A 55,130-nucleotide genomic window follows, 5' to 3' on the forward strand; every position below is an offset into this window, starting at 1 on the left:
GCTGTGCGGCGAGGGACAGCAGAGAGGTGAGCTGTGCAGGGGTGAAATCGAGCAGTTTCAAAAAGTGTTTTTTATATAAATCGGACATTTTATCCTCGCATGGCTAGTGCCATTTATTGAATTAAAATTCAATTTATATGTGTAATTATTCATTTGCAACCCCGTTTCACAAATCTTTCTTACAAAGGTGGAGGCAAACACGTCCGTGTGTGAAAATAGAAGTATCTGCCGCACTTTAAAGAGGAATGAGCCATGGCAAACCCGGAACTACTGGAAGAGCAACGCGAAGAAACGCGTCTGATTATTGAGGAACTGCTGGACGACGGCAGCGATCCGGACGCGCTGTACACCATCGAGCACCATTTCTCTGCCGACGATTTCGAAGCGCTGGAAAAGCTGGCGGTTGAAGCCTTCAAGCTGGGTTACGAAGTGACCGAGCCGGAAGAGCTGGAAGTGGAAGAGGGCGACACCGTCATCTGCTGCGATATTCTGAGCGAAGGCGCGCTGAAGGCAGAGCTGATCGACGCACAGGTCGAACAGCTGATGAACCTGGCCGAGAAGTTTGAAGTGGAATACGACGGCTGGGGAACCTACTTCGAAGATCCGAACGGTGAAGACGGCGAAGAAGGCGACGACGAAGACTACATCGACGAAGACGACGACGGCGTGCGTCACTAAGCGTTTCAGGCGGTGGCGCGCGCCACCGCTTTTTCAAGGCAGAAAAATGGACTACCCGCAGATACTGGCCCCCGTACTCAGTTTCCTCCAGTGCCCGACCCCGCAAGCATGGATAGATAAAGCCCGCGACCCGGCTAACCTGCCGCTGCTGCTCACTGACCACATGGTGTGCGAGCTCAAAGCCGCGCAGACCGCGCTCCTGCTGGTGCGTAAATACGTCGCCGATGAAAGCGGTGCCGACGCGCTGCTTGAGTGGCTCAAACCTTACGAACAGTTCACCTTCCGCGATGGCCCGGAGCCGGACTTTGTCGCCCTGCACAAGCAGATTGGCAAAAGCGTGATGCCGAAAACCGACGACCCGTGGGGACAGGCGCTTATCGACAGCATGGTGCTGCTGATAAAAGAGGAGCTGCACCACTTCTGGCAGGTGCGCGAGGCGATGCTGGCGCGCGATATCCCGTACGTCAAAATCACCGCCAGCCGCTACGCCAAAGGGATGCTCAAGGAAGTGCGTACTCACGAACCCCTGACGCTGATCGACAAGCTTATCTGCGGCGCCTACATCGAAGCCCGCTCCTGCGAGCGCTTCGCCGCGCTGGCGCCGTTCCTCGACGACGATTTGCAGAAGTTCTATCTTTCGCTGCTGCGCTCGGAAGCGCGGCATTATCAGGACTATCTGACACTTGCCCAACAGGTCAGCGACAAGGATATCTCATCCCGGATAAAGCTTTTTGGCGAAATTGAAGCCACACTTATCTCAACACCGGATAACGAGTTTCGCTTTCACAGCGGCGTGCCGGTGTAAACCGGCATAGCTAAAGGATAAGGATGCGAGATGAATAAAACGTGGATCCGTATTGTCGTTGTCGTCGTTCTGGCCGCTGTCGTGGCGTTCTGGGTCTATTTCGACAAACAGCGCCAGCAGCAAAACCCCGAACAGCAGATTGATACCACCCTCAACGCGATGCCCGCCTGGCAGGTGCTGAAAGAGCAAGAGCCTGCGATGCAAAAGCGTATTCGCGACCAGATAGTCACCATGCAAAAAGCCGGTGAGCCCGAGCAGCACATCATCGACGTGATACAGCCGCAGATCCTCAGCCTGCAAATGGCGCGCCTGCAAAACGCGCCCGACGCCAACGTGGTGGATTATATGAAGGCCAACATGGAGCAGACCGCCGCCATTCAGAAGGTGAGCGACGACGCCTGTTTCCGTTTTCTCTATCCCGGCGTGAAGGGCGGCGTAAACCCGATGCGCGTGCTGGATAAAGCGCTGTTGCAGCGTCGACTGCACGCCGATGCCGACATGATGCGCGCGGCCTACGGCAAAAACCGCCACACCGTCACCCCGGCCGAGCGCGAGGCCGCCGTAAACGACGTGCGCCCAATTATGAAATCGCTGGCGGATAAATACGGCGAGGACATCCAGCTGCTGCAAATGCCGGAGAAGGCGGTGGGCAAAGAGAAGCTCTCCTGCGATATGGTGCAGGACATGTGGGCGAAAGTGCTTAAGCTGCCGGAAGACAAGGCGGCAGGCGTGATACGCCTGGCGGTGTCGGAGCTGGACTAACGGCTTACGCTGGTTTTTTGGACACTTAGCGCAGGTTTAGCGCGTCGCTGCTTGCATGGCGGCGCGCGACAGGTATAATCCACAACGTTTCCGCATCCCCTTCAGTGCCGAAGTGGCGAAATCGGTAGACGCAGTTGATTCAAAATCAACCGTAGAAATACGTGCCGGTTCGAGTCCGGCCTTCGGCACCAAGTCACTAAATTCCTTACAATACAGCTAGTTAGACAATGAAATCTGTCTCTTTTGCCTGTAAGAAATGCTCTGTTATGTCCCTTGAAAAAGCCGCTGTGGTTGATAGTGGTAATTGGGATGTTAACTCATAGCGGCGTGTAGTTCCAAGCGTCAAACACGTACTGACTCAACTTGAAAGCTATGACGTAGCCACCGTCTCTAAACAATCCCAAAAACTTTTAGTGAAGCGCATTTTAGCCCGATGCCCCCGTTCTGTCGCCGTCGCGAGACGCCGCAGGGGATAAACAGGTTTATGGTGGTCACGGTACTTGCAGACCATATGCAAGCTCTGCCAGCGGTTCGGCCTCGCTCCCTTTGGGTACATGGTCATCCTGATAAGCCTCACTAACTGACATAACCCTGATGAAGTCGCCAGAGGCTTCGCTTGTTGTCTTACCACCAACGGGGCTTTATGGCTTCTATTGCTTAATATATGATTGTATCAAACGCAGATTACTTAATTTGAACGCGCATAACAAACAGGCAGGGGAAGTATGATAAAGCCATTTTCTGTGAGGTATGGTCATGTGAATGTTAGAGAGTATGTCCAGTTGAATGATCTCAATTCTGATACACGCATAGCATTGTGGAACTGCTTATATCTTTTCTTTTGGACTAACAATCGTCAAACTGGTTTAGCAACAAAATGTGCGCAGTCTGTGTGGATATATTATTTAAACCAACCTGCTGATAATATCCCTCGATATGATGGTGGATACAAAGGTGATAAGACATTGCTGAGCGCTATCCGAGGTTATATATATGGAGAAGAGTGGTATTTGGTATATGATTTAATCGAGTTCATCATCGAAAGAACTAATTCATATATTGATCTATCGAAGCATCTCAATTCCGTCTTTAGAAAGCATGGTGTCGGATATACGTTAATCAATGGTTGTATTACTCCTATTTCAAATGATGATGAAATTGAAAGTGTTCAGAATGCAGTTGATAATGGTACTGATTCATCGCGTAGCCATTTCGAAAGAGCGTTACAACTAATGACGGATAGAGAGCAGCCAGACTACAGAAACTCTATTAAAGAGTCTATCTCTGCAATTGAATCATTATGCAGAAAAATTACGGGTAATGATAAAGGGACTTTGGGGGCTTGTCTTAAAACCATAGAGGAAAAAGGATATATACATTCTGCAATGAAAGGCGCTTTTAGTCAGCTCTATGGTTATACAAGTGATCAGGGTGGAATACGTCATGCGCTAACGGAAGAAGATGTCAATCCTACCTTAGCCGAAGCTAAATTTATGTTAGTCACATGCAGTGCGTTTAGTAATTACCTGCTGGCAAAAATAAGTAATTAATTACAAGTTTATAGTTAAGAGTGGGTTAGTTACCCACTCCCTCTCAAATTATTCACCAGACTCTAATCTTTTAGCTCTTTTCTCATCCCGCCTTTTTATTGCCAAATCGTGTTGCTCTTGCATAAACTTGCGTTCTTCGTTTCTATCGCTTGAAGTATATACGTCTGCTCTTACTTTCTTGGCTCCTTGGGAAATTGGTCTCCAGTCTTCTCTAATCTTTTTCACCTGCTCGGCTATCTGTGTCATTGGACTCCTTGCCCCTAAGTAGCTAACCCCCTCGAAAGAGGCCATATCATAAGAATACTCATTCCGCTCTCTTTCAGTTGAGTCCGGCTGTTTCGACCAACTAATACTGATGGAATAAACTTGATCTTTGATCTGTTCATACTTGCAAAGATTGCTGTTGAGAGAATGTCCGTTTTTCAATACGCTAACCTTGCTAAATGGTATGCCTCTATTTTTTCTATGTTCTGCATTTACCAGTGGGGGATTAAATTCGACTTCAATATTATAGGCTGGAGCATTTCCGGTATTAGCTATATTGATATCAAAATAAAAAGCAGCCCACGAATTTGGTTCGAGAGTCACAACTACATGAGGTTGAACTGATGCGTCAACCATCCTTTTTGTCTCGTCTGCTAACAGCCTCGTTACTCTCCACAAGAAAAATGTAGCAACTGCTGTTAGCAATGCTGCAAAAGCGGAGATAAGTGTGCTTATTGTGTTTATATGCTTTGCAATAAACTCGATCATGAGTTGTCCTTGAGGTGGCGTGCTAATTGCTTTCAAGAATAAAATAGCGCCCGGCTTGAAAAATTGCACGCTTATGGTTGGCCCTCCCTCAACTCTATAGCTCGCCCGCGCCCCCGTGCGCATGTGCGTGCCCGCGCGTCAGGGGTCGCTGAGAAAACCCTAAGATTTTGCTCATCCGAGACAACCGTTGCAGGCGCGTGTTGCCGGGGGCACACTGCTAGTGTTTGATGGTGTCATCAATCGTTCGATTCTTGCTACCTGCCTGAGTGATTACTATCTGGTGTCATCAATTTAGGGTTTGACTAAATGCTACCACCAATGCAATGATGCTACCGTTTTGTGATACCAGACGGGTGAGGTGAACCATGAGGACTTTTATCTACTGCCGCGTTTCAACACGCGAGCAGGATACGCAGAATCAGGTGCTGGCTATTGAGCGTGCCGGGTACACGGTGCCTGAGAGCAGGGTAATCAGCGAGGACATTTCCGGCAGCGTTCAGGCTATGCAGCGCCCTAAGTTTCGGGCGATGGTTGAGCATAAGCTGGAAGCGGGAGATCAGCTTGTCGTGCTGAAACTGGACAGGCTGGGGCGCGACAACATCGACGTGCAACAGACCATCGACATGCTGTTAGAACGCGGCGTGAAGGTGGTGTCTCTTGACCTGCCAGCGCGTGATCTGACTTCATCTGAGGGCAAGCTAATCCGCCAGATGTTTGGAGCCTTTGCTGAGTTCGAGCGAAACCGTATCCGTGAGAGGACGCTGGACGGGCTGGAGAAGGCGAAAGCCAATGGCGTTAAGCTGGGACGCAAGGAAGCCACCGACACCACTCAAAAGGTGCAGGAGCTGCGGAGTGAGGGGCTGTCTCAATCGAAGGTAGCGAAGCGTCTCGGCGTTAGCGTGAGCACCGTTAAACGCCACTGGAACAAGGGCGAGGGGTGATGACCTACAGCCAAATGAGGTGCCAGCACTGGCTCTTACTGGGCTGTGGGTGATGGGTGACCTACAGCTTTTGTATTGATTTCAGTGGGTTATGTTATGCGTAATGTCATAACGATATGATTTATAATGTATTTTCGTGTTACTTGCGGCTCTCGATGTGAAGAGGTGGCGGGGCTTTAGCCGTGCCAGACGATGAACATCGAGATCAGATTGTGAATGTGATTTATCACTGAACAATTCGAGGGATGGGGCAGGGGAAGGGATCAAAGGCTGTGTTGTCCAATCACTAAGCTAGATTAGAAGCTGGTCAACACGTTAGTAGTATCTTTAAAGTTGTATTTGAAATACATGTACAAAAAAGGGTTCTTCCCTTACATCCCTTCTCCTAAATGTAGTTACGAGTGCTTCGCTCTCTTCACTTGCTGCGCTTCTCGCTATGCTCCAGCCCGCTCCATCGCCTTTGGCTCATTCCCGGTCTTCGCCCGCTGCTGATGCTCGGCCACTCTACGCAACCGTGCTTGCCGTGGCAGGCAACGCGGCGGGGAGGTGTAGTGGGACGGTACTCTGTATCGGTATTACTTAAACAGATAATTGCTGGGATAGAAATGATTATTGAAATAGAAGAAAGGATTGAATTATTACAGGGAAGTATAAATAGAAAATACTAATCCAGATAAATATTAAAAGTATTATTCAGCTTGGTAATTGTTCTAACTGTTATACAGCGTATCTCCGTTCGTACCGCTCAATCACTCATCGTTTTCGATGACAAGTCATCTCATACTCTTCGTTCTTCGCCGACTGGCTTATCGTTCGCTACGCTCACTGCCAGTCGCTCACTCCGATACAACTTCTTAAAACCATTATACAAATAGCTGTCAAGAAAATTAAAGCTGATAATTCCGATCAATTTTAATTTATTGATCTGTGAAATTTATAAGTAATAAAGATAACCGTTTAACTAACTGTATTTATTAATGAAATTTAAAGGTGTCTAATAAGAAGGACAGATACCATAAAACGCCTACAAATCCACACTTGAGTAGCCTACATCGCATTCTCAGCTTAACCCCCTGCCACTGTGGGTTGTAGCTCGGTTTGCTGATGAGGGTCAGTATATTGGGGCTACCCACCACGGATAGCGCCGCTGACAATGAAAGCTACTAAATTGGGGAAAGGCTACCACTGAAACGGGATACGACCGTCACAAGCTGTGGCCGAAAGCCTGCCTACGGCCTGACCCTCGGCAATGCCCGCCGCTCCTGCGTTTAGTCCAGATCGCCGGAAGAAAGCATCTACAGTAGAGAAACAGAACCCCGACGCCATTGCAATGATGGTAACTACTAAGAAGGACAGACTGCCACACTCTCGGCGTTTCCATCCTACGCCCCATTCTAAACTCACCTTAATTTCTGGAGATTTCACCATGCCAACGAATCTACGCCGCCTGCTTGCGCAGGCTGCCGACGCTGACCCGCTCAATACTGCGGATGCAGATGTACAGCAAATGATCGCTGACGGGATTGTTATTCGACGTTCCAAGATATGCCCCGTAAAGCGTAAACCCGTTAAGGCGGCATACAACACAAAGACCGAAGAGTTTTATTACAATGCAGATGGCTCCGCGATGACCTTGCGGGAGTGGCGAACGCTGCACGGTGTTCAACCGAAGAAGCAAAAGCAGCGCTCTGACACGGGGTTGCGGCAAGTCATCCAGCCGGGCGACGCAATCCACTGCCGTCGCGCTGAGATTGAGCAATGGCTTAATAAGAAGCCCGTTCGTTATGTTGAACCACTGCCGCCAGATTTTCCCGGCGTTCGCGTTGACGATGCCGCATTGAAACCGCGCGAGCACGCCATCCCGGAAGCGACCACAGGGCAAAACGCCTTTCTCAAAGCCTGTCGTGAGTTTCTGATTTGCGATGACGCCACCCTGAAAAGAATCAACCGGGGCATGAGTCAGCTGGAAGCGATGCGCCATGCTGACTTTACGCGAATGGGTGACAGCCCGGCTTTCCGTCAGTTGTGGTGCGGTGAGCTGAAACCCACGGATGATAATTTCAATACGCTGAATCTGCATTGTGACGTTGGGGGCGCTGGCCTGCCGCCATCCATCCCGCCGCTGGTTACAGCACCGTACAGGTTCCGCGAGCTGGAGCAATGCAACCGCCCGGCGTTTGTGCCATTGCCGCCGCCAGATGGTGGCGACTGGCGACCCGGCCAGCAGGACGTAGCCGCCGCTGTGTTTGCCCGTGACCGCGATATGTTGGCCGTGCTGCCAACTGGGTACGGCAAGACGGCTGCGTTCACCTATGCCCTGCAATTCGAGTCTGACGCGGGTGACGGTCTGACCGTTATTGTTGTGCCGACGAACACCATCAAGCAGCAGGTGTTACAGCAGTTAAGGGAGGCTGGCGTTCACGCGGTGGCTTTTGGCGATAAGCTACCGAAGCGGCGTAATGCGCAGCAACTTGCGGGGGTGGCTGCTGGCGCTTTCCGCGTCGCTGTCGTTTCGCCGGAGCATCTGGTGCCGGGTAGTCAGGTACTGGCTGCGCTGATGGCCGTTGGTGTGGCCAGATTTATCATCGACGAAGTTCACACCGTGGACGACTGGGAGTTCCGCGCCGCTTTCCCCGCGATGAAGCACACCCTGCAAAATGCCTTTCCTGATGCGCAGCGGTGTGCATTCACCGCGACCCTGCCAAAAGGGGATGAGGCTGACCTGATGAAAGAGTTGGGTTGTCGTGGCGGGCTCCTCACCTTTCGGGCTGACGTTTCAAGAGAGAATATCCAGTTGATTCCTGTCCGGCAATGTGCAATTCAGCGCCGGGCTGCTGTTGGTCTGGTCGATGCCCTCCCGGTGGATGAAAAGACGCTGGTTATGGTGGACAGTATCAAGATGCTTTACGCGTACCTCGACGAGCTGGGAAGCCGCGCCCGGCCTTATCATTCCGACACCCGCCGTCTGAGCCGTGACCAGCGTCACGCTAACGCTGAGTGGTTTGCCACTACGCCCGGCGCTGTTCTGGTGGCGACCAAAGCCTTTGGCCTCGGTGCTGATATCCCTGACGTGCGTAACGTAATCGTCACTTATGTACCCGAAGACTTGGCCGACCTCGTTCAGATGGTCGGGCGTGCTGGTCGCGATGGCGAGCCAGCCCGCGCGTTTCTGCTCTGGTCATCGTTGGCGCTGTACGGCGATCCAATCACTTATGACGCCGATTCTGCCCCGGTGCCGTCTGGTGTGCCTGATGAGCTTGCTTATTTCTACCGCCCTGAAAACTGCAACTGGCAGTACATCGCTAAATACCTCTGAGTCGAAAGGCTCCCCCTCATTCTCTGGAGTTAATCCATATGCCTGTTACCGAACATGCGCAGCGTCGTGCTGCGCGTGCGGATGCGCTCGTCACCGCACAACTTGCCTTCGCCCTGAACGGCTATTCCTTTGATGGATTGGCTGAGCGCCACCGCCAGACCCTTAACCGTGAGGCTTTGTTACGTCAAGCAAGTACGCCTCTACAGCGGTATTGCCTGCTCAATAACTGTGAGCCTTGGGAATGTCTGGCCGCTGTGCTGAATAGATTCCGACGCCGGGAGGATGGCGCTCGTCTTTGGCCGACCTATCGCATGGCTCGTGAGGTCTTTAATGGGACTGTTCACCCTGCCGACAAGACGCGCGACGAGATATTTCAATCCGTGCAGCGTCGCCTGTTTTTACCAAAGCCAGTACATGCCGAGGTCATTCAACACCTGCGTGCAATGGGACTAACTGGAGACAACCACCAATGACGAAATCTGAATTTGAAAATGAAACGTGGCGAATGAAAGGCTTGCTTCTTGGGGCGCTGATTCGCCGCCTTGAGGAAGACAAGGCTGGTGAGTCGCGCATGGCCGCAGCGGAGTTATCCAGTGCAGTCAACTTCCTTAAGGCCAATGCCGTAGAAGCGCCGGACACGTCATTTAACCGTGTATTTGAGGATGACGAGCAATGACACCCGCAGAGTTTAGAGCATGGTTTGCCACCCTGCCGCCGAATTATCAGAGCGCCGCACGCACCATGTACGACAACGCCCGCAAGTCGGGCACACATACCGCATCAAGCCTTGCGCTGATCCACACGCTGGTTACTGACCAGATTAAATTTGATTCGGAGTTTAATTTATGACTTTGAGTATTACCGATATCCAGCGCATTAACGCGCTGGCTCATAAGCACCTAAAGAACAATGAAGAGATTGCAGCGGAGACAGGTCATACCCTGACCGATATTGATGCTGTAATCCGTGGCGTCTATGTCGATGACTTGGCCGAAAATTGGAAAGACGATGCTGATATCACTCTGGCGGAGTACAACGCCATCCGCAGCCGCTATAAGCCCGGCAAGCTGCACCGCGATACAGAGTTTATGATTGCCCGCGATATGCTGATTCGCCCTGAGACTGTGCTGGCTATCGCCCATTCCCGCTTTAGCAACGTCCACACGCACCCAGTGCCGAAAGCCGTCAAAGCAAAGCCGGAGAAAGCGAAAGTAGTGCGCAAGTTGGTGCCTACTGATTTAGATGAAATCCACAAGTTAGAGCGCTTCGGTTGGCCTGCTGCGGAGATCGCCGGGAAGCTGGGCGTCCCTGTTGAAGTCGTCGCGCATGTGCAACTCTGTCTGAGAAATCGTTGGTCGTACCCGGATACTCTGGAGTCTGTTAACTCCAAATTCAGCGAGGCTGAATGATGGCAGAGAACGAATCGCTGCACCCCGCCGTTAACCCTGATCTCTACGTGAACCTTGACGAACAGCGTGAAGGGTACGCTCCGTTTGAATCACGCGGCTGGGATGTACTGACAAAGAACCTGTCCGGGGAAGGGCGAACTGACCCCGGCCAAACACTTAACCACAATCCGAAACAACGCCCGCGCGGCTCCGTTGGTGAGCGTCGTTGGCTTCGTAAACGTGGATTACTTTAACGAGGAATTACCATGAGCAAAACTATCGTTTTAATGGAGCCACGCCGCGCGGCTGATTGCGGGCAACAACTGAAATTCATTGCCGAAGCCTTGAATCTTCGTCAAATCGATTTGGCTCATGTGTACCAGATCGACAGACAAGATCTCGGCAAAGCGTACCACGGACAGAAAATGATTCCTGCCCGATGCGTACACGCGCACATGCTTTTACTTGAACTGGCACATCGCCGAGTTACATCACAAGAGGTTGCATAATCATGGCTGACCAGAATGTTAATCCGTACCTTTCGGGCGCTGATACTGCGCCGCAGCAATCGCCGTACATGGCCGCACCTGTAGGCGCTGACAACGGCGCTAGCCGATTCGACCAGACAACACCTGATGCTGATTTCCTGAAAACGCAGCCAGCGAACATTAATCAAAGCTGGAACGAAAGTAACTTTGCCAACCAGCAAGACCAGCAGATTGATGTTGCTGCGCAAGTGGGCGACACGCTGCAATTACAGGATGGCACTACTGTTGAGTTGACTCCTGAACTTCATGGGCTGATGGGGCAGTTTCACCAGTCTGTCGAAAGCCAGCTAGGGCAGGGGACAGTTGACGCCATGTTGCAGTACGCTGGCACACTCGACGCTGGGACGCAATCCACCCTTGAACGTATGGTTATGTCTGGCGACCCTGCGCTGATGCAGCGGGCTGTTCAGTACCTGCAAGAGAGGATGGCCGCAGGCACTGCGACTGGTTATGTCCCATCACAGGGGAACTCATACGGCCAGTCTACCGCGCAACCTGTCGGAATGTCTCATGCTGAGTTTATAGCAGCGTATGACCAGCTTTCGCAGTGGGCGCAGCAATCAGGTTATGGCCCCGGCCATCGCCAGTACGATGAACAATACCGCGCTCTGGTTGCGCAGCGCTCCGCTGGCAAACGTGCTGGTCGCTAACGCCCAACGGTGGAATGTGCCCTGCAAGACCGAGTGCGCACCGACCCGGTACTACCACACCAATCTATGCGCATGAGTCCCCGCAAGCCGCATTCTGCGCGGCATCTGAAAGCCTATTTTTAATTAACCGAGGTTCGTAATGAGCACCTATAATTTCCATGCCGTGGAGCGTGTCGCTGACGTGCGCCCAGTTTTCGCCTTGCCGCTGGGTAGATGCGGCCACATTTACCCTGAGCGTGTGCAGCACGTTTTCAATCCAGACGAAGCGGTTTATATCGTTGCCCGGTCTGCCACATCCGGCACCCGCACATCTGGCGTTAGCCGTGGGCTTTCCCCCGTGCTGCCGCCGAAGATGGCCGAGCGGATGCGCGAACGTAAACGGCACGAGAAGAACCGAGCCAGACCCCGCAAGGTGATCACTGAGGCGATACGCGCTGACATTATCGATCGCTCTGCAAAAGGCCAAAAGAATCGTTACATTGCAAGCAAGGTTGGCGTGTCTGAAACCTCTGTGCGGAAGGTGTTGAACATGGCGCGTATGAGTGCGCACTAATGCAAGGTAGTACGTTCGCCTTACTTCACGCGCACTAACCCCTGAGAACCGCGCCAGCTCTGGCCTCACAACGCCCATTTCGGGGCACCTCATCCCTTTAATCGATACCGTTCAGAATCCTGCCTCGGCGGGAGGATTCCGCACGTCTGCGCCATGACGATGGTGCGGTCTTCATCAACCTACGTAGGAGTTTTGTTTATGGCTGATACTTCGTACAGTCCCGATCTGTTTCGCCCACATTATGGCGGGGTGGAATCCGACAATGATATTCACATCGAGGCTTATGACCGGGATGTCCAGACCCGTTTAGAGTCCAAATCCGTATTTCTGGCCGAGGGGCTGTCTACATACAGGCCGCTGAAAGCCAGCAACCAATACCGCATTGATCGCCTGAGTGGTGATCTGGAGGTGAAGGGCAGAACCGCAGGGCAATCGCTGGAGCCTACCGCTGTTAAGTCGGATAAGCTGATTATCTCTGTGGATACGCTGAGCTATATCCGCATCCCGATTGACTATCAGGATGACTGGACAGCACCCACCTTTCGCTCAGAGCTGAGCCGCAATATCGGTACTGCTCACGCTAAATTCTACGACGAAGCGCACACCATCCAGCTAATCAAAGCGACTGACTTTGTACCGCCGCCGACGTTGCAACCAACGTTTAACCCGCTGACGGATAATGTTGTCTCGCTCGACCTGACCACGGGGAGCGAAGAGGATGCAGCTAACGAACTGGTTCACGCTATCAAAGCTGCTGTTAATCGATTCCTGACTGAGAAAGATATTCCGGTGGCGGAGCTGGTACTGCTTATCGACCCGGCTTGGTTCAGTATCCTGATGGAACATAAGAAGCTGATGAACGTCCGTTACAGCCGGGATAGTGGCAACGATTACGCATGGCGTCGTGTTGGCTATGTCGCTGGGGTGCGAGTTATTGAGCTGAACAGTTACCCGCAGGAAACCATTACCGGGCATGAACTGGGCGCTGATTATGACGTTACCGCAGAGGAAGCGCTGACGAGGGCGACGCTGTTTAAACCTTCCTCGGTACTGTTGACGGTCGAAGCGCAGAGCGTCATCAATCGCCAGTGGGATGATGAACGCGAAATGACGATGGTGATGGACTCATATCGCCTGTTCAACGTTGGGCTGCGTCGTCCTGACTGCGTTATCAATTTCCGACAAGCTGCATAACTGGAGGGCTGAGTCATGGTTAATGATGCTTACGGCCCTGAGCTGTTGCGATCCCTTTTCCTGTATGACCCGGTTACAGGTCGCTTGTGCCATAAAGCTAACCGACGCCGGGTTAAGGCTGGCTCCTATGCTGACTCCACCCGGCGAGCTGATGGCTATCGTCAAGTTGCCCTGCGACTTGATGGCAAGCAGTACCAGCTAAAAGCCCATCGCGTGGCGTGGATTCTTGCGCATGGCGCTATTCCTCACGGTAAGCAGATCGATCACATCAACGGTATCCGTGACGACAACCGCCTATGCAATCTGCGTTTGGTTACGCAGCGGGAAAACGACCAGAACCGACGCAAGACAAGGGGATATAGCTGGAATAAGGGCTGTAGCAAATGGGAGGCTTACATACGCGTTGATGGTGTACTCCGTCACCTTGGCTTATTTACTACCGAAGCGGCGGCGCGTGCTGCCTATCTAAAAGCTAAAGCCAGATACCATCCCTCAACGCCAGCCGATTTGTTGCAGGCTGCCTAATCCTCGGAGGTTCCATATATGGCTGATGAAAAGCCGATTAGAGCGCTGGCAGATGATGACCCACGCCGCCAGCGGTACGCTGAACTGTTGGCGCAGGCTGGCCGCATGACTATTCCCCGACTGCATCCGGGCGATGCTAATAGTGTTATGAGCCAGCTTGCGACGATGCTCGGCGCACCTGTCCCGATAGTCGGTGCTATGACTGAGCACGCCGCTGCATGGCGTGCCTGTATGCTGGAGCAAGGGCTTGGCGATCTTCTGGATGGCTTGAGTAAACAGGTGCTGACCATCTTCTTTCTGCTCTGCTGGAGAGACAGCGCCTTGCGATTGGCGGGTAAGCAAAAGGAACGGCTTACAGCGGCCAGCGAGGGTTTGACCATTGAGCAATACCGGGCAATGCACCCGGCTTACAGAGAGAATAAAGAAGATGATAACCACGATTAAATTAAGGTGGCGGTACATCGAGCCGCCGCCAATGAATGGCGCACTCGCTGACCTGAAACAGTGGGTAATGGATACCGGAGAGCCTGAGCTGGAAGCTGAATTTCGTAAGCTGCTGGGGCAGATGCGTCGCAACGGTATCAGTGATGGGCGCGTAAATGCGGTGGCTGATGAGCTTTATGCTCTGGTATGCCAACGCCAGCGCGAAGAATATGAAGCCTGCAAGCGGGCTGCCTCTGACAATGGAGACTTTGAATCATGGTTACACGGACAGACCAACTACTAAGAAAAGCGATGCGGAGCTATCTGGAACACCTCGGCAATATGCCGCTGGCGGAACGGATTACAAACGCTGCTGCATTCGAAGATGTGTATCGCTTCCTGTTGAATGGTTCCGGGCGGTTGGAGCTGCGCCGCGCTGATGTGGCCGCTGTCCGTGTCTTTCTGTGGAATTATCAATACCGACGCTGTGCGGTGACAGGTAAGCCGCTGCGCCTCACGTCTGCCGTGCTAGATCACTGCCACCGAACCGGGCGCGTGCGTGCTGTGGTGCATCGTTCTGCTAACGCTGCTGAGGGAGGCCGCTACGTTGGGCGGACGTGTGGTGTTAGCGCTACGAATCTAAGGACTATGATTGGCAGCTATCGCAAGCAATACACTGGTATTGGCGTGTTATATCCATAACTGCGGGGTAATAAACCCCGCCGAAACAGTAACGTAGCTACTCAAACAGGAATGTTGTAGTAATGGCAAATGGCGTTAGTCAGTAGCGCGGGAGCAGCGGAGGCAGCAATGTTTAATGTACCAGCATATGCTTTACCGATCATGTCACCGACCCATTTACCAATCTTTCCTCCAAGCGCGTCTGAACTGGTGGGGGGCGTCGATTCCTGTATCGCTTGGTGTAATGCCCCAATATCTTCGTCAGTTGCACCCCATTGTTTGAGCTGTTCTTTGAGAGAGTTGAAGTCCCCCGCTGTTATTTTATTTGCTTGCTCAATATTTCCTGTACTACCCGCAACTATCGTTCCAGCGTTATTGACAGGTGCGTGGAAATTATTAGTGTTATTGTTCACAGTCACGGTCATGATCTCCCTTTGCTGTTGAGTAATTGATAAGTTTTCGCAAAGCACTCCTTTTTCTTCTAATTCTAAGGCCCAATTAAGTATCATCATTTTTACATCTAAAATGATCTTCACCATATGTGAACGATGAGGGAATTGAGCATAGTTTTTAAAATTTCCAAAGAGATTAGAAAAGAACTGCTTTTGCTTTTCAGATAAGAAAGCTGTTATTGGTTCGTCAGAAGAGGCCATTCGTTCAATATCAGCCATAGGGTTCTGAACCGCGCACATCTTAAAAAGGTTAAAGTTATCGTGCTCAAGTATATCTTTTAAAAAAGTTCGATCTAGGTTCATTGGCTGCCAACTGCCATCGTGTAGCTGGGCGTAATGGGGAAGATCAAAAAGCCTATAAACTGGTGTGAGAGCTTTAGATGGGTATCCCCTGTACTCGTATTCGAGCCAATCACCGAACCCTTTGTCCCCGATTTTCCTAGCAATAATAATAGATTGCATTAATATCGAAGACATACCATAAGAGTCGGCGTGTATCATCTGTCTTAGCTGGATTACTGGGGAATTTTGCATGGGACTTCCTCTTCGCGTTGTCGCTTAGCATTCTACCCCAACCTAAAAGCTCCCCCACCGTTTTTAACTGATTTTTATATCCTCGCTTTCAAGCATTTCTATGTAGCGTTTAAGCTCCTGGGGAGCTGCTGCGTTTTTTGAGTAAGTCTTGAAGCTCTCAGTATTCCCTCGCTCATGGCCTACCAGTAGCGCAATTCTGTCCTCTGGCACTTGAGCACGGTCGAGCTGTTGCACAAACGCATGTCGGAGTGAATGAAACACTTTTCTCTCTGCGGCAGGCTCACCAAGAGCTTTACGCTTAGCACGCGAAAATTGCTGAGTATGCCACGATGATCGCTTCCCATCTGCTCGGTCTGTAGTTGACGCGTGATAGAAGAGAAAGCCGTTATGCGTGGTTTTAAGCAATGATCTTACGAGAGGGATTAGCTTGCTGTGTACTGGAACGATTCGCGCTGCGCTCTTGGTTTTGCCCTCCGTTACCTCAAAGCACAAAACGCCCTCGATAGTTTTAATGCTGCTTTCACTTAGTGAACATATCTCGTTAAGTCGCATGCCGCTGTATGCGCCAATAGCCGTCACCGCCTTCATCTCATCATCAAGCAATGCGTAGACCTCTGCCAGCTCGCCGGGTGCGAAGACTTCATAGCTGACCTTGCTGCTTTTTGCTTCGAGTGCATGACCACGCCAAGGATTATCCTGTGGCGCATCGTGATAGCGATTGCGTGCCAAATCCCATATCTGCGCCAGTGCGCTTATATAGTTTTGGATAGTTTGGGGCGCTCGCTCAGTTTTGAGCTTATCTAACCAGCCTGTAACTATGGTTCGGTTGATATCACGCAACTGAATATCTTTCTTTTTCAGGTGGGTTAACAGCACCTCTACGGCTTTGTTGGTCTTGGATAGCGTGGTCAGCTTTCTCTTCTCGCTGTATTGGAGAAGATACAGATCGCGCATTTTAAGTAGGGAAGGACAAGCCTGAACCGATGCACCAAATGATGCGGGGGCTTCCTTGGCGTAAACACTGACACGCCGTAGTTCATCAATGATTTGATCGACGGATGAGCCTCCTTGTGGCTTTAGTAGATTCCGTAAGCGAGTCCATTCCAGAGCAATAGCATCCCGAAACAAACGCGCTTGACGTATGTCTCGTGTCCCTGTGCTTTTCATAAAGTAGCGCTTCCCTTGGAACAGGTGGCGCATGTAGCTGGGAATAGCTATCCGCACGAGGTAATTCCCGCAGGGATCTAAAACTAGATAACGATCTCTCTTGAAACTCATACAAACCCCGGTTATGTTGTCGGGGCTTTTTCATGGCTAAACAGTCTGTGAAATGTGCCGGGGTTATGAGCTTTAGTCTAGTTAGTTCAACGAGTTAACGATGATTGTTGAAGCAAGCTAAGCCGCCTAAACCCGTGCCGGTTCGAGTCCGGCCTTCGGCACCAAGTGATGCAATAATTAGCTACCTAAGGGTGGCTTTTTTTGTGTCCAAATTCGTCCATATCCGTCTGTAATTCATAGATAATTTATTTTTCTGCAATAACTATATTTGATCGGTTGTCTTTCCGCGTTGGTCATTTTCATCGATTGACATCTAGGCTATTTGGCTGTCATGGTCTCTTGATTCAGGTGAATTGCAGAGGATCGTTCCTTTTCGTTAGCGGTTGTGCGTACTTCTTGTTGATTGTGAAAATCGGTGTGAGAAGTTTTTCGAAAATAACTAATCTGATCAGTTTAGTTAACGATCTTTTCAGACATAATCTAGTGATTATTTACGCTGAAAAAACAGGACGTAACATTGAATAGCTCGGAAGACGATTTGCTTGAAGTGGCGTGGTATTTGTCGAAGTATGGTAAATTTCTACCCCCCGTGGGATTGGGAGTTCAGAAATGGAAAGAGGCTTATGCCTTGTTTTATCCCCGTTTCGGGGCGGGCAAAACCGCCAGTGAGTTTCGCAATAGTCTGAAAAATAGTCGTGACCGTTTTGATTCCTGGCTTAGTGATGTGCGTGTTGGCTGGCTTGACGAGCAGGGCGCTCCTACTGTGTTTTCTCATTCAGCGCAGCGTGTGCATCAGCGATTGAGCCGGCTTTCAGACAGTGCGATTGAGCAGCGTGTTCTTTCGTTAATATCTTCTGAAGGAGATGAGCTGGCACAACGTGATTGTCTGGCTATTCAGCAGGATAAAAGTATTGAAGATACTGTACGAGAGCAGTTGATTGCGGCACGGCTGGGGCAGGGTGCCTTTCGGAAAAATTGTCTCATGTTATATCCGGCATGTCCTGTTACGGGAACGACGTTTACGCCGTTACTCCGTGCCAGCCATATAAAACCGTGGGCTGCCTGCGAGAGTGGGAGTGAACGTCTTGATCCGTTTAATGGAATTATACTGGCCGTAAATATTGATATTCTTTTCGATCAGGGATGGATTTCTTTTGAGAATGATGGACATTTATTAATTAGTGATGAACTGGATATTAGTGTTAAAGATCAGCTTTTGATGTTGGAGAAAATAAAGGCGTTTCCTGTTGAATCATATCGTTATCTGGAGTGGCATCGGGAGAATTTACTGAGATAGCTAAGTTTTGACGAAAATGCCTTTGATATAGGATGTTGTGATTCGTTTAGTAATGGGTAAGGTACAAAATGAAGATGGTAAAAATATATTCAACTGGAAGCTGTGATGCAGTAACACGTGAAGGTTCGGCTGAAGTTGTGCTGAAGTGCGAAAAGAAAATAAAATATCTGACTTTTTTCTACAGTGATACGACAGCAAATAGATGCATTCTCCAAGACTGAATTGATGGTGTGAATTGTTTGAAGGAACCTTGTAACGTTGAATTAATCAGTTCATGTGAGCTCGGTGTGAAGAAAGCACAGAAAGGAAAGGGAGTTAATGTTGATTTGCACAAGGAATTATGTGGATTCTTGATAAAGAAAGAGTGTGAATATTTTTTTTCTGTCATGCATGGTGAAGGCGACATTTTGAATGCTTTTATTCGCAAACATCGTACAAAGCAATAGCTGGAGAGCCTACATACAGAACAATGTTCGACAGAGGTGACAGGTTCCAATATTGCACTGAACGTTGTCCAGTCGGGCTCACGGGTTTCTGGAGCGTGCTGCGCAACTGGTAATCCTCTACAGGTTCAGTTATAAAGCTTTTATGTGCCATGCAGCATGATATGGTTATTTTCTAAACTCTGTATAACCTGAGTATTTGTATCGAAGCCTGAACAAAAGATTGTAGCCAGCCTTACAACATGGACAATAGTTATCCATGCGGTGATTTTAAATACGAAATCAATGGGTTTCATTGAGTCAGAGAATTGGTAATGGATGAAAATGCTTTAGGGTTTGCCTCATACTGGCGCAACTCGCTTGCAGATGCTGAGTCAGTAAAAGGCAGTTTTGAATGCAAAGACGCCAAAAATTTCACTCTCTGACATGAGATAGCGGCGGGTCGTCTTGACGAAGCGATAGTCGGTAAATTTTTTGAGGAAGAAAAAGACGACGTCGATACAGTCTATGTCATCTTGCGGCAAAAGATTTATTTCCGATTACTGCAGCATGGAAAGGACCGTTCCGCTGGTGCGCCTGATATTGTTACCCCGATAGTGAAGCCAGCACTGCTGAGCCATGAGGGTTTGTGATATCCAACACTAGCTAGTTCCATTCCCAGAGACCTGCCTGAACCTATGTCAAAAAAATGAACCTTTTAGATTTGTGGAATTTAGTGCTATGCCAATACAAATCGCCCCATAACTCATTCCCTGTTCAGCGTAACATCGGCAAGCAGCTTTTTGAGTTGGGCGTTAGTGTCTCTAGGTAACTTTGGATGCTTCACTTAAGCGGATTCCATGTCACCATAATTCTTGCGTCAACTTAAGAACGAGTCATTAGTAATAGCGAGTTTGTTGCTAAGTACATGGGCAGAAACTTGCAAGGAATATTTATGTTATATTCGTCGATAAATATTCCATCGTGTGGGTTCCTCACCTAATAAGATAAAGTGCTACTATTGCCTAGGTTAGTAAATTAATATGGTGAAGATATAGTGCAATATATTGCCTGTCTATTATTTGAATAAATTGTAAGTTTTCAGTCATGCAATAAATAAATTGCGACGGTGTTTTTCAAATAACTAAGGCAGAAAAACACCGAGCGCTAAGGATATTTCCCTATATGTCTTTTGATTTTACTCGTAACCACTCGTGTTGGTCTAAACCTATCCTTGAAAGATTGCTAACAATATCTGTTATTATTTTTTGTGCATAAGTTGTTTTTATTTCCCCTATCCATTTTAATACTTTGGGAGTGCATGTTTTTTCAATAGATAGTGGAATGAACGAGATGTAATCAGTATTAACTAAGTTGTTTTTTTTGCCCATGACAACGCCTTTTTCGTTCTCAACGCCAAAATTTAGCGAGATAATATTTGCGGCTTTTGCAGACATTTTTATTTTATAGAAATTACCATTTTCATCCTCAATCAATAAGTTGTAGTCATTATTATCTAATGTTCCTTTAAGGAAAAGAAAATCGGCTCTTTCATGTAGTCTGACGCTATCACATAATGGTTGTATGCATAAGTAAACAAAGTTATATGCATCTAAAAGTAATGTGCCTTGTTTTAACGATACATTATCTATATTGGAGTGATATCTTAAGTTTCTTCGAGTAATTTCAAGCGAACATAATTGCATTATTTTTGTGTCTTGTTCCCCATCCTGGCTTAAATAATCTTTTTTTCCTAACGAAGCTCGTCCTATAGCACCTTCAATTTCACCTAAAGAATCTGCAGAAAGTATGTTGCTTAGATGTTCTACGGATAATTCTTTTTTAGTTTTCCCTGTTAATGTAAAATTCTTGGAGTCATTCGTTGTATAATGAAAAATTGGCCAGTGCGATAAGGAATCCTTACTCAGCGATTTTTTTAAATTCTCACTTATTTGTAACGTTGAACGTATTTCTTCGGAAATTAAATCTACTGCATAATCATGTGCATTTTCATATGCATATGGCCTTGAGTCTTTGGATGTCATTAAGTTCAAAATGTGGGAAACATACGCTGTATCAAGTGTATTATTATATTTTGTTAATATTCCGTGGGTGTTCTCTCTTATTTGTGAAATACAGGAAAGGGCAGCATTTGATAACAGTCCAGCTGTAAGATTGACGAATTTTTTTATTAAAACATTCGGAAGGTCTTTTTCATAAATATCTTTACTAATAATAACTATACACCATTTTTCAAGTGCGTAATTATCTTCAATGAATAGACTATTTTCATTTTTTATTTTTGTAGTATATGACTTTTTTAATTCATTATTTAGTTTTGTCATAACCGCTGCAACATTCTCACCGGTATAGATTGAAAGAAGACGTAATCGTCCTCCAGAGATTATATCTGCAGCAATAATTGATTTTATTATCTCAATAGCAAATTGTCCGCTATCGCTTTGCATATCCCAATCAAGTATTGTTATATCAGCTTTACGGGAGGATGCTGTGATGATATCTTTTTCTTCGACATTAAAGCTTTTAGCTAATAATCCGCAGCATGCAATTCCATCTTTCGCAAATGCTTCTGATAGAGCTTGGTAATCAAAAGGATGGTTTTTAATTTTTGCTTTTGATTTAGTAGATTCCAAACCTTGAAAAGCTAATGGGGTTATTACTTGGGTAGTCACATCGTCGGGGTCAATTAAAGAATCAATATCTTCTTCTGTTGGGAAAGTATCGCTACCTGCACCAAAAGACATATTGTCATCAACAGCGACTACAGAATGTAAAAAACGGCGAACGCAGTCTTCTGAAATTTTATGAAAGTCAGTTGAGCTTGTCATTTGTTAATATCCATTATTAATTTATTTCTTCTGATGGTTCAATAATAAAGAAGGCACCTTGTTCAGGTCGATAATCATCTAGTATTATATTAAACCCATCTCGGGATAAACATTCTTTAGAAATAAATAATCCCATTCCACGGCCTCCTGTTTTTCGTGTGAATCCCATATCGAAGATTACATCGCGATCTCTAGTTGAAACCCCAGGGCCGGTATCACCAATGATATATCCGGTGTCAGTCGCATCAAGTATGAGTCTTTTTTCACCTGTCGTTTTAGTAAGCCAATATATTGCATTGTCAATTAAATTTATGAAGACAGGATAAATAGTTGATGTATAAGCTACAACTTCTTGATTAACAAACTTTGAGGTAGTAAAGAGTTCAATATTTTCTTTCTCAAGACGATCATCAAATACATCTCTGATAAACTCTAAAAGAGCGCTCCCAGTTATGTTTGTTTTAGAACGACTTAAACGTCTTGTTAATGGTGTAAAGGTTTTTAAATAACCATCTAAATGATCGAAACTAGTTCTGATTTTCTGATATATAATATCGATTTTTGGATTTCTGTCTGCCCATGCTTTCAATTCTCTTAGGGCACTTCGAATTGCTCTTATATTACCATTAAACTCATGGTGAACAACGGAAAGAGCCATGCCTAATAATATTAGCTCTGCATTATTTGCTTGTTGATCTCGTAAATGTTCAAGCTCGGTTTCGATTGCTTCTGTCACTTGAGCTGATGTTACATTCTCAGGAATGGTACTATCACTTATTATAGCAATCTGGTCAGTTAATCTTTTTATTTCATTAATGACTTCATTTGATGTGTTCTCAATCTTGCTTTCAAGATTTCTTTTTATATCTAATATATATTCCGTGTCCTTTCCATTTAAATTTGTCGACTGGAATTCGTAAGAAATATTTTTTAACTCGCCCTTGTGTTTTTTCTTATTATCTGAAATGAGTTTATTGGCTTTGGATTGTACTTCTTTCAAAGCATTCTTTGCATCAGTATATAATTTTGAGAGCTCTTTATCGTAGTAGTTTTGTTGTAAGATCAATGAATCCTCAAGCCTTTTTCGTAAATTGAGGAAGTCGTTATTTTTATTATCTAATTCAATAAGTTTACGATCAACATTATCTTTTAATTCATTTAACGAAACTAAAATTTTTTGTCTTTCTATTTGATATCTATCCCATAGATTAGATAATTCTTTTGTTAAGCCAACGCCAGATGGTTTCCTTATATCTATGGTTTTACGAAGGTTATTAATAACGTTGTCATTTTGTTCTTTAATTTTGCTATATATATAATCAATGTTGGTATCAGTTATTTCAGTGCTAGAGAAATATTCTTCATTATAATTAATAAGTTTATTTATTTCAGTATTCCAGTAATCCTTATCTAGCTTATCAAAAAATTCAAACAGTTCTTTTTTTAATCTGTCCTTTTTAGCTTTAGTCTGCTTAGATCTCTTTGATAACAGATCATGCTCTTCATTTCTACGTTGTTTTGTCTCAATAAATAATTCAGACATATCACCGTCATCTTTAAAGAAATCTCTTGCTATCTCGATAAAGAAATTCTCAAGCATTTCTTTGAATTGTTTATAAGGCTTATTTTCAATGAACCCTTCTCGCCCAGCTTTTTCGACTAATGAAGCATTGTTTTCTTTTGTTAATTCAATTGCCCCAAATAAACGTCGATAAGAGAAGAAATATTCAGAAGCAGATAATGTTCTTCGTTTTTCTATTTTTAGAAAGTCGGTGTCCGAGTCTCCATAAGGTAGAATTCTTAATCCATCTCGATAAATATATAAACCACCGTATCTATCAGTTTTCTCCTTCAGTGGAGCCCAGAGTTCCATTGGGAGTCGTGAATCACGGAGTCGGCCATGTATATATGCCAGTTTAATTTTAAAGGGACCGCATTGGGTTAATTGATTATTATTTCTCCAAGTCACAGCATGATGAATTGGTTTTTCACCATAAACAGAAACATTACCGCTAAATTGACCAAATTCATTAAACCAGCCTTCTATATGGTGATCAGCAATATTGAATTCTTGTGGTGTAAAAAAAATTGACTCGCTAATTCTGTCAATGCACTCTCCATCTTCCAGATAGTCCCTGAAGCGGGCTATAATAGGAGGGTTTGAATCATTATACATTGTGTTTGTGAAGCCTAATAAAGCTTTCTCTAAGCGGGAAGATTGTTCTGTTGTTTTGTTACTATCGCTTGAAGATATATCGTCTATTAAAATTTCTTCGGTAGGGTTTATTATAAAATGAGTTCCATGACCATCTCCTGAAAGTTTTAATCCACCTAATTTTTTTTCCCATAAGGCAGGATCGAATTCGAAAAGTGATAACTGTGTGTTTATTTGCGATACTTTCGATTTTGATATTTTTTGTGTTAAGGATTCTAAATTGTTTTTGGCTTGTTCAATCATCTCCTCAAGAATATTTTACTTACAAGTTCACCATTCTTTATAATTCTAATTGGTATATCTATATCATCAAGATCAAGTGATGGTATAGCAAATAGGCTCCAGTTAACAAATGCAGCAACTAGCGGCATAAGCTCATTGTCTCTTTTAGCTCTGGTAAGAACCAGCACCTGCGGGCCGATTGCTGCTATAGATAAACGACCTATTCCTTTCTCACCCATTATAGGACGGAAGGCTTTATTACTATCTATTGCCGGTTTATTTATGGCATCATCGTCTATTAATTTGCTGGACGTTCCAATGGTCAACCATCTCTCTTCAAATTCATCAGCTGTCATTCCTAAACCATCATCTCTCAAGATAAGAAGATTTTCTTTCCTGAAAAAATCCACTTCAACATTATCAGCATAAGCATCGTGAGCATTTTTGAATAATTCGCTTAACGCAGTCGGTATACCTGCAATTTGCTGTCTGCCAAGCATATCCAAAGCTCGGGCTTTTGTTCTTATCTTAGCCATGTCTATTAATCCTTATTAGTACAATTTTCTATGAGATGTTGTCCAAATATTCTGGCCAGTTCGCATGGTACAGCGTTTCCAATCTGCTTTGCCATAGAGTTCAAAGAACCTTTAAATACATAACTCAAAGGGAATGTTTGCAGTCTTGATGCTTCTCTTATGCTTATTGCTCTATGTTGTGTTGGATCTGGGTGCCCGAATCGTCCATTTGAGTAACTATTGCATTTTGTCGTCAGTGTAGGTGCAGGCTTATCCCAGCTCATTCTTCCATAAGTATCGGTATGCCCATCATAGTTTTTATGGCATTTATTAACTAACTCTTCGGGCCAGTTTCTTCTATCTCCACCTTCTGGAGTGTGCATAATTCTTTTTAAATTTAGAGAGGTAAGTGTTCCTGCTCTGTGCAAAGAATCTTGGGGATCGATTTCCCCTGAAGATAATTTTGTGAAGTTATAGATATAATCACGTACAGTTTTGTATGGGATTTTATTTTTACCATGAGTTATATCTGGTGGGGTTACTTTGCCTACTCTACTAGCCAGAAGTACAAGCCTCTTCCTTCTTTGGGGTATACCGTAATTCTCGGCGTTAGCTATAAAGGATATATAATTATACTGCAACTCCTTAATTACTTTGATAAATTCTTGGAATGGGCCTTCTTTTTTCTCGTCAATTTTTTGCATTCCTGGTACATTTTCAAGCATAATATATTCAGGAAGTAGTTCTCTGATAAAACGATGGGTTTCATCAAGTAGATTTCTTCTTGAATCATCGCTGGTTTTATTTTTATTTTGTTGCGAAAATGGTTGGCACGGTGCACATGCACTTAATAATAAAGGCCGTTTAGCTTGAATATTAATGATCTCGGAGATATCTTCTGGTTCAATTTTTCTAATATCTTCTTGGATGAATTTTGCATCAGGGAAGTTAGCTTTAAAGGTTTCTGATGCTTGTGAGTCATTATCTATTCCAAGCACGATATCAAAACCAGCCTGACGCAGCCCTTCACTGGCTCCGCCACAGCCACAAAAAAAATCTATAACTATCAATTTGATACCTTCTTTATACTCAGTAATAACTCGGATAAACTCATATTTTAGATAAAAGTGATTGGTATGGATATAAACTTTGGCCACGCTACCGCCCTGAGGTTATGGCCATCCCCAAGCCTTTTGAAGGGATTATGAACAACACCACGCCGATGTTCAACGTTGTTAACCCATAGATATCACAAAGTTAGTGAACGACTCGGTTGTAAATTAACCAAGTAAGACGTTAGCGAAAATGGGTATAACACATAATATTCGCCATCATTGACAAATGATCATCATGTGGACTGCCAAAAAATCGTCTATAACATAGCCAGTTAGACTGCATATGGGGATGTAAGCATGAGCACCAGAAGTGAGATAAAGGATGGGGCACTCTTTGACGTTCTCGACATAGGGATCGTCTACACCGAGGCGTTGGGCTGGCTTGATATGGGACATGCCCGTGGCAATGATGTGGTAACGCTCAAACGTCAATTCGTTGAGGGAGAGCGTAGCGGTGAGCCAACTTATTCCGTCATGTATCGGCAAGATATGGGCGTCTTAAAATTCAAATCGCGGCTCGGCGTCGGGAAGTTCTCTCACTGGGAAATTAAGCGTGGCCGGAGCACCGAAGAGATTAACAGAATCATGCTGGCGATGATGATGAACACCGCATCCAGATTCTAAGGTCTGCAAAGCCTGCGTTCATTTTCCTGGTATACGGACAGCGGCTTTAGCGGTGAGGATTTGATGCCTGACCTGTTCGGGTTCTATCGCGCAATTATTCCTGGCCGGTACGGCTACCGTCTCAAGCCCGTGAGTTATGAATCAGCCGTTCACCGCTGGGATTACTACGGCGCTATCGGTTCCCATAAAAACCATGGCTTTCGCCCGATTCTCTTTCCTGCTCCTGAGGAGCAGTGCGTACGGCATCAGCCGTACACGGTCAATCTTCCGCATTTTATGACATGGCTCAGGCCGTGGGATGATCTTGCATCCGGAGCGGTGAAGGTCATTACAAACGATGGGACATCGTTCTCATTCATGGGGGCTAAGCTATGACAATGCTTTTAAAAATCCTGAAGTGGTGTGCGCTCTCGGTAGCCACAATCTTTATCCTTGGATGGCTGTTTGTCTGGCTCGTGGCATCGGGTTCGGATGAAACGACGGTTTACAATGAAAATGACTTTTTCCACTACCACACGTTGACTGACAAGGATATTGAAAACGCCCCGCGTATCACGAACGATTACTATTTCGAGGCGCATCCCGGTGATGGTTATGCCCCTTCAAATAGCAAGGAGATACCGGTACTGCACCATTGCGTACGTATCTCGAAACGCTGGGATACACGAAGGAAAAGCGTCGCCTCTGCGAAAAGGAAATCTGGTCAAAACCCGATCAGGTAAACGGGGACATTTTCTATCTGTACTTTAACGCCGCTACGGGTGAAGTTGAGCTGACCAAAGTGATGAATTACTGAGTTAACTTGCTCTGTGGCGATTCATTTTCTTTTTGTGCTTTGCTCATCAAGACCTTCAATTCCTCAATAGTAAGTGAGGGTTTTTGCCTGTGGATCATTGCATGGCAATTGGGACAGACAGGGCGAAGATCATTTACAGGATCGAGTTTGTAGCGCTCTCCAATCTCAGAGAGAGGGGTGATATGGTGGACGTGGATATAGTCCTTGCCGGTTTCACCATATGTTTTCTCAAAGTCCATATTGCACACGGTGCAATGGCAGCCGTAGTGGTCTATACATTTGTCTCTTGCTGTTTTGCTCCGTTCGTACTTGTTAACTTTGATCTGTTTTACGGCCCCTTCATAAAAGGTTTCCGGGACATCATCTGGATAATCGATATCTAACTTGGAAGAAAGCGATTCTGCTTTTTTGATGCCCTCATGAGTGAGTTTCCAGATGCCAAGGCCTGATTCTTTGGCATTATGAAGATACTTGTAATCAACAAGCTTTTTTCGCGCCCATTGGACCATGTTGTTCCATTGGGGACGGTTGCTATCATCAGGAAGCAATATGCTCATTTCTTCATCGGTAAGGCGGAACTCCCTCCCCAACGGTTCATAACATGAGGAAGAACTAACTTCTCCCCCTCGGTTATAAATATTTAAAAGTAAGGGAATCTCAATCTCTTTATAACTCGGGAATGCCATGTTTATCACCATTAAAATGAATAGATTACTTTCTGAAAATTTCGCGTATATGCCACTCTATATAATTAGCCTGCGGATAATTTTCTTTCTGTAGTGGGAGGTGAATTTGTGCTCCTGCGAAGTCCCAAAAAAATCTGGATACAACGCTGTTGCCATTTACAGCGGAAGATATTTGAACGCGCATGTTTTCATCCACTCCAAGAGAGCCTTTATCAAAGGCTTTATGATGGATTGCACAGAGAGCTAAGCCATTCGCGATCTCACATGGCCCTCCAAATTGCTTCCATTTGATATGAGCGGCTTCAAGTGCGACAGAGGTATTATCATGTCGCATATTGAAACCGCAAACGGCGCACTGATAGTTATAGGCTCGCAATACCTGCTGTCGAAATAAGGGATCGCGCTGTTTGCGAATTTGCAGGAGGTTGAATCCCAACTCGTCGGCAAGTTCTTCCTGAATGCTTTCGGTAAAGTGTGCTTCGAGGATTTGCTGAGCTATAGAGTTAATGAGGTTCTTACTGTTTATCAAACGAGTGTAATGCTGCTCGTCAAAACCACCTGCAACATGATGTTCAACCAGCTCCCCCGCAGGAGGTTGTTTGCTGGTACCTGATGTGGAACAGCGCTCTGCGTTTTGTAGTTCCCAAAAGCCATCACCTTGTAAACGCCAGAACGGCATATCAGGACGGTACTGTGCACGCTGTGGTCCAAAGCGTTCCAGCAGGCTGTGTAGCTGATCGCGTACTTCCGTACCGTAATCAAACAATCGCGCATGTCCCTGCTGATAGTTCGCCAGCACGTACAGAAGCAATAAAGGCTTATGCGGCGCACGTTGTTCACCTTTACGCCAGATGGTGATGTCGGCAATTGCCTGTTCGAGAGTTTTGTTGGAAGCCATCGTGTTACGGGAGAAGGTAAATAATTGCGATGATGCTCGCAAAACCCAGACCAATCAACCCACAATCAACAAAAACATGAGCTTACCTCACATAACATTATTTCCTGAATCCCCCTCGCAAATTCCAAATTTCCCCCGCGCCAAACCGCTGTACGTATATTCAGCACGGTATAATAGCCACCAGAAATTACGCCGAACGGCGAAAGGAAGTATCAAAGAGAATTTAACGAGGAATTCGCGATATGAAGGTGCTGCAACACCCCCATACCGCTAACCACAACCAACTAGAATGGAGTTGAAAATGGCTGCGACGAATTTTAAGCCAGAGTTTACCGTTTGCAAAACAGAATCAGATGCTTTCACCAGCATGATCGAAAATCACGAGCTGGTACGCAAAAATAGCGCGCTTCGCCTTCATGGCAACCAGACCAGCATTGCGCCGGTTCATCCCCGCGCGGATACGCCGGAGGCCAGCTCTGCCTGCTGTGAGCTTTACGCGCGGGTAGACTATCAGCATCTTTCTCTGGGCGGCGACTGGCTAACACGGGCCGGCTTTATCAACGGTATGCCCGTTAAAATCCGGGTGATGAAAGACTGCATCGTGATTACGCCACAGCATACAAGAGAATTGTGGGGATGCCTTGAGGGCATGAGTGTGGTGAATATTAATAAGCAGAAAGTCGCGCAGTGGCTGAAGACGTTTCCGGGAGTATTAAATGATACGGGTGATGTTCCGGTGGTGAAGCGTGGAATCGGACAAGTAGTATAAATATAAAAATCAGGCCCACTTTCGGCTTTGTGTCGGGAGTGTGCCAGGATTCACCTGAGATATAATTAAATACAAATCAAGGCTCTATGTTAGTATCGCTTCAGTATAAAACTACATATTGTATTAATCAGGGTTATGACAATGGATAGGTCATTATTGTTTTTTTATAGTTTTATGGGTTTGTTTATCATTTACTTTGGGATTAGGTTTGTTAAAGATGAATATAAATGGCATAGCCTGCTGTTTGTGTCTTCTATTGTGGCAAGTTTAATTATTTCATCGTGCTTCTTACGTCCAGTGACTGGCGAGTGGTTACTATTAGTTGCAGTGCTAACTTTTGTGGTTTTATTCTCAATTGCACTATTGATAGTAATGATGAAACAGTGCTCAATGAGAAGGCATGTTCGCAAGAAGATAACGCTACTACAATCTTTATCGCCGGAAGAATTTGTTGAAAATTTAATTGCTGAGCACGATCGCAAACAGTGGTATGTCCTTTATCTGCCATCTGATAATAAGATAGAAATAGGCTTTAATTTGTTTGATGCCAATCCTGTTATTGGCAAGAAGTTTGATGTTAAAACCCTTTCAGGACGTTATTTTTACTTTATAGCCCAATGTGGCCTACAGGAACCAGGTTTGAAAAATGATTCTCTTTATTCGCTGGGTGATTTTTATAATATTGATAATCAAATAAAAAAACTAGTTCATGATTACTTAAATCGAATAAAAAGTGGGCACAAAAACCCTGGGATTATCAATGAAGATAGCGTGGGAGCATAATTTGCAGTCAACAAGTTTATCCTGAGAGTAGCAAAAGCCGCGCAGTACGCGCGGCAATGCTATCTATGGTTACACCTTAAACCCCGGTTTGCCATTTGCCAGACGCCACTCTTTAACTTCCCGGACAATGCCTTCGGGGCTGTAATCTTTACCGGCTTCAGGATAAAAAATAACGTCAGATCCCTTAGGATGTTCAGAAAGGCGTTCAAACTCTAAAACCAATAAACTTCCTTCTTCTTCTGTTTCACTTGCCGCAGTGCAAATTCTTATTACTAAATCTAAAAATTCATTTTCAGTATAGTCGCTGATAGTTTTCATTTAATTCCCTTTGTGTATATCAATATGATGTTTAGGCGTTGTTATGCTCATATTATCTAGATCATAAACTGCACCGCCCTGACTTATAGGATTTATGTGATGTATCTCATACCGATTTCTTTTACCGACTTTATCGCTAGTTGGGGTAAAAGGCGCAACACCGCTCTTAATATTTGATTGGTTGTTAATAATAAACTGCTCCATCAGCCCCGGATCCCTCGATACCTCCAACCAAAACGCCTTACGGAACTGGTCAAAGTCCGTAAATGTCCGCCCGCGTAACTGGTCTGCTATTTGACTCGGAACGGGTGACCCGTTCCCCGTATTGGCATCAGACAACCAAATCCCGCTAACCTTCTGACCTTTGCCCGTGACCCGCCCAGGATTGTGACGGAGATAAACATAAATCGGCGGCACCCCGTCCACCGGCAGAATCAGAATATAATCCGCGAACGTTTTCTCTTCCGGCGTCGGGCTGGTCGTCGCACCTATCCCCGTATCTTCAGGCAGCGGATCGACCATCACCGGGTTCGGTATTCGCACCGGGTTCTGGTTCCCGGTGTTCCACGGCCTGTTCTCTCCCGTACTGTCCGGCGTCCAGATGAGGGTGATTCGTGGATCTTCCTCGGTGGTGAAGGTGTACGCGTTGCGGCGGCTATCCCACTCCATCCGGCGAACGCGCACGCTGTCCTTGCCCGGCGGCGTATGCCAGCCGCGCGAAGTCGGATAACCGCTGGCGTCGTTCTCCCAGGTAAAGCGAACGCGGGTAGGGGCGTTGCGCATCTGCTCGGCGCGCATCAGGTCGATAAAGTCCTGCTCCCCGTCGTTCAGCCTGCCCGGGAGCATGCCAACCAGCAGTGCGGCAACGGGCGCGCCGGGGCCGCCAGCCGCAATCCCACCCAGCGAGGTAACGCCGCGCACGGCCCAGGTGCCGGAGGTGATAGCGCGCCCGCCGATCCGGATAAGTTCGCTGGCATCGGCGATGGCCGTCCTGGCGATCCACGCGCGCTCTTCGGCTGCAACCGCGGCCTGATAATCCATCATCTCGTGGTGACCGTTCCACCACGTATAAAGCGCGCTCCGCTGCTTCGGTTCGGGAATTATCTTGCGCTTCGCCGACTGGGCGCGCTGCGGCACGTCATCGGGCAACGTCTGGTAAAACGCCATCTCGGCGAAGTGGGTGTGGGGCTCGGGTTCCGAACCCGCATCGTTGCAGCCCTCGCCGCGCAGGCACGATTTTGCAAACACCCGATTGCGATCGCGTTCTTCCGCCTGTCGCCGTGCTTCGGCTTCTTGCTCTTTTTGACGGGCGGCCAGCATGGCCTGATGTTTCACCTTCGCCTGCTGTTCGGGTGAAGGGCCGGAGCCGAGCCATACGCCCGCCGGAGCGATCACGCGGTGGGTGCCCGCCGGGCAACCGCAGATAACAATCGAGCCATCAACGGCGGCGGCTTGTCCCATCCAGCTCACGCGCGGTTCGCCGCTGGCAATAACGCCCGCTTTACCGCATTTTGGGCAGGGCGTGGTTTTATCGCCGACGCGGATCACGCCGCGTCCGTACTCGGTGCAGTTGGGCAACGTGGTGCAGCAAATCGCGCCCGTGGTTGTTCTGTCTCCGTGCAGCGCCTGACCGCGACCGAAGTTCGTGGAACGGTAGCCCATGGCCTATTCTCCGGGCCAGGTTAAGAAACCCGCATGGGGAAAAATGCCTTCGCGGGTCGTCAGGGAAACGATACGTTCATGGATATAAGGCTGCATTCAAATTCCTGCAAAGAAGAAAACGAAGTGCAGCACTGTAAGGTTTTAGAGGATGAATAATGAGACACGGCGCGATAAATAGACCGGGCTAAAATCTTAATTAACCGTCTGATTTGACTAAGGTCATCTTTAATTAACGTGATAATAAACGTTCGTTTTAATGGATGTTGGAATAGGTAGTTTTGGCAGCCTGTAATTCGAAAACAGGCTGCCGGAGGTTATTTCAAAACACTGGCACCCCCAGCCCCACCTTCACCTCTTTCAGCGTCGCCTGCGTCACTCCCTGCGCCCGTTCGGTCCCGCGCTTCAGCATCGCCATCAGCTCCCCTTTATCACGGATATACATCGCCCGGCGCTCCCGCATCGGCGCGATCAGTTCCTGCAAACAGGTTTCCAGCTCGTTCTTGCACGATCTGTCCCCAAGCCCGCCCGCCTGATAGTGCGCCTTCATCGCCGCCACCTTGTCTTTGTCCGGATGAAACGCGTCGAGGTAAGTAAACAGCACGTTGCCCTCAATCTGCCCCGGATCGCTCACCTTCAGGTGGTTCGGATCGGTGTACATCGCGCTGACCGCACGGTGAATAGTCTCTTCGCTGGCGGAGAGGTGCAGCGTGTTGCCGAGCGATTTCGACATCTTGGCGCTGCCGTCGATGCCGGGCAGGCGGCTGGTGTTGCTCAGCATCGCCTTGCAGTGGCGTAGCACCGGGGCGGGCAGCAGGCTGTTCATCTTGTGGACAATCTCGTTGGTCTGCTCAATCATCGGCAGCTGGTCGTCGCCGACGGGCACGCACTCGGCCTTGAACGCGGTGATGTCCGCCGCCTGGCTGATGGGGTAGGCCATAAACCCGACCGGCAGGGAGCGGGCAAAGCCCTTCTGCGCAATCTCGTTTTTCACCGTCGGGTTACGCTCCACGCGGGCGACGGTGACGATGTTCATATACAGCATCGTCAGTTCGGCAAGGGCGGGCAGGGCGGATTGCAGGCAGATCGTGGTCAGGGTCGGGTCGATGCCTGCGGCCAGATAATCCGCCAGCACCTCGGGGATGTTATCGCGGATCTTCTGCGGGTTGCTGCCGTTGTCGGTCAGCCCTTGCAGGTCGGCGATCAACACATACTGGTTGTGCGTCTGCTGAAGGGACACGCGCTGGCGCAGCGACCCGACGTAGTGGCCAAGATGCAGCGGGCCGGTCGGGCGATCGCCGGTGAGGATGGTTTGAACGTTCATAAAGACTCCTTAATGTGCAATTGCCGAAAGGGGTCTTAAAAATGTGAAAGCCGCCTTTCGGCGGCTATCTGAAAATGGGATAAACAACTCCGGGCCGCCTTTAAGAAGGCTGCCACCAACGATTTGCGGTGATTATGGCGGAGTATGTATTCATCAAAATACCGTATCATGCCTGAAGCGAAAAACCAAAGGGGATGTCATGCTGCAATCACTTAACCCTCTGACGCTCGCGGTCAGCGACCTGCAAAAAAGTCTCTCTTTCTGGCGCCAGCTGCCGGGGCTGAGCGTACTACAGCGGCGTTTTACACTGACGCAAAATTAACGCCGTTGCGTACAGGCCCATCGCCACAATAAACAGACGTATTCCCCCTGAACTCAGCCCCATCGTCAGGACTAAAACCGGGTGGCTGCTGCTGAAGGTAAAGATAAAGACCTGGAGCGTATCGCGAACGGCAGGGAAGCAGGCGTCTACAACCAGAAGAAGGCTGGACGCTTTCAGTAGCCGAACAATAGAGCCTTCAAGGATGTCCCCGTCGCGCAGCTTATAAAACAGCAGGGCTACCAGCACCAGGGCCAGGTAATAGGGGATAAAGCCGCACAGATCGACGAGCATCGTCAGAATATAAACGCCCCAGCCGCCCAGCGCGACGTGCGCGATCTCAGGATAAAACCGGGCGTAGTTCTCATAAATTTCCTGGAACGCTTCGCCGCTGAACCAGGATTCCAGCATGTACCAGGTCTCGGCGACCGAGCAGACGATCAATAACAGGCTGACCGCCACGCACAGGATGCGAATGCGGGTTAGCGCCGCGTTGTGCTTTGTCTGGTAAAGCGCACCGGTCTCGATTGCCATCGACAGCCCCTTATTTTTTAAGAGAGAGAATAAACAGGGCCAGGCCGCCGACAAGTGAGAGAAACACGCCCAATCCCATGGCGTACATCACGCTAAGAATAAATGAAGCAGTGTGTGGCATCGATTTTCTCCCTTTCTTTTTGTCCCTTCTCAGGGCTCTCCTTCGCGGCTGAATATGGCTGTTTATGCTGGAATAAAAAGGAGGTAGCAGTCCTGTCTACTACTACCTCAAAGATTGAGAACGAATGTTACGTTAATGATATATATGTCTTTACACCCCCTGTAAGGGCAGGAGTGATATTGCGGCTTATTATATAAACAATGCTTAAACATATATCTGGCGAAAGGTTAATTAAGAAAGTTCACAGGTGTCTATATACAGTGGTGCTAAGCTGTAGGATCTCATTTACCAATGAGAAGGCGCAGAAGCGATCCCAAATACGTGCGAAATGGTCTGCTCGTTATTCTTTTTGAAGCCAACAACCTGCTCCGCAACGGCTAATTGCTGGAGCAGACGATTGAGCTGGGAATTTTGCGCACGAAATGACAATTGAGTGGGTGAGATTTTATTTGCAAAATGGCTGATATTTCGAGTAGCGTTACTGTACATTTCGCTAATCAGCTTATTTATTAGTGCATTAATAAATATTTTCTGGCTTATAGGGAGCTCCGGATAATAGATGATTTTTCCGTATAATAAGCCCGTCAGAATGCGGTAAATCCTGTCGGTACATAGAACAAGTGCATTGTCTGCGAGCATAAGTTCGGGCAAAAAAGAGAGGGCAAGGCACTGACCATCGTCAGGAAGCAAGAACACTTTGGAAGAAAAAGCCGGCAGACTGTTTTGATGCAATGCCATTAACTGATTAATGCTGCGGTACAGCATCTCGTTGTGAAAATAGTCGGGAGAAAAAACGTCAATCTTCAACATAATACACCCCGTTATAATTCATCGCTTTTTGATTTAGGGCGGGATGTTAATTTCACTTAGGTCACATGCCACCCAGGTTAATAAAGTAATCAGAAAGGCCTGGTTGTTGAAATATATGTTCAGGGTTGCCGCCGATATACATTTTTTGAGCCGTTTTTTATGAGGATTGAGGTTTTTATGCTAGAATCTCATTTTACTTTCGGTGTGCTCATATCCAGTTGGAGCTATTCAGCTAAGTAAGAGATTAAATGGAATACATTATCAACGATCTGGTTGTATTCGATGTGCAGCGCGGCCGATTGAGTCTGCCCGAAGGGGATGGAGAGGTGTTTCTCGCTCAGGCAATGACGCGTCTTCTTAAGCTCTTTATTGAAAAGAACGGCCAGACCATCGAGCGTGAAGAGCTTTTCGAAAAAGTCTGGGATGACTTCGGAATGCGATCTTCTAATGCCAACCTCAACCAGCATATTAGCCTGTTGCGTAAAGAGTTTGCGCTGCTGGGCCTGCCGGACAATATCATCGTCACCGTCCCGAAAATCGGCTTTAAATTTATTGCCGATATCGCCGTGCGGGGAAAAGAGGTGTCCGCCGAGCGAAAATCCTATTTGGGCTGGCTTGCTGCGGGCGCTCTGGCGCTATCATGCTGTTTTGCCGTTTATACCGCCGTGACGGTGAGCCGCGAAACCTTGCCGCCGATTAAAAAAGAGTACCCGCTGGGCACCGTTAACGGCTGCAAGGTTCTCTCTTTTAACCGTGTCGAGGCCGCGTTAATTCCTGAACATCTCGATATGGTTCGCTTCTTATTACAAAAGCTGAATCTCTCCTGCAACGCGGATAAAGAGATCCGTCTGAGTATCGATCAGCATTTCGCCTCTAAACATGCCCAACGGGTATTTTTCTCTCTTTGTCAGAAAGAGGGCTCAGTGGAATGTATTAATCTCTACACCCATAACGGGGAAGGATAACGCGATGAAACGGATCCATGCGTGGGGAATTCTCGGCGGGTCTGCATTACTGGTCGCCGCCAGTATCAGCACGCTGCTCTGGAACTCACATCATAATGGCTACAGCATGGTGTGCGGTACGCGACTGGATATCACCTATGATTCCTTAAGACGTGACTCGGATAAACTCACCGGTGAAATGTCGTTGCAGCTTAAAAAAGATTACACCGGCACGTTAAACGTGGCGGGCGATGTTTACCAGGATGAGAAACATCTTTTCCATATGTTCCGCAGCGTGAAGTTTAATTATGAACTGGCCGATAAGAAAAAAGGGCTGGTAAATCTGAAGTTTACCGGCGTTGAATTTTACCCGCCGGACTCAGAGAAAAACCAGTACACCTCCTGGCCGATAAACAAAAAGGACACCGGCAAGGAGATGGAGCTGATCGTAAATATGATTGAGCCGGGTCTGATGCTGGTTTCGAATTTCTACTCGCCGGTCATGAACTGCGGGGAAATTCTGGATAACTAACCCCGCCGTTACGGCAAATACATCTGCTGGTGATGACCCTGTCTCTCCAGCATCATATGCGTGATCATGTCCTTCAAGGACAGCGGTTTAGAGAATAAATAACCCTGCATACTGCTGATACCTTTGCCGGCAAGGTACTCAGACTGATATTCATGCTCGACCCCTTCCGCAATGATATTCATGCCAAGCTTTCTGGCGATATCAATCACGCAGTCCAGCAGGACATTATCCTCGTCGTTTTTCCCAATCTGGCTAATAAACTGTTTATCAATTTTGATGTGGTCAGGGTGAATGGATCCCAGATAGGCCAGGTTGGAATTGCCGGTGCCGAAATCGTCCAGCGCTATCGCCACGCCCATTTTGCGCAAGGTGGACAGAACCTCCTCCAGCCGACTGGTGGTGCCGATATCATCGCGCTCGGTAATTTCCGCAATGATATTGACGCGGTCTTTGCCCACCGTATCGAACAGTTTTTTGCAGTCTTCAATGAAGGTTAAAGACTCAAAATGCTGCTTGCTGAGGTTAAAGCTGACGTGAATTTTATTCGGCAGCCTGGCTTGCAGATACTGTAAATCGCTGGCGACTTTCTCCATCAGCAGCGAGGTCATCGGGACAATCAGCCCGCTCTGTTCGGCCAGCGGAATAAAGGCATCGGGCGGGATCACGCCGTGTACCGGGTGGATCCAGCGGGCCAGCACTTCAAACCCGACAATATTGCGCTCCTCCACGTTCACCAGCGGCTGATAGTAGGGGACGATTTGCCCGCGCTGAATGGCGTTTTCCAGCATATGAAACGGCGATTGCTGTCTCGACATCCACAGGTGATACAGCCATCCCGCCAGCGCCGACAGGATAACGTTGAGGATAAACAGGTACTTGCCGCGCTGCCAGACCATAGGAAAGGTCGGCGCACCGTAGCTGTAGGCCACGACGTAGGGGAAATGGCTGGAGCGGTAAATTTTGTATCCCTCCTGCTCGCCCGGCGGGGCGGGAAGGACTTTGCCGGTTTTGGTCATCAGCATTTTGCCTGACTGAAAATAGGCGTCGTTCAGCGTGCCGATCTGTTGCAGCGCGTCACGCAAAAAATTGCCGTGGATAGTGACCACGACGTCCCCGTCCGCGAACTGCTTGCGCAAGGAGAAGGCGGGAATGCCCGGCGTAACCACGGTGCCGGGATGCAGCGCCAGCTCGCCCCCCTCAAAGAGTTCAACTTCCAGCGGCAGGGGCTTGTTGATCAGCAAAGAGGAGCACCAGATCGTGCTCCCCTCCGCCAGGTTGATGGAACGGATATACGGAAAAAAGGCGTTGAGGTGCGCCAGCTGCCAGCCGGTTTCGGCGGTACAGGCTTTGTCTAAAAACGACTGGCTGCGGATGGCCGTCTGCTCGGCCTGGGTGAGCATAGCGTCAATATGGTGAGCGATTTGTCTGGCGTTGTTCTGGGCATCCGCCTGGTAGGAGCGGTAGGTTTGATACCAGATCGAGATGCTACCGGCTATTAACATAAACAGGGTAATAATACCCGCCGTTAGCAAGACGTAATATTTTCTTTTCAGTGGCATGGTTTTGCTCGTGACTATTTTTTCCAGCAGTCGTATCGCCATATCGGAATAATCATATGCGGTCATGAAATAATAATTCAGGACACTATCAGGCTGGATAACATTATGGCGATCATTATACGCGGTGCGGACTCGCAGAGTTAGTGCTGATATTTAAAATCAGAATCCTCATAGCTCACAGTTAACCTTTATTTATATAGACTGAAATTCCTGCACAGCGTTAAGACAATATGTCATTATGATAAAGAAACGTTTATTTTCAGCAATACTGCTGCCCGTTATTTTATCGGGCTGCGATGATGCGCCAGCGACGAACGCCCTGCGCAAAATCCAGAAAATAGTGGAGCACAAAACCACGCCGTTTATTACGGTCGACTCCGTCTGGCGCGGCGATGTGAGCCACTGTTTTTACGAGAAGCGCCACGGCGAGTGCCTGATCAGTACCATCCAGAACTCCGGCTCGCCGAAAGCGGTGGCGGCGGCGATGTATGTCTCTGCTAAAGAAGATTACGGCTATGTGTCGGGCTACACGCGCATTCACAATATCGCCATCGCGACCGTGACCTACCCGTTCCGGGAGAAGAATACCCAGGAGGATATCCTTGTGCCGTCAGAGGGCGCGCCGGTGGATATGCAGGACGCGCTTCAGGATCTGGAAGCAAATAGCCAGTGGCAACGATTTTTACAAAAGCAGCCTCATGCTTTTCCGGTCGGGCCTGGTTTTTTAGTGGATAAATCCGTGAACTATCATGGACAGCAGCTATTTTATGCTTATCCGGTAAAAGTGTGTGAAGGGTGTGAAACGATCGGGATTTTAACCATGAGTTATAATTTCGATCGTTCAGGTGATTTTACGGGGAACGAGGTGGTCGGTGTCGTTAATTAAGATATTCATCACCCGGTTTACGCACCAAAAAAAGGCGCCGCCACTGCGACGCCTTTTTTTTATTTGAAATTAAACATGCCCGGGTGATTATCCGCACTACCCGTCAGGGCGGCAAACAGCGCTGTTTTACCGTCGATAGACAGTTCATCGCTGATATTCAGCCACTGTAAGGTCTGCTTATTTTCACTTTCGTTGCTGGTGGCCAGCACGCCCGCCATTTTTTGCATTTTCGGTGAGTAGAGAACGGCAATTTTCTCTGCGCCGCAGTCGTGCGGTTTGCAGGCGGTTTGCAGCTGATACGTCACGCCATCAATGGTGACGTTTTGCCCCTGTGAATCCACGCCGCCTTTCACCACCCACTGCGGCAGGGTGGTTTTGCCCACCATCTCTTTAAACGCGGCGGCGGTGGTTTTACCCGTCGCCAGCTCGCTGACGGTCGGCATGTCCGCGGCGTGAACGGCGAATGCGCTTAAGGAGAGCAGCGATGTGATAAGGACTTTATTCATAGTCATTTCCCTGTTGGTCACGATGTTAACTCAGTAAAACTAATTGTAGGTCATGGTAAAGGTCGCGGTGCCGTTGGCCTGGCCTGCGGTCACCGACGTGGCCGTCTGGTAGTAGCGTGCGGAAAGCGGCACGTTGAGGTTCCCGGCCGCCGTGACCGAGCCCACGCTGAACGCGGTGTTTAACGCTTTTGCCGCACTGCTGTAGAGCAGCTGGATCCCAATGCCTGTCGCACTTTTCCCGGACGTGGGCGTGTCGAGGTTTAATATGCCAGTGCTGGCGTTATACGCGCCGCTGGCACCCGGCGAGAGCGTCATGCTGACTTTGGTCGCGCGGCTGCACACCAGCGGGACGGTGAAGCTTTGCGCCGGGGAGGTGCTGCCTACGCCGGTAAAGGTAGTGCGCTTGACGTCACCGAGGGGGACGTTAATTGACGTGCTGGAAACGTAGCAGGCGGGGACGGTGAGTGTGACGAAAGCGAAAGCAACGTTACCGCTTTCAATAGGCGATTTAACCGTAGCTCCTGCGGTATTTAGGCACTGTAAGCCCAGACTATTACCCCAGACCGTATTGACCACGCCAGGCGTTACCGTTGCTGCCGTTTTAACCAGGGCATAATGAAAAGATCCCGTGTAGGTTCCAGCAACCGTCGAGTTAGACAACAGAGTGATAGGGCCACTGGTGTAGGTCGTTCCCCACATCGCTAGCCCTACGCCGTTTAGATTAGTGTTATATACGGTTGCACCCTTATAGGTAATCCCGCTGACCACTGTTGCTGTGGGAGTCGCAAAAAAATAGAAGGGAGGTCTGCCGGTCGTGACATTCACCGTTCCCTTTGGGGATGTTGTGATCTCAGAGCCGATTAAAGATCCAATCGCTGCTGTAGGAGACACTGTGAAGGCGCTCGAGCCTAGATAACTCAAAGTGTAATCCCATCGTCCACATGTACCTGTGACAGAAGCATGGGAGGATGAAAACAGCGACCCCGACAAAATCACCATCAGGCTAAACAGCGGCATCAGCAATAACCCGCGCATAGCCCCCGCAGCCCCTTTTCTTGTCGCCAATAAACAGGCATTAACATTACGCATTTTTCACGTTCTCATTGTGAAGATTCAAAAAGGCTTCCCATCACGAATAATGGAAAGCCTGAACAGTGTTAACGGCACGCCACGCTGTCGAGATACCGTAGCGACGATTCGTCTTTTTTCTGCGGCGGTAGCACAAAGTCTGCGCGACAGGTACGGCCGTTGCCGTTACCCCATTTCGCCACCAGCGAGCCTTTATCCGGCACGCCGCTCAGGTAAACCTGACCGCCGTCGCCCACAATCCCGGTTCCGGAGCCCTCTTCGCCGTCGAGCGTCACCAGGGCGCCAAACGGCAGCGGTTTGCCGCCGAACAGCAGCGTCATCAGCACGCGCGAACCGACGCGGGTTTTAAAGTCAGCCACCACCACCGCGCCCTGGGTCGGCACCACGTTCTGGGTTTTCAGATCCACATCCACGTTCTCCGCCAGCGTCTGCGTATCCAGCGCCACGCGGTTACGTTTGTAGGCGCTCACATACGGTACAACGGCGTAGCCGCGCCAGTCGGTCTTCACGCCGGAGTGGTTTTCAACCAGCGTGCCGGACGCCCCCGGCGCCCTGACCAGCGCAACCGTATCGCCCAGCGGCTGCGACAGCGTGACGCCATACGGATGGACGATAACGCCGCCCGCCAGACCGTAGTTCACCTGGCGCGTATCCTGGGAGTAGTTATATCCGCCCGTCACTTCGCCATAGGTGCCTTTGTAGTCCGCCGTGGCGTAACCGCTGTTACCTTCGCCTTTGTTGGTGTAACCCTGACTGATGCTGTAGTTCAGGTTGTTATTGGCCAGCGCCGTCCCGCTCAGGCCGGCCTGCTGCACCGTTTTATGCTGCTTGTCGGTGGTCACGCTGTAGTAGGCGTTGGCGTTCGGCAGCCATTGCCCCAGCGGGATCGACAGCGAGAAGGCCAGCTGCTGGTTGTCCGGCCCTTTGTCTGCCGGGCGGGTCCAGGTGTAGTTCAGGCCCCAGGTCATGTTCCACATATTGACGCTGTAGCCCACCGCCAGGTTACGTTCGCTGCCGCTTTGCCCCCAGTAGCGCTGGTCGTAGCCGGACAGATAAAAACTGCCGTAATCCCCGAGCGTCTGGGTGATGTTGAGCTGGGTACGGCTGCGCTTGTGCCCGTACCAGAAGGTGCCCGGTTCCCCGTTCGGCACCATTTCGTTGGCTTCCTGGAAGTCATAAAAGCCGTTAGTCGAGTAGCGATAGCCCGCCAGCGTGAAGTTGGTGCCGGTCTCGGCGATATCTTTGGAATACTGGATACGGTACGACTGGCCCTGCTCTTTGCTGTCATCGCGCATTTTGGTTCTGGACTGGGTCACATCCGCCGAAACGGAGCCCAGCTCGCCGAAGCCATGACCGATACCGATAGCCGCCGACTGATAATCGCCCGCGCCAATCACGCCGCCGTACAGCGTGGTGTTCGCCGGCAGGCCGTAAATCAGGCTGAGCTGCCCGAACTCCATCTCCCGGGAGCCCGACACGCTGCTGCGGTATTTCCCGCCCACCACGCCGTATTTCAGCTGGCCTTCACGCTGCATGATCGGCAGGGAAGAGTAGGGCTGAACAAAGCGCTGCTCGCGGCCGTCGGCTTCACGGATGGTCACGTCCAGGTTGCCCTGAGAGCCGGTCGGGTAAAGATCGTTAATGGCGAACGCCCCCGGCGGGACATACGACTGATAAATGATGTAGCCGTTCTGGCGCACGGTGACCTGCGCGTTGGACTGGGCGATCCCGCGAATGATTGGCGCAAAGCCGCGCTGGCTGTCCGGCAGCTGGTTGTCGTCGGAGGCGAGCTGCACCCCGCGGAACTGCACGCTGTCAAACACTTCGCCCGGCGTGTTGCTGTCGCCCATCGTGAGCTGGGCGCGCAGGCTCTGAATGTCGCGCTGCAAATAGCTGTTCACCGAGTTCCACTTCGAACCGGTGTTGCTGGTGCTGCTCCAGGTCGAGTAGTTGCGCAGACGCCACGGACCAACGTTGGCGCCGCTGCGCAGGTTTAAAAAGTTACTTTCATAGGTCCCGCTCTGACGTTTGTAGTCGGTCTGCGATCCGCTATAGGTGTAGTTCAGCAACAGGGCCGGCACGCCGTGATCCCACTGTGAAGGATCGACGTAGCCGCGCACCTGATTCCCCATCGCCGCCTGCGGCACGGAGATATCCAGACGCTGCTGGCTAAAGTTCAGTGAGGTATCGGCCTGAGGAATGTATTTCCCCGGCTGCGTAATTATCGCATCATCTTTAAGGCTGACCAGTTCAGGGAAGAGCGCAACCTGCACGCCCCACTGCTTCAGCTGGGCGAGCGTCAGCTCGGGGCGCAGCTTGCCCTCTTCGGACACGAAGTTCACGTCGCGGGTTTCAGCCTGCTCCCCGTTCACATAGATATTGACGTGATACACCCCCGGCGCCTGCCCCCCGGTTTCGGCAAAGCTTGACAGATCCGCCGCTTGTCCGCCGTTACGCAGGTCGATGGCGCTTGGGTTGAAGTAGTCCCGTGCCAGTACAGGATGGACGAACATCAGGCCTGGAATAAGGCAGGCCAGCAGCGACAATTTAAAGGGCGGCATTTTGCACAGGTGAACATCCGCAAAAGGTTTCATAACTGTCCCGTATTGTTGTTTTTGTCGATGGGTGGGGTGTGACTGGCTACGTTCTGAAATGGGTTAGAGCGTGGCGTGAGCCTCTTTGGTGATACCGCCGAAATCGTCAATCGCCTTCCAGCGAACCAGGCCGCCATTGGAGGCTTTCAGGGCAAGCGTGCTGCGTGGCGCGACCATGCCGGCGTCTTTAATCTCTTTGCCGCCGATATTCACGCTGTAAAACGACACGTAGTACGGGGTCGGGTTGTTCACTACCACGTTGCCGCCCTGACGGCTAAAGGTCAGCGCTTCATAGGCTTTTGCCGCGTCTTCATTGCTAAGCGCAGTCGGGCGCCAGAAGAGCTTAATGCGCGTGCGCACGGTAATTTGCAGCTGGTTTTTGTTGGTTTCCTCTGAAGAGGGGATCGATTTCACGTTAACCATAAATACCGATTCGCGATCCTGCGGCAGCGCCGTGGAGGTCGGGATAATACGCAGGATATTCTCCTGGCCCGGATCCAGACGGAACAGCGGCGGCGTCATGGTGAACGGCGGTTTTTGGGTATCGGATTCCACATAGTTGTCGATCCATGACTGAATCAGATACGGAACAGTTTTGGTTGGGTTCTCAACCGTCAGCTCGGCTTCGCGTTTGTCCGCATTAAAAACGATGCGCGTTGCGCCAACGATGACGCCAGCAAAGGTCTGGCTTGAACTCAGTAACAGACCTGCCATACAAAAGGCAGAAAACCAGCGCATGCGATCCTCCTGGTGATGAATGAAAAGAGATGGGGGAAAAAGGGCAGGCCGGGTGCCCGGCCTGCCAGACCATGCTTAGTTGTAAGCGATGGTGAAATCAGTCGTTGCGTTCGCAGTACCCGCGGTAACAGACGCTGCGGTAGACATGTATTTCGCGATGAACGCCAGGCTGTTAGTGGTCAGCGAGCTGTCGATAGTCTGCTTAGCAGACGCGGTGTGCATAGGCACCAGGGTGCTGCCGTCTTTTTCATAGATAGCCACGCCAACGCCAGTCGCGGTGCTGGTGGAAGCCAGCTTCAGGATCTGGGTGTTGGTGGTATCAGAGGTACCGTCGAACTTAACGGATGCCGCGGTCACAGTCTCTGGGCAGCTGGACAGATCGATGGTGAACGCCGTTGGTGCAGCAGTCACGCCCGCAGCGGTAAACGCTGATGATGCAACGGTACCGAGGTTAACGGTCTGGCTTGCAGAGGTGGAATCAACGGTACAGGCTGCATCGGTGATGTTACCGGTGAAGTTGATGGTGCCGTCTGCTGCGTTCACTGCGGTCGCGGTGAACAGGCCTGCCATAATGCTTAATGCGATAAATTGCTTTTTCATAGTCCGGTTCCTGGTTCCGTCCGGATTATTACCGGAGGAGCTTTATTTTTATTAAGGTTAAATTCCGATTCCCTGGTATTGGTGAATAACGGAATGGAGATGCCAGCAGTACTTTGCCTTCCAATAAAGTGCACTGATAATATTCACCTGCAAGCAAGCGATGTTTATACAAGCGGTAATACTCTCAGACTCGGTGTCTTAACGATCCCTGTCCATACGCATTTCCTGCTGACGGGGCTCATTCTATTTTTTTTTAATCGGATCACAATATGTCTCTTTTTGTGTTGAGTGGAGTCAGCGGAGTTGGAGGCTAATCTTGTCTTTTGAGCTGCTCTTTTAGGATTAAGTAGTGAAAAATTCTGATTTTCGAGTGTTTAGAACCTTGTTTTTGGTGTTTATGACCGACTTAATTGATGTCGCAGTGCTGATGTTTTTTCTGCTTTTACATGTATCTTAATGAATTGTAAGGATAATTTTGTAATTTATCAGAAATGCGATCTTTTTCGCTTTAGGAATAGTCGATCGCAGCGCATTTTGTATGCCTGAAATAAATCCTTAAATCAGAATTTGAATATTGTCTTAACGGGGTTTCTATCGCCTGATAATAGTTTCAGTCAGTGCATGTCGTTTACTTTGCTGGCGATTTATCCCGACGTTCGGAAGGCTTTTCTGACCTGGTGTTCGCATCATATCAGCTGAGAGAAAAGCAGGTGAGTCGCATGAAAAACGTCCAAAGCGCCAGGAAAATTTCAGTCTCTTCTCCTCTCTGTGCGACCACATCGAGCGTGTGGTTGTAACACCCTACGCTCAATTCTGGTTTAAAAATCTATAAAAATATAAAAAGCGGGTAAAAATATGTCTTTATTTGTTCTTTCTGGATTTAAATTCCAGCAAGGTAAATTTTAGGCGTATCGTTGGCACATCAAAAAACGTGCGAAGCGAAGCGCCTGGATTCTTGCTCTGGATCAAAAGAGATGACGCGAGCCGCTGACTTCCATGATGTGCCACTGGCTGAGTGAGTGAGAACAAATGAATATTGAGATTGTTACCGCGAATAACTTCTATAAAGAGAGCATGTCCGCGCTGTTCGCAAAAAACCTCGGAAAGTTGTGCGCAGCGAAATATAATCGCGACACGCTCAAGGTGTTTATTCTGCCGGATGATGCAGACTGCATCTATTTACCTCACTCTTCCGAGCTGCTGGATGCTGATTACGCCGTGGTTTTTTGCACACCGGCCATTAAGCGTATTTTTTCCGGCATTTTCTTTGACAGGAATGTCTGCTTTATAACGCTGGATGCGAAAGAGGATGTTTTGATTGAAAAATTGCTGGGTGCAATGGCGATAATATCGCAGCAGCCGTCGTTCTATCCGCGCCAGAAAAATATCTTCGAGCGCTTAACCGCGACGGAAATGAGTACCCTGGATTTTATTATGTATACCGGACAGGGCGTCACGCTGTCGAAAACGCAAAGCCTGCACAAACGAAACGCGATGCACAAGCTGGGCGTGATGAGCACCTTCGAGCTCTACTGCAAGATGAAGCTCGCCGAAGCGCTGATGACCAAAGTGAAAGGGGTGAAGGGCGCGTACATCGATTTTCTGCACACCAAGGGCAAGTTCGCCAGTGATGAATACAGCTCGTTTGATGTGTATGCCCTGAGCACCGCGCATCCTTCCGTGCGTAACCTGCCTTCAGATCGGTACGGTACTCTTCTGTAAATCCCACAAAACCAGCCCATCAACGGGCTGGCTTTTTCTCAGTTGTAGGTCATGGTAAACGTGGCCGTTCCGTTCGCCACCCCGCCCGTCACCGTACTCGCCGTTTGATAGTAGCGTGCGCTTAACGGCACCGTCAGATTTCCAGCCGCTGCCACCGAGCCGACGCTAATGGCGCTGTTCAAGGGTGCGGCGGCGTTGTTATACAAAAGCTGAATCCCCACACCCGTAGCCACTGTGCCCGCTGTCGCCGGGTCGAGGTTAATCACGCCGTTTGCCGCGTTAAACGCGCCGCTGCTGCCGGGGGAAAGGGTGATTTTGGCGCTGGCTGCCTGCGAGCAGGTTAAAGAAATGTTGAAAGTCTGGGTGTTAGCCGTGCTGCCAACGCCAGTAAATGCGGTGTTTTTTGTCGTACCGAGTGGGACATTAATCGCGGGATTGTTCACGGTACAGGCTTTTGCCGTCACCGTTGGATTGCCGGTAATTGCTATATTGTTATATATATAATTACTCATGCCGCTACTGTGGGCATCACAGGCTAAAAGGAATGAGTTGAAGACTACCGAGTTTGGTGTGCCGCTCGACGCCACGTTAGCTGTTTTTATTAATGCGTAGTAAATGTTATGCGTGGTCGTCGCGGCAGAGGCTGCCGCTTTTTTCGTTATCATAATTGCGCTGTTCTTCTTTGGGACTGAATTATCTGACCAGACAGAAATACCCACACCATCAATATTGGTTGAATGAACGCTGGCGCTGTTCACACTATAGGTGACGTTGCTAATAAGAGTTGATGCAAAAATTAAATTTATCTGTACCTGATATTGAGGCGTCAGGTTTGTTAACACCATCTGGGTTTGCCCGGTAGCAATTGCCGATCCAATTGCCGCTGAAGGATCAACCTGAATGTTCCCTGAAAAACTGATAACGGGATATTGGTTTATAGCAACACAGTCGCCTGCTGCCCAACTGCGAAAACCAATAAAAATCAAAAAAGCAAAAAGAAGGTTTTTTTTTAACATGTTCAACACCAATAAATTATCTTAAAAATATACCGGATGAAGATCGGGCATAGCTGTCAATTAAGATAATATTAATTGGGCTTAAATGTAATAGCGGAACGTTGGTCTCAACTTAAATCAGATAACACCTTTTCCTGTCACTTATTTCAGGCCTGTTTTCTCTGTGTAAGTTAAAAATACAATATTAAAAATTGCATACTGAAATGTTCATGGAATATTATACGCTCTATTCCGCCGGGACGGTTTAATTTCCCGGTGTGTATGATGGCTGACTCGAAAACTTAATTGTAGGTCATGGTAAACGTGGCCGTTCCGTTCGCCACGCCGCCCGTCACCTTAGTCGCCGTCTGGTAATAGCGCGCGCTTAACGGCACCGTCAGGTTTCCTGCGGCGGTTAAGGAACCGACGCTAATGGCGCTGTTCAACGGTGCGGCTGCATTGTTATACAAGAGCTGAATACCCACCCCTGTCGCCACCGTGCCCGTCGTCGAAGGGTCGAGGTTAATCACGCCGCTCGCCGCGTTGAACGCGCCGCTGCTGCCGGGTGACAGGGTGATTTTGGCGCTGGCTGCCTGCGAGCAGGTTAAAGAGACAGTAAACGTCTGGGTGTTGGCCGTACTGCCGATGCCAGTGAAGGCGGTATTTTTTGTCGTGCCGAGCGGGACGTTGATGGCGGGATTGTCAACGGTACAGGCTTTAATGGAAACGGTTGGCGCACCCGTTACGGCTATATTAATTGCATAATTATCAAGCATGCCACTTACAAGGCAGTCATTAATGAGTTGATTAAACACAACCGAATTAACCGTACCACTCGATGTGACGTTTGCGGTCTTGACTAATGCGTAATAAATATTGTAGTTCATCGTGACGTACCCGACGCCATCGGGTTTTGAGATGCTTAATGCGGTCGATTTTGGAATGTTATTATCCGCCCATACAGATATACCCACACCTGCCAAGTTAGTTGGAAACACTGCTGCACCATTTACGCTATAGGTGACTCCGCTGACTGGCGTGCCTGCAAAGAGGAAGTAAGTAATAGATCCTCCCTGCAAATTACTGTTTAGCGTTGTTAGCGTTTGCCCCGTCGCTATAGCCGATCCAATTGCTGCTGAGGGACTCACCTGAACCGCGCCGGAAAAACTAATAACAGGGTACTTTGTCACAGTCACACAACTTGTCGCTGCCAGACTGGCCTCTGTTCCACTTACCATGAGTACGAGGAATATAAAGAATTGCTTTAACATATATGGACTTCTCATATCAGAACAATACGCCTGCGTTTGGTCGCTATGATCACAGGTTTATAATATTGTTTGATATAATATCATCTAATTAATTCAATCTTTTATAAATCAGAATATACCCCTGACGGATATCCAGGAATAATACTTTTTCAAGAGTTTAGAAATGTCATCAGGGGAAATACAATCATATTCCCCCTGAAGCGTTATTTAATTTTGTAGCCGGGTGACGGCGACCTTCACCCGGCCAGCAAGATTACAGCGACTGCACAAAGGTCAGCAGATCTTCGTTAAGCTGATCCTGATGGGTGAGCGCAAAGCCGTGCGGCGCGTTGTCGTACACCTTCAGCGTCGCGTTCTCGATCATCTCCGCCGCCACTTTCCCGGTGGTTTCAAACGGCACGATCTGGTCGTTGCTGCCGTGGATCACCAGCGTCGGCACGTCGATTTTCGCCATATCCGGGCGGAAGTCGGTTTCAGCGAAGGCGGTTACGCAGTCGATGGTGCCTTTCAGCGAGGCCAGCAGTGCGATGTTCAGCGTCTGGGTCAGCGCGCCTGCGGACACGGTCTGCCCGGCGTTGGTGCCGTAGAACGGGGTGGCGAAATCGCTGATGAACTGGGCGCGATCTTTACGCAGCCCGTCGCGAATGCCGTCGAACACGCTCTGATCCACGCCCTGCGGATAGCTGTCGGATTGACCGAAAATCGGCGTCACCGCCCCCAGCAGCGCCAGCCCGGCCACGCGCGCGCTGCCGTAGTTGTTGATGTAGCGGGTCACGTCGCCGCCGCCCATGGAGAAGCCCACCAGCGTCACGTCCTGTAAATCGAGCGTGGTGATGAGGTCGTTAATGTCTGACGCAAAGGTGTCGTAGTCGTAACCGTTCCACGGCTGATCGGAACGGCCAAAGCCGCGACGGTCAAAGGCGATGGCGCGGAAGCCGCGCTCGGCCAGATAGTTCAGCTGGCTGTCCCACATATCGCCGTCCAGCGGCCAGCCGTGGCTGAAGAGAACCGGTTTACCCGCGCCGCAGTCTTTGTAGTAAATCTGCGTGCCGTCTTTTGCCTTAAACGTTGCCATAGTGTGTACCCCTACAGGTGATTGTTATGGTTATACCGGCGCGACCAGATAGCGAATTGCCGGTGAGGTTGTGCCCTGATGAAAAGCCAGAACGCGGCTTTGCAGCAGGAGGTCGTTCATGGTGTGGCGCTCCTGCTGGCGCAGATGCTCAATCCAGGAGCCCATCAGGAAGGTCTCGATAAACAGACCCGGACGTTCGATATCTTCATATACCGCCCAGCTCATCGCCCCGGCGCGGCGGCGCACCCGGCGCAGCTCGTGTACCGCCTGCAAAAACGCCGTCGCGTTCTGCGGATCGATAATGTACTCGTGGGACACCAGCACCGGGCCGCGCTCGTTCGGCAGGTCGATCTCCACGCCGTCCAGCGGCTGACCGCTCAGATCGAGGTTCAGATCCGGATCTTTCTCCAGCTTCCAGCGCAGCACCGTGGCGCTTGCCAGCACCATCCCGAGCGTGGCGATCAGCAGCGAGGTCGGCGTGCCGAACTGCGAGGCAAGCTGGCCCCAGACGGCGCTGCCCGCGGTCATCGACCCGAAGAACACCGTCAGATAGACCGCCAGCGCGCGGGCCTTCACCCAGCGCGCCGCGCTGCGCTGCGCGCCGAGGTTCAGGGTGGAGAGCACCGCGATCCACGCGAAGCCGGTAAAGAACTCAAACAGGTTCAGCAGCCAGAAGTGGCGCACGAACGCCAGCGCCAGCATGGTGACGGCAAAGGTCAGGCTCGCGGCCACCATCAGCCGATCGGCGTTTAGCCGCTGGCGCAGGCGCGGCAGCAGGATCGCCCCGGCAATCGCCCCCAGGCCAATGCACGCCAGCATCACCCCGTATCCCGCCGGGCCTAAGCCCAGCTCGCGGCGCGCCACCAGCGGCAGTAGCGCCCAGCCCGCGCTGCCGAAGACGAAAAAGGCCACCGTGCGCACCAGCACGTTGCGCAGCACCGGGGCGGCGTGGACGTAGCGAATGCCGGAACGTACCGCCGAGAAAAAGTGCTCCGGCGGCAGGCGCTGCACCGACGGAGCCGGACGCCAGCGCCACAGCACGTACGCCACGCCCATCACCGACAGCGCGTTCAGCGCAAACACCATCCACGGCCCGGCGAGCGACAGCAGAAAACCGCCCAGCGCCGGGCCAATCGCCCGGCTGATGTTCACCCCGAGCGAGTTAAGCGCCACGGCGGCGCCCAGCTCCGGCTTGCTCACCAGATCCGGGACAATCGCCTGAAACGGCGGCGAACTCATGGCGGCACCCACGCTCAGCAGGAAGGTCGCCACCAGCAGCACGCCCGGCGTGACCTGCCCGGTAAACGAGAGCAGCGTCAGCCCGGCGGCGGCGATAAAGACCCACAGCTGGGAGAACAGCAGATACTTGCGGCGGTCGACAATGTCCGCCATCACCCCGGAGGGCAGGGCGAAGAGGAACATCGGCAGGCTGCTCGCCGCCTGCACCAGCGCGATATCCAGCGGATCGGCGCTCAGGGTCAGCATGCTCCAGTTGATACCCACGTCGCTCATCCACGAGCCGACGTTCGACACCACCGTGGCTATCCACAGCATCCGAAACACCGGCTGGCTTAGCGGCTGCCAGGACGACACCGTCTGCGGGTGGGGCGGCTCAACCTGTGCGTCGCGAACGTCGTTGACCTGGGTCATGCGAACCTCTCCGCTGATTTACGCTGCCATCGCCACTGCCCCGGCCCGGTCAGGGCGAGGGTGGTGAAGATAATCAGCAGCAGCCAGCCGAACTGCCCTTCGGCAATCGACCAGCCCGGATGCACCGCCAGCATCGCCACCAGCAGCACGGCGATAATCGGCAGGCACGCCAGACGCGTGTAAACCCCGGCGATAATCAGCAGCGGGCAAACTACCTCAGCGATAATCGCCGGGATCAGGCTGGCGTACGGCCCGAAGCCAAACGGATCTTCGATGCGCGTCAGCTCGTCGCTAAAGTGCAGCACCTTCGGCAGCCCGTGAACGTACAGGAGGAGCAGGCTGCCGGTCAGGCGCAGGAAAAACAGCCCCAGGTCGATCCGGGGCGAAGCAATGGCGTTTTTCATCAGAATGCAAAGCAGCTGCAACCCAGCGCCCCCCAGAAAGCGTTATCGTCGGATACCGGCATGTCAGACGTGCGGGCAAAATCGTGCTGGTGGCGGTGAACCCCGCACGGGCCGCTACAGTGGTGGACCGCGTTCATCCCCACGCGTGCGGCCTGCGGCGGTGCGCTGCGGTAGTGGCCCGGCACCTTAACGACCGGGGACCAGTCTGGTAGCACCGGAATGGCCGGCGGAGCGAGGGGGCCGAAGGCGCCTGCGGCGTAGACGATATCGCCGTTCACCACCGTGAGGACCGACTCGATGCCCTTGATCTCCTCTTCCGGCACGCGGAAGTAGTCTTTGCTCAGGACGGCCAGATCGGCGAGCTGGCCCACTTTGATCTGCCCTTTTTGATTTTGCTCGCTGGAGAACCACGCGCTGCCCTGGGTCCAGAGCATCAGGGCAGTGTCGCGATCCAGGCGGGCGCTGTGGTCGTACATCTGCATCCCGCCGACGGTGCGTCCGGAGACCAGCCAGTAGAGCGCGGTCCACGGGTTGTAGCTCGCCACGCGGGTCGCGTCCGTGCCTAAGCCTACCGGGACGCCGGTTTCCAGCATTTTCGCCACCGGCGGCGTGTGTCGGGTGGCGTCGATGCCGTAGCGCTCGGCGAAGTATTCCCCCTGGAAGGCCATACGGTGCTGCACGGCGATGCCGCCGCCCAGCTCCTTGATGCGGTCGATGTTGGCCTGGGTGACGGTTTCAGCGTGGTCGAAGAACCAGTGCAGGCCGTTGAACGGAATGTCGCGGTTCACCTTCTCGAACACGTCCAGCATCCGGCTGATGGACTCGTTATAGGTGGCGTGCAGGCGGAACGGCCAGCGGTGCTCCACCAGATGGCGCACCACGCGCTCCAGCTCGTCTTCCATGCCCGGCGCGAGGTCCGGGCGCGGTTCGAGGAAGTCTTCAAAATCGGCGGCGGAGAAGACCAGCATCTCGCCCGCGCCGTTGTGGCGGAAGAAGTCGCTGCCCTGGCCCGGCGTGAGCATGTCGGTCCATTTTTCAAAGTCTTCCAGCTCGTGGCCCGGACGCTGGGTAAACAGGTTATAGGCGATGCGGATGGTCATCTGCTTTTTCTCGTGCAGCTCGGCAATCACCTCGTAATCTTCCGGGTAGTTCTGGAAGCCGCCGCCCGCGTCGATGGCGCTGGTCAGCCCCAGGCGGTTCAGCTCGCGCATGAACTGGCGGGTAGAGTTGACCTGCTGCTCCAGCGGCAGCTTCGGCCCTTTCGCCAGCGTGGCGTAGAGGATCATGGCGTTCGGACGGGCAATCAGCATCCCGGTCGGGTTGCCGTTGGCGTCGCGCTGGATCTCCCCGCCCGGCGGGTTTGGCGTGTCTTTGGTGTAGCCGACCACCTTCAGCGCGGCGCGGTTGAGCAGGGCGCGGTCGTACAGGTGCAGGATAAATACCGGGGTGTCCGGCGCGGCGTCGTTAATTTCGTCAAGCGTTGGCATCCGGCGCTCGGCAAACTGGAACTCGCTCCAGCCGCCCACCACGCGCACCCACTGGGGCGACGGCGTGCGCAGGGCCTGCTCTTTTAGCATCCGCAGGGCGTCGGCCAGCGACGGCACCCCTTCCCAGCGCAGTTCGAGGTTGTAGTTCAGCCCGCCGCGGATCAGGTGCAGGTGCGAATCGTTCAGGCCGGGGATGGCGGTGTGGCCTTTTAAATCCACCACTTTAGTGCCGTCGCAGTGGTGTTGCATCACCTCGGCGACGGTACCGACTTCCAGGAATTTCCCGTCGCGCACGGCGACGGCTTCAGCGACAGGGTTCTCGCGATCGACGGTGTGAAACTGGCCGTTAACCAGAATAAGATCGGCTTTTCCGAGGGTAACCATAACTGCTCCAGACTCAGGGGGAATGGTCAGGATTATGGGAACCGGTTTCAGCAAAGATCCAGTTATACAATAGGATAGGTATACCAAAGTATAGTTATACCCGCGTATAGCTATACCGAAGGTTAACTATACGAAGAGATAATTACGTCCGCGTCAGGTGAGACATAGGATGAGGTCGACTTTATCGCCGTGCGACTCGCGACGATTTTCTTTCTTCAACCTCACTGGATAAACCTATGACCACTTCAAAGCTCGAAGTCTTAACCCCTGCCAACTGTCAGATTATTTTCATCGACCACCAGCCGCAGATGGCGTTTGGCGTGCAGTCAATTGACCGCCAGGTGCTGAAAAACAACACCGTGGCGCTGGCGAAAGCGGCAAAGGTGTTCAACATCCCGACCATCATCACCACCGTTGAGACCGAAAGCTTCTCCGGCAACACCTATCCGGAGCTGCTGGACGTGTTCCCGGGTCAGGATATCCTCGAGCGCACCTCCATGAACTCATGGGATGACCAGAAGGTGCGTGACGCGCTGAAAGCCAACGGCAAGAAGAAGGTGGTCGTGGCGGGGCTGTGGACCGAAGTGTGCAACAACAGCTTTGCCCTGTGCGCGATGCTGGAAGGCGATTACGAAATTTACATGGTGGCGGACGCGTCCGGCGGCACCTCCAAAGAAGCCCACGACTTCGCGATGCAGCGCATGATCCAGGCGGGCGTGATCCCGGTGACCTGGCAGCAGGTGATGCTGGAGTGGCAGCGTGACTGGGCGCGCAAAGAGACCTACACCGCGGTGATGGATATCGTGCGTGAGCACTCCGGCGCCTACGGCATGGGCGTGGATTACGCCTACACCATGGTTCACAAGGCCGCTTCTCGCCAGAAGAGTGAGCACCGCACCTTAGCGCCGGTTCCGGCTCGCTAAGTCCCGGCGGCGGGCTGGCCCCTCATCCGGCTCGCCACTGACTCTTTCTCTGGAGTTCACAATGAGTACAGGGTTGATATCCCTCGCGGCAGGCGTGCTGATTGGCCTGCTGTACGCCGTGCTGAAGGTGCGCTCCCCCGCGCCGCCCGCGCTGGCGTTAGTTGGCCTGCTCGGTATGCTGGCGGGGGAACAGGCGATGCGCCATCTGCTGTCCCGCGATACCCCCGCCCAGGTCACGGTCTCTGAGGTTCACCACCCGACGGGAGCCTCATCATGAAGGCGTGGATAATTTCGCTGGTGTGCGGCGTGGCCGCCGGGGTAATTTACGCCCTGCTCGATGTCCATTCTCCGGCGCCGCCGGTCGTTGCGCTGCTTGGCCTGTTCGGCATGCTGGTGGGCGAACAGCTGATCCCGGTGGGGCGTCGTTTAGCCAGTCGCGAGCCGCTGACGCTGGCCTGGTTTCG

General features: G+C 50.2%; 57 protein-coding genes, 1 tRNA gene and 2 pseudogenes (2 of these 60 only partly in view). 32 read left to right on the forward strand and 28 right to left on the reverse strand.

Features of this window, described 5'->3' with window-relative positions:
- Positions 1-88: the beginning of an ornithine carbamoyltransferase gene (gene argF / locus ACSVHP_RS02870; protein WP_447550916.1), read on the reverse strand. Its footprint begins 917 nt before the window's first position; only the first 88 of its 1,005 coding nucleotides appear in the window; it begins with the start codon at positions 86-88; its stop codon lies beyond the left edge, outside the window.
- A complete protein-coding gene (gene argL, locus ACSVHP_RS02875) occupies positions 58-153 on the reverse strand; it encodes a putative translational regulatory protein ArgL (protein WP_234674603.1) in 96 nt (31 codons plus the stop codon). Before argL ends, argF begins: the two co-directional genes overlap by 31 nt.
- A gap of 99 nt (positions 154-252) precedes the next feature.
- Between argL and rraB the strand changes: the two genes are divergently transcribed.
- The 5 genes from rraB (at position 253) to ACSVHP_RS02900 (ending at position 3,795) form a co-directional block, all read left to right on the forward strand.
- Complete coding sequence (rraB, locus tag ACSVHP_RS02880; RefSeq protein ID WP_417313957.1) at positions 253-678, forward strand: ribonuclease E inhibitor RraB; 426 nt, start codon at positions 253-255, stop codon at positions 676-678.
- Between the two features lie 46 nt (positions 679-724).
- On the forward strand, positions 725-1,483 hold the full coding sequence (gene miaE / locus ACSVHP_RS02885) for a tRNA isopentenyl-2-thiomethyl-A-37 hydroxylase MiaE (protein WP_447550917.1): 759 nt from the start codon (positions 725-727) through the stop codon (positions 1,481-1,483).
- Between the two features lie 30 nt (positions 1,484-1,513).
- Positions 1,514-2,245, forward strand: a complete 732-nt coding sequence (locus ACSVHP_RS02890) for a topoisomerase II (protein WP_447550918.1) — start codon at positions 1,514-1,516, stop codon at positions 2,243-2,245.
- Between the two features lie 106 nt (positions 2,246-2,351).
- Positions 2,352-2,436: transfer RNA gene (locus ACSVHP_RS02895), tRNA-Leu, on the forward strand.
- Positions 2,437-2,970: 534 nt separating this feature from the next.
- Positions 2,971-3,795: an AbiJ-NTD4 domain-containing protein gene (locus tag ACSVHP_RS02900; protein WP_053275170.1), complete on the forward strand. Its 825-nt coding sequence runs from the start codon at positions 2,971-2,973 to the stop codon at positions 3,793-3,795.
- 48 nt (positions 3,796-3,843) lie between these two features.
- Here ACSVHP_RS02900 and ACSVHP_RS02905 read toward each other — a convergent pair whose 3' ends face one another.
- Positions 3,844-4,548, reverse strand: coding sequence for a hypothetical protein (locus tag ACSVHP_RS02905; RefSeq protein ID WP_086812998.1), 705 nt, complete (start codon positions 4,546-4,548; stop codon positions 3,844-3,846).
- Between the two features lie 365 nt (positions 4,549-4,913).
- Between ACSVHP_RS02905 and ACSVHP_RS02910 the strand changes: the two genes are divergently transcribed.
- The 14 genes from ACSVHP_RS02910 to ACSVHP_RS02975 all read left to right on the forward strand — a co-directional run bounded on the left by ACSVHP_RS02910 (position 4,914) and on the right by ACSVHP_RS02975 (position 14,788).
- The gene (locus tag ACSVHP_RS02910) at positions 4,914-5,489 is read left to right on the forward strand and encodes a recombinase family protein (RefSeq protein WP_023277344.1); all 576 of its coding nucleotides are present in this window, start codon (positions 4,914-4,916) and stop codon (positions 5,487-5,489) included.
- 1,426 nt (positions 5,490-6,915) lie between these two features.
- Positions 6,916-8,805, forward strand: coding sequence for a DEAD/DEAH box helicase (locus ACSVHP_RS02915; protein ID WP_447550919.1), 1,890 nt, complete (start codon positions 6,916-6,918; stop codon positions 8,803-8,805).
- A 38-nt stretch (positions 8,806-8,843) separates the two neighbouring features.
- A complete protein-coding gene (locus ACSVHP_RS02920; protein ID WP_015387043.1) occupies positions 8,844-9,278 on the forward strand; it encodes a hypothetical protein in 435 nt (144 codons plus the stop codon).
- On the forward strand, positions 9,275-9,481 hold the full coding sequence (locus ACSVHP_RS02925; RefSeq protein WP_015387042.1) for a hypothetical protein: 207 nt from the start codon (positions 9,275-9,277) through the stop codon (positions 9,479-9,481). The genes ACSVHP_RS02920 and ACSVHP_RS02925 overlap by 4 nt, the downstream gene beginning before the upstream one ends.
- Positions 9,478-9,654 (forward strand): hypothetical protein, encoded by a 177-nt coding sequence (locus ACSVHP_RS02930; protein WP_164472300.1) that lies wholly within the window; start codon positions 9,478-9,480, stop codon positions 9,652-9,654. Before ACSVHP_RS02925 ends, ACSVHP_RS02930 begins: the two co-directional genes overlap by 4 nt.
- On the forward strand, positions 9,651-10,214 hold the full coding sequence (locus tag ACSVHP_RS02935; RefSeq protein ID WP_137272358.1) for a hypothetical protein: 564 nt from the start codon (positions 9,651-9,653) through the stop codon (positions 10,212-10,214). The genes ACSVHP_RS02930 and ACSVHP_RS02935 overlap by 4 nt, the downstream gene beginning before the upstream one ends.
- A 245-nt stretch (positions 10,215-10,459) precedes the next feature.
- Positions 10,460-10,702, forward strand: coding sequence for a hypothetical protein (locus tag ACSVHP_RS02940; RefSeq protein WP_001676741.1), 243 nt, complete (start codon positions 10,460-10,462; stop codon positions 10,700-10,702).
- Positions 10,703-10,704: 2 nt separating this feature from the next.
- Positions 10,705-11,391, forward strand: a complete 687-nt coding sequence (locus tag ACSVHP_RS02945; RefSeq protein ID WP_219373530.1) for a hypothetical protein — start codon at positions 10,705-10,707, stop codon at positions 11,389-11,391.
- Between the two features lie 139 nt (positions 11,392-11,530).
- On the forward strand, positions 11,531-11,944 hold the full coding sequence (locus ACSVHP_RS02950) for a hypothetical protein (protein ID WP_137272354.1): 414 nt from the start codon (positions 11,531-11,533) through the stop codon (positions 11,942-11,944).
- A 198-nt stretch (positions 11,945-12,142) separates the two neighbouring features.
- A complete protein-coding gene (locus tag ACSVHP_RS02955) occupies positions 12,143-13,138 on the forward strand; it encodes a capsid protein (protein WP_137272352.1) in 996 nt (331 codons plus the stop codon).
- A 15-nt stretch (positions 13,139-13,153) separates the two neighbouring features.
- Entirely contained in the window at positions 13,154-13,663 is a 510-nt protein-coding gene (locus tag ACSVHP_RS02960) for an HNH endonuclease signature motif containing protein (RefSeq protein ID WP_137272350.1), read from the forward strand.
- A gap of 18 nt (positions 13,664-13,681) precedes the next feature.
- On the forward strand, positions 13,682-14,107 hold the full coding sequence (locus ACSVHP_RS02965; RefSeq protein ID WP_065101986.1) for a hypothetical protein: 426 nt from the start codon (positions 13,682-13,684) through the stop codon (positions 14,105-14,107).
- The gene (locus ACSVHP_RS02970) at positions 14,091-14,390 is read left to right on the forward strand and encodes a hypothetical protein (protein ID WP_137272348.1); all 300 of its coding nucleotides are present in this window, start codon (positions 14,091-14,093) and stop codon (positions 14,388-14,390) included. Before ACSVHP_RS02965 ends, ACSVHP_RS02970 begins: the two co-directional genes overlap by 17 nt.
- Positions 14,363-14,788: an endonuclease domain-containing protein gene (locus tag ACSVHP_RS02975; RefSeq protein WP_137272346.1), complete on the forward strand. Its 426-nt coding sequence runs from the start codon at positions 14,363-14,365 to the stop codon at positions 14,786-14,788. The genes ACSVHP_RS02970 and ACSVHP_RS02975 overlap by 28 nt, the downstream gene beginning before the upstream one ends.
- Before the next feature lie 41 nt (positions 14,789-14,829).
- Here the strand turns inward: ACSVHP_RS02975 and ACSVHP_RS02980 are convergent, their stop codons facing one another.
- Together ACSVHP_RS02980 and ACSVHP_RS02985 are read right to left on the reverse strand one after the other, a co-directional pair.
- Positions 14,830-15,753 carry an AbiTii domain-containing protein gene (locus tag ACSVHP_RS02980; RefSeq protein ID WP_137272344.1) on the reverse strand — a complete coding sequence of 308 codons (924 nt, stop codon included), beginning with the start codon at positions 15,751-15,753 and terminating at the stop codon, positions 14,830-14,832.
- Between the two features lie 63 nt (positions 15,754-15,816).
- Positions 15,817-17,031, reverse strand: coding sequence for a site-specific integrase (locus tag ACSVHP_RS02985; RefSeq protein WP_137272342.1), 1,215 nt, complete (start codon positions 17,029-17,031; stop codon positions 15,817-15,819).
- A gap of 517 nt (positions 17,032-17,548) precedes the next feature.
- Here ACSVHP_RS02985 and ACSVHP_RS02990 point away from each other — a divergent pair.
- Positions 17,549-18,328 carry an HNH endonuclease gene (locus ACSVHP_RS02990; protein ID WP_447550920.1) on the forward strand — a complete coding sequence of 260 codons (780 nt, stop codon included), beginning with the start codon at positions 17,549-17,551 and terminating at the stop codon, positions 18,326-18,328.
- A 757-nt stretch (positions 18,329-19,085) separates the two neighbouring features.
- A pseudogene (locus tag ACSVHP_RS02995) lies at positions 19,086-19,400 on the forward strand (hypothetical protein); the annotation flags it as partial.
- A gap of 531 nt (positions 19,401-19,931) precedes the next feature.
- Here ACSVHP_RS02995 and ACSVHP_RS03000 read toward each other — a convergent pair.
- From ACSVHP_RS03000 to ACSVHP_RS03015, 4 genes are read right to left on the reverse strand one after another with little or no spacing between them, the layout of a single operon-like run.
- On the reverse strand, positions 19,932-21,599 hold the full coding sequence (locus ACSVHP_RS03000) for a response regulator receiver domain (RefSeq protein ID WP_447550922.1): 1,668 nt from the start codon (positions 21,597-21,599) through the stop codon (positions 19,932-19,934).
- 16 nt (positions 21,600-21,615) lie between these two features.
- Positions 21,616-24,057 carry an ATP-binding protein gene (locus ACSVHP_RS03005; protein ID WP_447550923.1) on the reverse strand — a complete coding sequence of 814 codons (2,442 nt, stop codon included), beginning with the start codon at positions 24,055-24,057 and terminating at the stop codon, positions 21,616-21,618.
- Positions 24,054-24,572 (reverse strand): ATP-binding protein, encoded by a 519-nt coding sequence (locus ACSVHP_RS03010; protein ID WP_447550924.1) that lies wholly within the window; start codon positions 24,570-24,572, stop codon positions 24,054-24,056. Before ACSVHP_RS03010 ends, ACSVHP_RS03005 begins: the two co-directional genes overlap by 4 nt.
- A 5-nt stretch (positions 24,573-24,577) precedes the next feature.
- Complete coding sequence (locus ACSVHP_RS03015; RefSeq protein WP_447551067.1) at positions 24,578-25,621, reverse strand: DNA cytosine methyltransferase; 1,044 nt, start codon at positions 25,619-25,621, stop codon at positions 24,578-24,580.
- 342 nt (positions 25,622-25,963) lie between these two features.
- On the opposite strand from ACSVHP_RS03015, the pseudogene ACSVHP_RS03020 reads away from it, so the two are divergent.
- Positions 25,964-26,665 (forward strand): annotated as a pseudogene (locus ACSVHP_RS03020) (hypothetical protein).
- A complete protein-coding gene (locus ACSVHP_RS03025; RefSeq protein WP_447550925.1) occupies positions 26,662-27,012 on the forward strand; it encodes a hypothetical protein in 351 nt (116 codons plus the stop codon). The pseudogene ACSVHP_RS03020 and the gene ACSVHP_RS03025 overlap by 4 nt, the downstream one beginning before the upstream one ends.
- Positions 27,013-27,079: 67 nt before the next feature.
- Here ACSVHP_RS03025 and ACSVHP_RS03030 read toward each other — a convergent pair whose 3' ends face one another.
- Positions 27,080-27,772, reverse strand: a complete 693-nt coding sequence (locus tag ACSVHP_RS03030) for a winged helix-turn-helix domain-containing protein (RefSeq protein ID WP_447550926.1) — start codon at positions 27,770-27,772, stop codon at positions 27,080-27,082.
- Between the two features lie 25 nt (positions 27,773-27,797).
- A complete protein-coding gene (locus ACSVHP_RS03035; RefSeq protein ID WP_447550927.1) occupies positions 27,798-28,670 on the reverse strand; it encodes a phosphorothioated DNA-binding restriction endonuclease in 873 nt (290 codons plus the stop codon).
- 301 nt (positions 28,671-28,971) lie between these two features.
- Between ACSVHP_RS03035 and ACSVHP_RS03040 the strand changes: the two genes are divergently transcribed.
- Positions 28,972-29,439 (forward strand): SymE family type I addiction module toxin, encoded by a 468-nt coding sequence (locus tag ACSVHP_RS03040; protein WP_447550928.1) that lies wholly within the window; start codon positions 28,972-28,974, stop codon positions 29,437-29,439.
- Positions 29,440-29,580: 141 nt separating this feature from the next.
- Positions 29,581-30,222, forward strand: coding sequence for a hypothetical protein (locus tag ACSVHP_RS03045; RefSeq protein ID WP_447550930.1), 642 nt, complete (start codon positions 29,581-29,583; stop codon positions 30,220-30,222).
- Positions 30,223-30,291: 69 nt separating this feature from the next.
- On the opposite strand, the gene ACSVHP_RS03050 is transcribed toward ACSVHP_RS03045, so the two are convergent.
- The 5 genes from ACSVHP_RS03050 to ACSVHP_RS03070 all read right to left on the reverse strand — a co-directional run bounded on the left by ACSVHP_RS03050 (position 30,292) and on the right by ACSVHP_RS03070 (position 35,307).
- Entirely contained in the window at positions 30,292-30,540 is a 249-nt protein-coding gene (locus tag ACSVHP_RS03050) for a bacteriocin immunity protein (protein WP_447550931.1), read from the reverse strand.
- Complete coding sequence (locus ACSVHP_RS03055) at positions 30,541-32,202, reverse strand: S-type pyocin domain-containing protein (protein WP_447550933.1); 1,662 nt, start codon at positions 32,200-32,202, stop codon at positions 30,541-30,543.
- 319 nt (positions 32,203-32,521) lie between these two features.
- A complete protein-coding gene (trpS, locus tag ACSVHP_RS03060; protein WP_447550934.1) occupies positions 32,522-33,523 on the reverse strand; it encodes a tryptophan--tRNA ligase in 1,002 nt (333 codons plus the stop codon).
- A gap of 289 nt (positions 33,524-33,812) precedes the next feature.
- Positions 33,813-34,376, reverse strand: a complete 564-nt coding sequence (locus ACSVHP_RS03065) for a hypothetical protein (RefSeq protein WP_447550936.1) — start codon at positions 34,374-34,376, stop codon at positions 33,813-33,815.
- A gap of 406 nt (positions 34,377-34,782) precedes the next feature.
- Positions 34,783-35,307: a hypothetical protein gene (locus tag ACSVHP_RS03070; RefSeq protein ID WP_417313189.1), complete on the reverse strand. Its 525-nt coding sequence runs from the start codon at positions 35,305-35,307 to the stop codon at positions 34,783-34,785.
- Between the two features lie 248 nt (positions 35,308-35,555).
- Here ACSVHP_RS03070 and ACSVHP_RS03075 point away from each other — a divergent pair, with 248 nt between their 5' ends.
- Together ACSVHP_RS03075 and ACSVHP_RS03080 are read left to right on the forward strand one after the other, a co-directional pair.
- Entirely contained in the window at positions 35,556-36,272 is a 717-nt protein-coding gene (locus tag ACSVHP_RS03075; protein ID WP_447550938.1) for a winged helix-turn-helix domain-containing protein, read from the forward strand.
- Between the two features lie 4 nt (positions 36,273-36,276).
- Positions 36,277-36,783, forward strand: a complete 507-nt coding sequence (locus ACSVHP_RS03080; protein WP_447550939.1) for a hypothetical protein — start codon at positions 36,277-36,279, stop codon at positions 36,781-36,783.
- A gap of 8 nt (positions 36,784-36,791) precedes the next feature.
- Here the strand turns inward: ACSVHP_RS03080 and ACSVHP_RS03085 are convergent, their stop codons facing one another.
- A complete protein-coding gene (locus ACSVHP_RS03085) occupies positions 36,792-38,408 on the reverse strand; it encodes an EAL domain-containing protein (protein ID WP_447550940.1) in 1,617 nt (538 codons plus the stop codon).
- A gap of 172 nt (positions 38,409-38,580) precedes the next feature.
- Here ACSVHP_RS03085 and ACSVHP_RS03090 point away from each other — a divergent pair, with 172 nt between their 5' ends.
- The gene (locus ACSVHP_RS03090) at positions 38,581-39,228 is read left to right on the forward strand and encodes a hypothetical protein (protein ID WP_447550942.1); all 648 of its coding nucleotides are present in this window, start codon (positions 38,581-38,583) and stop codon (positions 39,226-39,228) included.
- Between the two features lie 59 nt (positions 39,229-39,287).
- Here the strand turns inward: ACSVHP_RS03090 and ivy are convergent, their stop codons facing one another.
- The 5 genes from ivy to ACSVHP_RS03115 form a co-directional block, all read right to left on the reverse strand.
- The gene (ivy, locus tag ACSVHP_RS03095; protein ID WP_447550943.1) at positions 39,288-39,734 is read right to left on the reverse strand and encodes an Ivy family C-type lysozyme inhibitor; all 447 of its coding nucleotides are present in this window, start codon (positions 39,732-39,734) and stop codon (positions 39,288-39,290) included.
- Between the two features lie 39 nt (positions 39,735-39,773).
- Positions 39,774-40,433, reverse strand: a complete 660-nt coding sequence (locus tag ACSVHP_RS03100; RefSeq protein WP_447550945.1) for a fimbrial protein — start codon at positions 40,431-40,433, stop codon at positions 39,774-39,776.
- A gap of 458 nt (positions 40,434-40,891) precedes the next feature.
- On the reverse strand, positions 40,892-43,417 hold the full coding sequence (locus tag ACSVHP_RS03105; protein WP_447550946.1) for a fimbria/pilus outer membrane usher protein: 2,526 nt from the start codon (positions 43,415-43,417) through the stop codon (positions 40,892-40,894).
- A 63-nt stretch (positions 43,418-43,480) separates the two neighbouring features.
- Entirely contained in the window at positions 43,481-44,155 is a 675-nt protein-coding gene (locus tag ACSVHP_RS03110; RefSeq protein ID WP_447550947.1) for a fimbrial biogenesis chaperone, read from the reverse strand.
- 75 nt (positions 44,156-44,230) lie between these two features.
- On the reverse strand, positions 44,231-44,755 hold the full coding sequence (locus tag ACSVHP_RS03115) for a fimbrial protein (RefSeq protein ID WP_447550948.1): 525 nt from the start codon (positions 44,753-44,755) through the stop codon (positions 44,231-44,233).
- 1,029 nt (positions 44,756-45,784) lie between these two features.
- On the opposite strand from ACSVHP_RS03115, the gene ACSVHP_RS03120 reads away from it, so the two are divergent.
- Positions 45,785-46,477 carry a hypothetical protein gene (locus ACSVHP_RS03120; RefSeq protein ID WP_447550950.1) on the forward strand — a complete coding sequence of 231 codons (693 nt, stop codon included), beginning with the start codon at positions 45,785-45,787 and terminating at the stop codon, positions 46,475-46,477.
- A gap of 38 nt (positions 46,478-46,515) precedes the next feature.
- Here ACSVHP_RS03120 and ACSVHP_RS03125 read toward each other — a convergent pair whose 3' ends face one another.
- The 6 genes from ACSVHP_RS03125 to ACSVHP_RS03150 form a co-directional block, all read right to left on the reverse strand.
- Entirely contained in the window at positions 46,516-47,493 is a 978-nt protein-coding gene (locus tag ACSVHP_RS03125; RefSeq protein ID WP_447550952.1) for a fimbrial protein, read from the reverse strand.
- Between the two features lie 281 nt (positions 47,494-47,774).
- Positions 47,775-48,743 carry a fimbrial protein gene (locus tag ACSVHP_RS03130; RefSeq protein ID WP_447550953.1) on the reverse strand — a complete coding sequence of 323 codons (969 nt, stop codon included), beginning with the start codon at positions 48,741-48,743 and terminating at the stop codon, positions 47,775-47,777.
- A 253-nt stretch (positions 48,744-48,996) separates the two neighbouring features.
- Complete coding sequence (locus ACSVHP_RS03135; RefSeq protein ID WP_447550955.1) at positions 48,997-49,818, reverse strand: alpha/beta fold hydrolase; 822 nt, start codon at positions 49,816-49,818, stop codon at positions 48,997-48,999.
- A 30-nt stretch (positions 49,819-49,848) separates the two neighbouring features.
- A complete protein-coding gene (locus ACSVHP_RS03140) occupies positions 49,849-51,468 on the reverse strand; it encodes an MFS transporter (protein WP_447550956.1) in 1,620 nt (539 codons plus the stop codon).
- Positions 51,465-51,872: a DoxX family protein gene (locus tag ACSVHP_RS03145; protein WP_417316468.1), complete on the reverse strand. Its 408-nt coding sequence runs from the start codon at positions 51,870-51,872 to the stop codon at positions 51,465-51,467. The genes ACSVHP_RS03140 and ACSVHP_RS03145 overlap by 4 nt, the downstream gene beginning before the upstream one ends.
- Positions 51,872-53,743, reverse strand: a complete 1,872-nt coding sequence (locus ACSVHP_RS03150) for an amidohydrolase (RefSeq protein ID WP_447550957.1) — start codon at positions 53,741-53,743, stop codon at positions 51,872-51,874. Before ACSVHP_RS03150 ends, ACSVHP_RS03145 begins: the two co-directional genes overlap by 1 nt.
- Before the next feature lie 236 nt (positions 53,744-53,979).
- On the opposite strand from ACSVHP_RS03150, the gene ACSVHP_RS03155 reads away from it, so the two are divergent.
- The 3 genes from ACSVHP_RS03155 to ACSVHP_RS03165 form a co-directional block, all read left to right on the forward strand.
- Positions 53,980-54,666: a hydrolase gene (locus ACSVHP_RS03155; RefSeq protein WP_417312752.1), complete on the forward strand. Its 687-nt coding sequence runs from the start codon at positions 53,980-53,982 to the stop codon at positions 54,664-54,666.
- A gap of 61 nt (positions 54,667-54,727) precedes the next feature.
- Complete coding sequence (locus ACSVHP_RS03160) at positions 54,728-54,943, forward strand: DUF1427 family protein (RefSeq protein WP_447550959.1); 216 nt, start codon at positions 54,728-54,730, stop codon at positions 54,941-54,943.
- Positions 54,940-55,130 carry the 5' portion of a XapX domain-containing protein gene (locus ACSVHP_RS03165; protein WP_417312756.1) on the forward strand. 70 nt of this gene lie beyond the right edge of the window, so only the first 191 of its 261 coding nucleotides appear in the window; the start codon lies at positions 54,940-54,942; the stop codon falls past the right edge of the window. Before ACSVHP_RS03160 ends, ACSVHP_RS03165 begins: the two co-directional genes overlap by 4 nt.

The organism is Enterobacter sp. 186315 (genome assembly GCF_053290175.1).

What these genes read in the sequence shown, in the direction of transcription:
- ACSVHP_RS03030 (WP_447550926.1), bottom strand. Translation starts at nt 27,772, where the DNA reads ATGGCATTCCCGAGTTATAAAGAGATTGAGATTCCCTTACTTTTAAAT.
- ACSVHP_RS02905 (WP_086812998.1), bottom strand. Translation starts at nt 4,548, where the DNA reads ATGATCGAGTTTATTGCAAAGCATATAAACACAATAAGCACACTTATC.
- ACSVHP_RS03140 (WP_447550956.1), bottom strand. Translation starts at nt 51,468, where the DNA reads ATGACCCAGGTCAACGACGTTCGCGACGCACAGGTTGAGCCGCCCCAC.
- ACSVHP_RS02980 (WP_137272344.1), bottom strand. Translation starts at nt 15,753, where the DNA reads ATGCAAAATTCCCCAGTAATCCAGCTAAGACAGATGATACACGCCGAC.
- miaE (WP_447550917.1), top strand. Translation starts at nt 725, where the DNA reads ATGGACTACCCGCAGATACTGGCCCCCGTACTCAGTTTCCTCCAGTGC.
- ACSVHP_RS02940 (WP_001676741.1), top strand. Translation starts at nt 10,460, where the DNA reads ATGAGCAAAACTATCGTTTTAATGGAGCCACGCCGCGCGGCTGATTGC.
- ACSVHP_RS03145 (WP_417316468.1), bottom strand. Translation starts at nt 51,872, where the DNA reads ATGAAAAACGCCATTGCTTCGCCCCGGATCGACCTGGGGCTGTTTTTC.
- ACSVHP_RS03040 (WP_447550928.1), top strand. Translation starts at nt 28,972, where the DNA reads ATGGCTGCGACGAATTTTAAGCCAGAGTTTACCGTTTGCAAAACAGAA.
- ACSVHP_RS03010 (WP_447550924.1), bottom strand. Translation starts at nt 24,572, where the DNA reads ATGGCTAAGATAAGAACAAAAGCCCGAGCTTTGGATATGCTTGGCAGA.
- ACSVHP_RS02965 (WP_065101986.1), top strand. Translation starts at nt 13,682, where the DNA reads ATGGCTGATGAAAAGCCGATTAGAGCGCTGGCAGATGATGACCCACGC.
- ACSVHP_RS03055 (WP_447550933.1), bottom strand. Translation starts at nt 32,202, where the DNA reads ATGGGCTACCGTTCCACGAACTTCGGTCGCGGTCAGGCGCTGCACGGA.
- ACSVHP_RS02910 (WP_023277344.1), top strand. Translation starts at nt 4,914, where the DNA reads ATGAGGACTTTTATCTACTGCCGCGTTTCAACACGCGAGCAGGATACG.
- ACSVHP_RS03080 (WP_447550939.1), top strand. Translation starts at nt 36,277, where the DNA reads ATGAAACGGATCCATGCGTGGGGAATTCTCGGCGGGTCTGCATTACTG.
- ACSVHP_RS02985 (WP_137272342.1), bottom strand. Translation starts at nt 17,031, where the DNA reads ATGAGTTTCAAGAGAGATCGTTATCTAGTTTTAGATCCCTGCGGGAAT.
- ACSVHP_RS03115 (WP_447550948.1), bottom strand. Translation starts at nt 44,755, where the DNA reads ATGAAAAAGCAATTTATCGCATTAAGCATTATGGCAGGCCTGTTCACC.
- argL (WP_234674603.1), bottom strand. Translation starts at nt 153, where the DNA reads ATGAATAATTACACATATAAATTGAATTTTAATTCAATAAATGGCACT.
- ACSVHP_RS03105 (WP_447550946.1), bottom strand. Translation starts at nt 43,417, where the DNA reads ATGAAACCTTTTGCGGATGTTCACCTGTGCAAAATGCCGCCCTTTAAA.
- ACSVHP_RS03045 (WP_447550930.1), top strand. Translation starts at nt 29,581, where the DNA reads ATGGATAGGTCATTATTGTTTTTTTATAGTTTTATGGGTTTGTTTATC.
- ACSVHP_RS03050 (WP_447550931.1), bottom strand. Translation starts at nt 30,540, where the DNA reads ATGAAAACTATCAGCGACTATACTGAAAATGAATTTTTAGATTTAGTA.
- ACSVHP_RS03090 (WP_447550942.1), top strand. Translation starts at nt 38,581, where the DNA reads ATGATAAAGAAACGTTTATTTTCAGCAATACTGCTGCCCGTTATTTTA.
- ACSVHP_RS03110 (WP_447550947.1), bottom strand. Translation starts at nt 44,155, where the DNA reads ATGCGCTGGTTTTCTGCCTTTTGTATGGCAGGTCTGTTACTGAGTTCA.
- ACSVHP_RS03085 (WP_447550940.1), bottom strand. Translation starts at nt 38,408, where the DNA reads ATGACCGCATATGATTATTCCGATATGGCGATACGACTGCTGGAAAAA.
- ACSVHP_RS03100 (WP_447550945.1), bottom strand. Translation starts at nt 40,433, where the DNA reads ATGTGGGGAACGACCTACACCAGTGGCCCTATCACTCTGTTGTCTAAC.
- trpS (WP_447550934.1), bottom strand. Translation starts at nt 33,523, where the DNA reads ATGAACGTTCAAACCATCCTCACCGGCGATCGCCCGACCGGCCCGCTG.
- ACSVHP_RS02900 (WP_053275170.1), top strand. Translation starts at nt 2,971, where the DNA reads ATGATAAAGCCATTTTCTGTGAGGTATGGTCATGTGAATGTTAGAGAG.
- ACSVHP_RS02890 (WP_447550918.1), top strand. Translation starts at nt 1,514, where the DNA reads ATGAATAAAACGTGGATCCGTATTGTCGTTGTCGTCGTTCTGGCCGCT.
- ACSVHP_RS02960 (WP_137272350.1), top strand. Translation starts at nt 13,154, where the DNA reads ATGGTTAATGATGCTTACGGCCCTGAGCTGTTGCGATCCCTTTTCCTG.
- ACSVHP_RS03135 (WP_447550955.1), bottom strand. Translation starts at nt 49,818, where the DNA reads ATGGCAACGTTTAAGGCAAAAGACGGCACGCAGATTTACTACAAAGAC.
- ivy (WP_447550943.1), bottom strand. Translation starts at nt 39,734, where the DNA reads ATGAATAAAGTCCTTATCACATCGCTGCTCTCCTTAAGCGCATTCGCC.
- ACSVHP_RS03005 (WP_447550923.1), bottom strand. Translation starts at nt 24,057, where the DNA reads ATGATTGAACAAGCCAAAAACAATTTAGAATCCTTAACACAAAAAATA.
- ACSVHP_RS02925 (WP_015387042.1), top strand. Translation starts at nt 9,275, where the DNA reads ATGACGAAATCTGAATTTGAAAATGAAACGTGGCGAATGAAAGGCTTG.
- ACSVHP_RS03130 (WP_447550953.1), bottom strand. Translation starts at nt 48,743, where the DNA reads ATGTTAAAGCAATTCTTTATATTCCTCGTACTCATGGTAAGTGGAACA.
- ACSVHP_RS03125 (WP_447550952.1), bottom strand. Translation starts at nt 47,493, where the DNA reads ATGTTAAAAAAAAACCTTCTTTTTGCTTTTTTGATTTTTATTGGTTTT.
- ACSVHP_RS02920 (WP_015387043.1), top strand. Translation starts at nt 8,844, where the DNA reads ATGCCTGTTACCGAACATGCGCAGCGTCGTGCTGCGCGTGCGGATGCG.
- ACSVHP_RS02915 (WP_447550919.1), top strand. Translation starts at nt 6,916, where the DNA reads ATGCCAACGAATCTACGCCGCCTGCTTGCGCAGGCTGCCGACGCTGAC.
- ACSVHP_RS03155 (WP_417312752.1), top strand. Translation starts at nt 53,980, where the DNA reads ATGACCACTTCAAAGCTCGAAGTCTTAACCCCTGCCAACTGTCAGATT.
- ACSVHP_RS03065 (WP_447550936.1), bottom strand. Translation starts at nt 34,376, where the DNA reads ATGGCAATCGAGACCGGTGCGCTTTACCAGACAAAGCACAACGCGGCG.
- ACSVHP_RS02930 (WP_164472300.1), top strand. Translation starts at nt 9,478, where the DNA reads ATGACACCCGCAGAGTTTAGAGCATGGTTTGCCACCCTGCCGCCGAAT.
- ACSVHP_RS02935 (WP_137272358.1), top strand. Translation starts at nt 9,651, where the DNA reads ATGACTTTGAGTATTACCGATATCCAGCGCATTAACGCGCTGGCTCAT.
- ACSVHP_RS03070 (WP_417313189.1), bottom strand. Translation starts at nt 35,307, where the DNA reads ATGTTGAAGATTGACGTTTTTTCTCCCGACTATTTTCACAACGAGATG.
- ACSVHP_RS03120 (WP_447550950.1), top strand. Translation starts at nt 45,785, where the DNA reads ATGAATATTGAGATTGTTACCGCGAATAACTTCTATAAAGAGAGCATG.
- ACSVHP_RS03150 (WP_447550957.1), bottom strand. Translation starts at nt 53,743, where the DNA reads ATGGTTACCCTCGGAAAAGCCGATCTTATTCTGGTTAACGGCCAGTTT.
- ACSVHP_RS02975 (WP_137272346.1), top strand. Translation starts at nt 14,363, where the DNA reads ATGGTTACACGGACAGACCAACTACTAAGAAAAGCGATGCGGAGCTAT.
- rraB (WP_417313957.1), top strand. Translation starts at nt 253, where the DNA reads ATGGCAAACCCGGAACTACTGGAAGAGCAACGCGAAGAAACGCGTCTG.
- ACSVHP_RS02955 (WP_137272352.1), top strand. Translation starts at nt 12,143, where the DNA reads ATGGCTGATACTTCGTACAGTCCCGATCTGTTTCGCCCACATTATGGC.
- ACSVHP_RS03075 (WP_447550938.1), top strand. Translation starts at nt 35,556, where the DNA reads ATGGAATACATTATCAACGATCTGGTTGTATTCGATGTGCAGCGCGGC.
- ACSVHP_RS02970 (WP_137272348.1), top strand. Translation starts at nt 14,091, where the DNA reads ATGATAACCACGATTAAATTAAGGTGGCGGTACATCGAGCCGCCGCCA.
- ACSVHP_RS02945 (WP_219373530.1), top strand. Translation starts at nt 10,705, where the DNA reads ATGGCTGACCAGAATGTTAATCCGTACCTTTCGGGCGCTGATACTGCG.
- ACSVHP_RS03160 (WP_447550959.1), top strand. Translation starts at nt 54,728, where the DNA reads ATGAGTACAGGGTTGATATCCCTCGCGGCAGGCGTGCTGATTGGCCTG.
- ACSVHP_RS03000 (WP_447550922.1), bottom strand. Translation starts at nt 21,599, where the DNA reads ATGACAAGCTCAACTGACTTTCATAAAATTTCAGAAGACTGCGTTCGC.
- ACSVHP_RS03025 (WP_447550925.1), top strand. Translation starts at nt 26,662, where the DNA reads ATGACAATGCTTTTAAAAATCCTGAAGTGGTGTGCGCTCTCGGTAGCC.
- ACSVHP_RS03035 (WP_447550927.1), bottom strand. Translation starts at nt 28,670, where the DNA reads ATGGCTTCCAACAAAACTCTCGAACAGGCAATTGCCGACATCACCATC.
- ACSVHP_RS02950 (WP_137272354.1), top strand. Translation starts at nt 11,531, where the DNA reads ATGAGCACCTATAATTTCCATGCCGTGGAGCGTGTCGCTGACGTGCGC.